Annotated in this window: 58 protein-coding genes and 1 tRNA gene (2 of these 59 only partly in view); 37 read left to right on the plus strand and 22 right to left on the minus strand. The window is 73.5% G+C overall.

The annotated features are described in order from the left end of the window. Nucleotides 1–171, plus strand: the 3' portion of a protein-coding gene (moaA, locus tag KMZ30_RS17155; protein WP_215511756.1) for a GTP 3',8-cyclase MoaA. Its footprint begins 831 nt before the window's first position; only the last 171 of its 1,002 coding nucleotides appear in the window; its start codon lies beyond the left edge, outside the window; it ends in the stop codon at nucleotides 169–171. A gap of 21 nt (nucleotides 172–192) precedes the next feature. Here the strand turns inward: moaA and KMZ30_RS17160 are convergent, their stop codons facing one another. Beyond that, nucleotides 193–543 carry a DUF3099 domain-containing protein gene (locus KMZ30_RS17160; protein ID WP_308279599.1) on the minus strand — a complete coding sequence of 117 codons (351 nt, stop codon included), beginning with the start codon at nucleotides 541–543 and terminating at the stop codon, nucleotides 193–195. A 61-nt stretch (nucleotides 544–604) separates the two neighbouring features. Here KMZ30_RS17160 and fabG point away from each other — a divergent pair, with 61 nt between their 5' ends. Both fabG and fabI read left to right on the plus strand, forming a co-directional pair. Beyond that, nucleotides 605–1,318, plus strand: a complete 714-nt coding sequence (fabG, locus tag KMZ30_RS17165) for a beta-ketoacyl-ACP reductase (protein ID WP_030528429.1) — start codon at nucleotides 605–607, stop codon at nucleotides 1,316–1,318. A 38-nt stretch (nucleotides 1,319–1,356) separates the two neighbouring features. After that, a complete protein-coding gene (gene fabI, locus KMZ30_RS17170; RefSeq protein ID WP_215511754.1) occupies nucleotides 1,357–2,115 on the plus strand; it encodes an enoyl-ACP reductase FabI in 759 nt (252 codons plus the stop codon). A 3-nt stretch (nucleotides 2,116–2,118) separates the two neighbouring features. Here the strand turns inward: fabI and serB are convergent, their stop codons facing one another. Together serB and KMZ30_RS17180 are read right to left on the minus strand one after the other, a co-directional pair. Next, nucleotides 2,119–3,342: a phosphoserine phosphatase SerB gene (gene serB, locus KMZ30_RS17175; RefSeq protein WP_308279598.1), complete on the minus strand. Its 1,224-nt coding sequence runs from the start codon at nucleotides 3,340–3,342 to the stop codon at nucleotides 2,119–2,121. Between the two features lie 9 nt (nucleotides 3,343–3,351). Then, the gene (locus KMZ30_RS17180; protein WP_215511753.1) at nucleotides 3,352–4,614 is read right to left on the minus strand and encodes a hypothetical protein; all 1,263 of its coding nucleotides are present in this window, start codon (nucleotides 4,612–4,614) and stop codon (nucleotides 3,352–3,354) included. 148 nt (nucleotides 4,615–4,762) lie between these two features. Here KMZ30_RS17180 and KMZ30_RS17185 point away from each other — a divergent pair, with 148 nt between their 5' ends. After that, nucleotides 4,763–5,302 carry an AAA family ATPase gene (locus KMZ30_RS17185; RefSeq protein ID WP_215511752.1) on the plus strand — a complete coding sequence of 180 codons (540 nt, stop codon included), beginning with the start codon at nucleotides 4,763–4,765 and terminating at the stop codon, nucleotides 5,300–5,302. Nucleotide 5,303: 1 nt separating this feature from the next. Here KMZ30_RS17185 and KMZ30_RS17190 read toward each other — a convergent pair whose 3' ends face one another. Continuing rightward, nucleotides 5,304–6,134: an LLM class F420-dependent oxidoreductase gene (locus KMZ30_RS17190; RefSeq protein WP_215511751.1), complete on the minus strand. Its 831-nt coding sequence runs from the start codon at nucleotides 6,132–6,134 to the stop codon at nucleotides 5,304–5,306. Next, the gene (gene glgC, locus KMZ30_RS17195) at nucleotides 6,131–7,402 is read right to left on the minus strand and encodes a glucose-1-phosphate adenylyltransferase (RefSeq protein ID WP_215511750.1); all 1,272 of its coding nucleotides are present in this window, start codon (nucleotides 7,400–7,402) and stop codon (nucleotides 6,131–6,133) included. The genes KMZ30_RS17190 and glgC overlap by 4 nt, the downstream gene beginning before the upstream one ends. 63 nt (nucleotides 7,403–7,465) lie before the next feature. On the opposite strand from glgC, the gene glgA reads away from it, so the two are divergent. From glgA to KMZ30_RS17220, 5 genes are all read left to right on the plus strand, one after another. Continuing rightward, nucleotides 7,466–8,659: a glycogen synthase gene (glgA, locus tag KMZ30_RS17200; RefSeq protein ID WP_215511749.1), complete on the plus strand. Its 1,194-nt coding sequence runs from the start codon at nucleotides 7,466–7,468 to the stop codon at nucleotides 8,657–8,659. Next, on the plus strand, nucleotides 8,656–9,141 hold the full coding sequence (locus KMZ30_RS17205; RefSeq protein ID WP_215511748.1) for an XdhC family protein: 486 nt from the start codon (nucleotides 8,656–8,658) through the stop codon (nucleotides 9,139–9,141). Before glgA ends, KMZ30_RS17205 begins: the two co-directional genes overlap by 4 nt. 49 nt (nucleotides 9,142–9,190) lie before the next feature. Next, a complete protein-coding gene (locus KMZ30_RS17210; protein ID WP_215511747.1) occupies nucleotides 9,191–9,973 on the plus strand; it encodes an ABC transporter ATP-binding protein in 783 nt (260 codons plus the stop codon). A gap of 66 nt (nucleotides 9,974–10,039) precedes the next feature. Further along, entirely contained in the window at nucleotides 10,040–10,513 is a 474-nt protein-coding gene (locus KMZ30_RS17215; protein ID WP_207021808.1) for an NfeD family protein, read from the plus strand. Nucleotides 10,514–10,552: 39 nt separating this feature from the next. Continuing rightward, entirely contained in the window at nucleotides 10,553–11,743 is a 1,191-nt protein-coding gene (locus KMZ30_RS17220; RefSeq protein WP_215511746.1) for an SPFH domain-containing protein, read from the plus strand. 42 nt (nucleotides 11,744–11,785) lie between these two features. Here KMZ30_RS17220 and KMZ30_RS17225 read toward each other — a convergent pair whose 3' ends face one another. Continuing rightward, nucleotides 11,786–12,082 carry an ArsR/SmtB family transcription factor gene (locus KMZ30_RS17225; protein ID WP_030528441.1) on the minus strand — a complete coding sequence of 99 codons (297 nt, stop codon included), beginning with the start codon at nucleotides 12,080–12,082 and terminating at the stop codon, nucleotides 11,786–11,788. Between the two features lie 111 nt (nucleotides 12,083–12,193). Between KMZ30_RS17225 and KMZ30_RS17230 the strand changes: the two genes are divergently transcribed. The 5 genes from KMZ30_RS17230 (at nucleotide 12,194) to KMZ30_RS17250 (ending at nucleotide 16,533) form a co-directional block, all read left to right on the plus strand. After that, complete coding sequence (locus KMZ30_RS17230) at nucleotides 12,194–13,456, plus strand: MFS transporter (protein ID WP_215511745.1); 1,263 nt, start codon at nucleotides 12,194–12,196, stop codon at nucleotides 13,454–13,456. Further along, nucleotides 13,372–14,148, plus strand: coding sequence for a sulfite exporter TauE/SafE family protein (locus KMZ30_RS17235; RefSeq protein ID WP_215511744.1), 777 nt, complete (start codon nucleotides 13,372–13,374; stop codon nucleotides 14,146–14,148). Before KMZ30_RS17230 ends, KMZ30_RS17235 begins: the two co-directional genes overlap by 85 nt. Continuing rightward, the gene (locus tag KMZ30_RS17240; protein ID WP_215511743.1) at nucleotides 14,145–14,864 is read left to right on the plus strand and encodes a sulfite exporter TauE/SafE family protein; all 720 of its coding nucleotides are present in this window, start codon (nucleotides 14,145–14,147) and stop codon (nucleotides 14,862–14,864) included. The genes KMZ30_RS17235 and KMZ30_RS17240 overlap by 4 nt, the downstream gene beginning before the upstream one ends. Nucleotides 14,865–14,874: 10 nt before the next feature. Beyond that, complete coding sequence (locus KMZ30_RS17245; RefSeq protein WP_215511742.1) at nucleotides 14,875–15,699, plus strand: TrmH family RNA methyltransferase; 825 nt, start codon at nucleotides 14,875–14,877, stop codon at nucleotides 15,697–15,699. Nucleotides 15,700–15,813: 114 nt separating this feature from the next. Next, complete coding sequence (locus tag KMZ30_RS17250) at nucleotides 15,814–16,533, plus strand: response regulator transcription factor (protein ID WP_215511741.1); 720 nt, start codon at nucleotides 15,814–15,816, stop codon at nucleotides 16,531–16,533. Between the two features lie 22 nt (nucleotides 16,534–16,555). On the opposite strand, the gene KMZ30_RS17255 is transcribed toward KMZ30_RS17250, so the two are convergent. Beyond that, nucleotides 16,556–16,906: an Hpt domain-containing protein gene (locus KMZ30_RS17255; protein ID WP_215511740.1), complete on the minus strand. Its 351-nt coding sequence runs from the start codon at nucleotides 16,904–16,906 to the stop codon at nucleotides 16,556–16,558. 139 nt (nucleotides 16,907–17,045) lie between these two features. Between KMZ30_RS17255 and KMZ30_RS17260 the strand changes: the two genes are divergently transcribed. Both KMZ30_RS17260 and KMZ30_RS17265 read left to right on the plus strand, forming a co-directional pair. Continuing rightward, entirely contained in the window at nucleotides 17,046–17,669 is a 624-nt protein-coding gene (locus KMZ30_RS17260) for a putative pterin-binding protein (RefSeq protein WP_215511739.1), read from the plus strand. Then, a complete protein-coding gene (locus KMZ30_RS17265; RefSeq protein ID WP_215511738.1) occupies nucleotides 17,666–19,930 on the plus strand; it encodes a PAS domain-containing hybrid sensor histidine kinase/response regulator in 2,265 nt (754 codons plus the stop codon). The genes KMZ30_RS17260 and KMZ30_RS17265 overlap by 4 nt, the downstream gene beginning before the upstream one ends. 12 nt (nucleotides 19,931–19,942) lie before the next feature. Here KMZ30_RS17265 and KMZ30_RS17270 read toward each other — a convergent pair whose 3' ends face one another. Together KMZ30_RS17270 and KMZ30_RS17275 are read right to left on the minus strand one after the other, a co-directional pair. After that, nucleotides 19,943–20,320, minus strand: coding sequence for a DUF3037 domain-containing protein (locus KMZ30_RS17270; RefSeq protein ID WP_215511737.1), 378 nt, complete (start codon nucleotides 20,318–20,320; stop codon nucleotides 19,943–19,945). After that, complete coding sequence (locus KMZ30_RS17275) at nucleotides 20,317–21,081, minus strand: HipA family kinase (RefSeq protein WP_215511736.1); 765 nt, start codon at nucleotides 21,079–21,081, stop codon at nucleotides 20,317–20,319. Before KMZ30_RS17275 ends, KMZ30_RS17270 begins: the two co-directional genes overlap by 4 nt. A 35-nt stretch (nucleotides 21,082–21,116) precedes the next feature. Between KMZ30_RS17275 and KMZ30_RS17280 the strand changes: the two genes are divergently transcribed. Next, a complete protein-coding gene (locus KMZ30_RS17280; RefSeq protein ID WP_215511735.1) occupies nucleotides 21,117–22,664 on the plus strand; it encodes a serine/threonine-protein kinase in 1,548 nt (515 codons plus the stop codon). 78 nt (nucleotides 22,665–22,742) lie between these two features. Here the strand turns inward: KMZ30_RS17280 and KMZ30_RS17285 are convergent. Continuing rightward, nucleotides 22,743–22,827 (minus strand) — tRNA-Leu (locus KMZ30_RS17285). A gap of 113 nt (nucleotides 22,828–22,940) precedes the next feature. Here KMZ30_RS17285 and KMZ30_RS17290 point away from each other — a divergent pair. Next, complete coding sequence (locus tag KMZ30_RS17290; RefSeq protein WP_215511734.1) at nucleotides 22,941–24,263, plus strand: M20/M25/M40 family metallo-hydrolase; 1,323 nt, start codon at nucleotides 22,941–22,943, stop codon at nucleotides 24,261–24,263. Between the two features lie 18 nt (nucleotides 24,264–24,281). On the opposite strand, the gene KMZ30_RS17295 is transcribed toward KMZ30_RS17290, so the two are convergent. Continuing rightward, a complete protein-coding gene (locus KMZ30_RS17295; protein WP_308279597.1) occupies nucleotides 24,282–24,479 on the minus strand; it encodes a DUF5703 family protein in 198 nt (65 codons plus the stop codon). 37 nt (nucleotides 24,480–24,516) lie between these two features. Between KMZ30_RS17295 and KMZ30_RS17300 the strand changes: the two genes are divergently transcribed. Continuing rightward, on the plus strand, nucleotides 24,517–24,837 hold the full coding sequence (locus KMZ30_RS17300) for a hypothetical protein (RefSeq protein ID WP_030529234.1): 321 nt from the start codon (nucleotides 24,517–24,519) through the stop codon (nucleotides 24,835–24,837). A 24-nt stretch (nucleotides 24,838–24,861) separates the two neighbouring features. Here KMZ30_RS17300 and KMZ30_RS17305 read toward each other — a convergent pair whose 3' ends face one another. Next, entirely contained in the window at nucleotides 24,862–25,806 is a 945-nt protein-coding gene (locus KMZ30_RS17305) for an aldo/keto reductase (RefSeq protein WP_215511732.1), read from the minus strand. Nucleotides 25,807–25,816: 10 nt separating this feature from the next. Continuing rightward, a complete protein-coding gene (locus KMZ30_RS17310) occupies nucleotides 25,817–26,566 on the minus strand; it encodes a class I SAM-dependent DNA methyltransferase (RefSeq protein WP_215511731.1) in 750 nt (249 codons plus the stop codon). Between the two features lie 94 nt (nucleotides 26,567–26,660). On the opposite strand from KMZ30_RS17310, the gene KMZ30_RS17315 reads away from it, so the two are divergent. Beyond that, nucleotides 26,661–27,671: a TIGR01777 family oxidoreductase gene (locus KMZ30_RS17315; protein WP_215511730.1), complete on the plus strand. Its 1,011-nt coding sequence runs from the start codon at nucleotides 26,661–26,663 to the stop codon at nucleotides 27,669–27,671. Here KMZ30_RS17315 and KMZ30_RS17320 read toward each other — a convergent pair. Next, nucleotides 27,641–29,107: an HNH endonuclease signature motif containing protein gene (locus tag KMZ30_RS17320; protein WP_215520079.1), complete on the minus strand. Its 1,467-nt coding sequence runs from the start codon at nucleotides 29,105–29,107 to the stop codon at nucleotides 27,641–27,643. The genes KMZ30_RS17315 and KMZ30_RS17320 overlap by 31 nt on opposite strands. Nucleotides 29,108–29,282: 175 nt before the next feature. On the opposite strand from KMZ30_RS17320, the gene KMZ30_RS17325 reads away from it, so the two are divergent. Together KMZ30_RS17325 and KMZ30_RS17330 are read left to right on the plus strand one after the other, a co-directional pair. Continuing rightward, nucleotides 29,283–30,329, plus strand: coding sequence for an LLM class F420-dependent oxidoreductase (locus KMZ30_RS17325; RefSeq protein ID WP_215511727.1), 1,047 nt, complete (start codon nucleotides 29,283–29,285; stop codon nucleotides 30,327–30,329). 46 nt (nucleotides 30,330–30,375) lie between these two features. Beyond that, the gene (locus tag KMZ30_RS17330) at nucleotides 30,376–31,239 is read left to right on the plus strand and encodes an undecaprenyl-diphosphate phosphatase (protein WP_215511726.1); all 864 of its coding nucleotides are present in this window, start codon (nucleotides 30,376–30,378) and stop codon (nucleotides 31,237–31,239) included. Nucleotides 31,240–31,927: 688 nt separating this feature from the next. Here the strand turns inward: KMZ30_RS17330 and corA are convergent. Further along, entirely contained in the window at nucleotides 31,928–32,905 is a 978-nt protein-coding gene (gene corA, locus KMZ30_RS17335) for a magnesium/cobalt transporter CorA (RefSeq protein ID WP_215511725.1), read from the minus strand. 61 nt (nucleotides 32,906–32,966) lie between these two features. Between corA and KMZ30_RS17340 the strand changes: the two genes are divergently transcribed. The 8 genes from KMZ30_RS17340 to mshC all read left to right on the plus strand — a co-directional run bounded on the left by KMZ30_RS17340 (nucleotide 32,967) and on the right by mshC (nucleotide 38,865). Then, nucleotides 32,967–33,659 carry an MSMEG_4193 family putative phosphomutase gene (locus KMZ30_RS17340; RefSeq protein ID WP_215511724.1) on the plus strand — a complete coding sequence of 231 codons (693 nt, stop codon included), beginning with the start codon at nucleotides 32,967–32,969 and terminating at the stop codon, nucleotides 33,657–33,659. A 113-nt stretch (nucleotides 33,660–33,772) separates the two neighbouring features. Then, nucleotides 33,773–34,462 (plus strand): energy-coupling factor ABC transporter permease, encoded by a 690-nt coding sequence (locus KMZ30_RS17345; RefSeq protein ID WP_207021787.1) that lies wholly within the window; start codon nucleotides 33,773–33,775, stop codon nucleotides 34,460–34,462. Continuing rightward, a complete protein-coding gene (locus tag KMZ30_RS17350) occupies nucleotides 34,459–34,791 on the plus strand; it encodes a PDGLE domain-containing protein (RefSeq protein ID WP_215511723.1) in 333 nt (110 codons plus the stop codon). Before KMZ30_RS17345 ends, KMZ30_RS17350 begins: the two co-directional genes overlap by 4 nt. Nucleotide 34,792: 1 nt before the next feature. Beyond that, nucleotides 34,793–35,557 carry a cobalt ECF transporter T component CbiQ gene (gene cbiQ / locus KMZ30_RS17355; RefSeq protein ID WP_215511722.1) on the plus strand — a complete coding sequence of 255 codons (765 nt, stop codon included), beginning with the start codon at nucleotides 34,793–34,795 and terminating at the stop codon, nucleotides 35,555–35,557. Further along, the gene (locus KMZ30_RS17360) at nucleotides 35,554–36,285 is read left to right on the plus strand and encodes an energy-coupling factor ABC transporter ATP-binding protein (protein ID WP_030529222.1); all 732 of its coding nucleotides are present in this window, start codon (nucleotides 35,554–35,556) and stop codon (nucleotides 36,283–36,285) included. The genes cbiQ and KMZ30_RS17360 overlap by 4 nt, the downstream gene beginning before the upstream one ends. 10 nt (nucleotides 36,286–36,295) lie before the next feature. After that, nucleotides 36,296–36,805 carry a DUF3090 family protein gene (locus KMZ30_RS17365; RefSeq protein ID WP_030529221.1) on the plus strand — a complete coding sequence of 170 codons (510 nt, stop codon included), beginning with the start codon at nucleotides 36,296–36,298 and terminating at the stop codon, nucleotides 36,803–36,805. Continuing rightward, entirely contained in the window at nucleotides 36,783–37,586 is an 804-nt protein-coding gene (locus KMZ30_RS17370) for an SCO1664 family protein (RefSeq protein WP_215511721.1), read from the plus strand. Before KMZ30_RS17365 ends, KMZ30_RS17370 begins: the two co-directional genes overlap by 23 nt. A gap of 22 nt (nucleotides 37,587–37,608) precedes the next feature. Continuing rightward, nucleotides 37,609–38,865, plus strand: a complete 1,257-nt coding sequence (gene mshC, locus KMZ30_RS17375) for a cysteine--1-D-myo-inosityl 2-amino-2-deoxy-alpha-D-glucopyranoside ligase (protein WP_215511720.1) — start codon at nucleotides 37,609–37,611, stop codon at nucleotides 38,863–38,865. 7 nt (nucleotides 38,866–38,872) lie between these two features. Here the strand turns inward: mshC and KMZ30_RS17380 are convergent, their stop codons facing one another. Beyond that, nucleotides 38,873–39,739 carry a PAC2 family protein gene (locus tag KMZ30_RS17380; RefSeq protein WP_215511719.1) on the minus strand — a complete coding sequence of 289 codons (867 nt, stop codon included), beginning with the start codon at nucleotides 39,737–39,739 and terminating at the stop codon, nucleotides 38,873–38,875. 59 nt (nucleotides 39,740–39,798) lie between these two features. On the opposite strand from KMZ30_RS17380, the gene KMZ30_RS17385 reads away from it, so the two are divergent. After that, nucleotides 39,799–40,464 carry an HAD family hydrolase gene (locus KMZ30_RS17385; RefSeq protein WP_215511718.1) on the plus strand — a complete coding sequence of 222 codons (666 nt, stop codon included), beginning with the start codon at nucleotides 39,799–39,801 and terminating at the stop codon, nucleotides 40,462–40,464. Here the strand turns inward: KMZ30_RS17385 and KMZ30_RS17390 are convergent. Together KMZ30_RS17390 and metH are read right to left on the minus strand one after the other, a co-directional pair. Then, the gene (locus KMZ30_RS17390; RefSeq protein WP_215511717.1) at nucleotides 40,447–41,292 is read right to left on the minus strand and encodes a RecB family exonuclease; all 846 of its coding nucleotides are present in this window, start codon (nucleotides 41,290–41,292) and stop codon (nucleotides 40,447–40,449) included. The two genes, KMZ30_RS17385 and KMZ30_RS17390, sit on opposite strands and share 18 nt — an antisense overlap. A gap of 62 nt (nucleotides 41,293–41,354) precedes the next feature. Next, complete coding sequence (metH, locus tag KMZ30_RS17395) at nucleotides 41,355–45,149, minus strand: methionine synthase (protein ID WP_215511716.1); 3,795 nt, start codon at nucleotides 45,147–45,149, stop codon at nucleotides 41,355–41,357. A gap of 77 nt (nucleotides 45,150–45,226) precedes the next feature. Here metH and KMZ30_RS17400 point away from each other — a divergent pair, with 77 nt between their 5' ends. From KMZ30_RS17400 to arc, 3 genes are read left to right on the plus strand one after another with little or no spacing between them, the layout of a single operon-like run. Further along, entirely contained in the window at nucleotides 45,227–46,324 is a 1,098-nt protein-coding gene (locus KMZ30_RS17400; protein WP_215511715.1) for a site-2 protease family protein, read from the plus strand. A 10-nt stretch (nucleotides 46,325–46,334) separates the two neighbouring features. Beyond that, entirely contained in the window at nucleotides 46,335–47,318 is a 984-nt protein-coding gene (locus tag KMZ30_RS17405) for a tRNA (adenine-N1)-methyltransferase (RefSeq protein WP_215511714.1), read from the plus strand. A gap of 22 nt (nucleotides 47,319–47,340) precedes the next feature. Beyond that, nucleotides 47,341–49,089 (plus strand): proteasome ATPase, encoded by a 1,749-nt coding sequence (gene arc / locus KMZ30_RS17410; protein ID WP_215511713.1) that lies wholly within the window; start codon nucleotides 47,341–47,343, stop codon nucleotides 49,087–49,089. A gap of 12 nt (nucleotides 49,090–49,101) precedes the next feature. On the opposite strand, the gene KMZ30_RS17415 is transcribed toward arc, so the two are convergent. From KMZ30_RS17415 to KMZ30_RS17430, 4 genes are all read right to left on the minus strand, one after another. Then, nucleotides 49,102–50,112 (minus strand): peptidoglycan-binding protein, encoded by a 1,011-nt coding sequence (locus KMZ30_RS17415; protein WP_215511712.1) that lies wholly within the window; start codon nucleotides 50,110–50,112, stop codon nucleotides 49,102–49,104. A gap of 94 nt (nucleotides 50,113–50,206) precedes the next feature. Then, complete coding sequence (locus KMZ30_RS17420) at nucleotides 50,207–50,557, minus strand: DUF3054 domain-containing protein (RefSeq protein WP_215511711.1); 351 nt, start codon at nucleotides 50,555–50,557, stop codon at nucleotides 50,207–50,209. Further along, complete coding sequence (locus KMZ30_RS17425; protein ID WP_215511710.1) at nucleotides 50,554–51,546, minus strand: ribose-phosphate diphosphokinase; 993 nt, start codon at nucleotides 51,544–51,546, stop codon at nucleotides 50,554–50,556. The genes KMZ30_RS17420 and KMZ30_RS17425 overlap by 4 nt, the downstream gene beginning before the upstream one ends. A 4-nt stretch (nucleotides 51,547–51,550) precedes the next feature. Further along, nucleotides 51,551–52,534 carry an alpha/beta hydrolase gene (locus KMZ30_RS17430; protein WP_215511709.1) on the minus strand — a complete coding sequence of 328 codons (984 nt, stop codon included), beginning with the start codon at nucleotides 52,532–52,534 and terminating at the stop codon, nucleotides 51,551–51,553. 20 nt (nucleotides 52,535–52,554) lie between these two features. On the opposite strand from KMZ30_RS17430, the gene dop reads away from it, so the two are divergent. The 3 genes from dop to prcB all read left to right on the plus strand — a co-directional run. Then, nucleotides 52,555–54,105 (plus strand): depupylase/deamidase Dop, encoded by a 1,551-nt coding sequence (gene dop / locus KMZ30_RS17435; protein WP_226901695.1) that lies wholly within the window; start codon nucleotides 52,555–52,557, stop codon nucleotides 54,103–54,105. A 63-nt stretch (nucleotides 54,106–54,168) separates the two neighbouring features. Next, entirely contained in the window at nucleotides 54,169–54,363 is a 195-nt protein-coding gene (locus tag KMZ30_RS17440) for a ubiquitin-like protein Pup (RefSeq protein WP_215520080.1), read from the plus strand. Further along, nucleotides 54,360–54,854, plus strand: the 5' portion of a protein-coding gene (gene prcB / locus KMZ30_RS17445; protein WP_215511708.1) for a proteasome subunit beta. 324 nt of this gene lie beyond the right edge of the window; the window shows 495 of its 819 coding nt (coding positions 1–495); it begins with the start codon at nucleotides 54,360–54,362; its stop codon lies beyond the right edge, outside the window. The genes KMZ30_RS17440 and prcB overlap by 4 nt, the downstream gene beginning before the upstream one ends.

The raw sequence follows: 54,854 nt of genomic DNA on the forward strand, positions 1-54,854 counted from the left end.
CTCTTCTCCCGCTCCGAGGTCGACCTGCGCGGCCCGATGCGGGAGGGCGCGTCGGACACCGAGCTGGCCGACCTCGTCATCGGCGAGATGTGGGCGAAGAAGCCCGGGCACGGCATCGACCGCCCGGACTTCGAGCAGCCCGACCGGCCGATGTCGGCGATCGGCGGCTGAACCGGGTCGACCGCGACGGCGTCAGCCGCGGGGCTCGTCCTCGTCGCGCACGGTGCTCGGCACGTGCGTGTACGCGTGGTCGGTCAGGCGCGGGGTCGGGTCGACGCTCGGCGTGACCGGGGTGCGCCGACCACGAACGCGCGGCGCCACGGAGTTGACGGCGACGACCGCGATGAAGGGCAGGAACACCGCCGCGGCGGCGAAGACCCAGCGGTACCAGTCGTCGATGACGATGGTGAGGACGAAGCACACCGTACGGATGGTCATCGTCACGAGGTACTGCTTCATCCGGTGCCGCTGGTCGGCCTCGCGGGAGTCCGCCGCCGTCGTCACCGACTGGGCGTCGGGGTGGCGGTGGCGGGTCGTGGGCACCCTTCCACCATACGTCCGCGGCTGTCCGGCTACCGCTCGGTAGTCCACTAGGTTCGACAGCATGAGCGACCCCCGCACCGTCCTGGTCACCGGCGGCAACCGCGGCATCGGGCTGGCCATCGCCCGGTCCTTCGCACAGGCCGGCGACCGCGTCGTCGTCACCCACCGCAGCGGGGAGCCGCCGGAGGGGCTCGAGGGCGTCATCTGCGACGTCACCGACAGCGCGTCCGTCGACGCGGCGTTCACCGAGGCCGAGGAGAAGCTGGGCGGGCCGGTCGAGGTGCTCGTGGCCAACGCCGGCATCACTAAGGACGGCCTGCTCATGCGGATGAGCGACGAGGACTTCGACAGCGTCCTCGAGACCAACCTCACCGGCGCCTTCCGCTGCGTGCGCCGCGCGAGCAAGGGCATGATCCGCCTGCGCCGCGGCCGCATCATCCTCATCTCGAGCGTCGTCGGCCTCTACGGCGGCCCCGGGCAGGCCAACTACGCCGCGAGCAAGGCCGGCCTCGTCGGTCTGGCCCGCTCGGTCACGCGCGAGCTCGGGGGCCGCGGCATCACGGCGAACGTCGTGGCGCCGGGCTTCATCGAGACCGACATGACGGCGGCGCTCCCCGAGGAGACCCAGAAGACCTACAAGGCGGCGATCCCGGCCGGCCGCTTCGCGACGACCGACGAGGTCGCCGGCGTCGTGCGCTTCCTCGCCTCGCCGGAGGCCGCCTACGTCTCCGGCGCCGTCGTCCCGGTCGACGGCGGCCTCGGCATGGGCCACTGACCGCGACCGTCCCCCGACCCACCACCGAAAGGCCAGCCATGCTGCTCGAGGGCAAGAAGCTCCTCATCACCGGGGTCCTCATGGACTCCTCGATCGCCTTCCACGTCGCGAAGATCGCCCAGGAGCAGGGGGCGGAGGTCGTCCTCACCTCCTTCGGCCGCACGACGAAGATCACGACGGCCATCGCCCGCCGGCTGCCGCAGACCCCGCCGGTCATCGAGCTCGACGTGACGAGCGAGGAGGACCTCGCGGCGCTGCCCGACCGGGTCCGCGAGCACGTGCCGCACCTCGACGGCGTCCTGCACTCGATCGGCTTCGCGCCCCAGGGCGCCTTCAGTTTCCTCGAGGCCTCGTGGGAGGACGTCTCGACGGCGGTGCACGTCTCGGCGTACTCGCTCGCCGCCCTCGCCAAGGCCTCGCTGCCGCTCATGCCCGACGGCGGCAGCGTCGTCGGACTCACCTTCGACGCCCGCTTCGCGTGGCCGGTCTACGACTGGATGGGCGTGGCCAAGGCCGCCTTCGAGTCGACCAACCGCTACCTCGCCCGCGACCTCGGCCCGAAGGGCGTGCGGTGCAACATCGTCGCCGCCGGACCTATCCGCACGACCGCGGCGAAGTCCATCCCCGGCTTCGAGCAGTTCGAGGAGGCGTGGGGCACCCGGGCGCCGCTCGGGTGGGACGTCAACGACGCGGTGCCCACGGCCCGCGCCTGCGTCTCGCTGCTGTCGGACTGGTTCCCGGCGACGACCGGCGAGATGATCCACGTCGACGGCGGCTACCACGCCATCGGCGCCTGAGGCTCAGGCCTCCGCGGTCTCCGCGTCCTCGATCTCCTCGCGGCTGACGCCGAGGAGGAACAGAACGGTGTCGAGGTAGGGCACGTTGACGGACGTGTCCGCCTGCTCGCGCACGACCGGCTTGGCGTTGAAGGCGACCCCGAGCCCCGCGACGCCGAGCATGTCGAGGTCGTTGGCGCCGTCGCCGATGGCCACCGTGCGCGTGAGCGGAAGCCCCTCGAGGGCGGCGAACTCGCGCAGGGCGGCCGCCTTGCCCGGCCGGTCCACGACCGCTCCGGTGACACGACCGGTCAGCCGGCCGTCGACGACCTCGAGCCGGTTGGCACGGACGTGGTCGACGCCGAGCTCGGCCCCGATCGGCTCGACGACCTCGGCGAACCCGCCCGAGACGAGCGCGACGGTGAAGCCGAGCGACTTGAGGGTCCGCACGAGGGTGCGGGCGCCCGGGGTCAGCCGCACGGCCGTCCGCACCTCGTCGAGGACGGACACCGGCAGGCCGGCCAGCGTCGCGACCCGCGCGTGCAGGCTCTCGGCGAAGTCGAGCTCGCCGCGCATCGCCCGCTCGGTGACCGCCGCGACCTCTTCGGCGGTGCCGGCGTGCTCGGCGATGAGCTCGATGACCTCGTCCTGGATGAGCGTGGAGTCGACGTCCATGACGACGAGCCGACCACCGCGGCGCGCGAGGCCGGCCGGGGCGACGGCGATGTCGCAGCCGGTGCTCGCCGAGACGAGCGCGAGGTCGCGGCGCAGCCGGTCCACGTCGGCGCCGGAGACGTCGAGCTCGACCGTCGTCACCGGCCAGCGCGACAGGCGCCGGATGCGGTCGATGTTCGCGCCGTGCGCGGCGACCGCGCGGGCGACGGCTGCGACGTGGCGCGTCTCGAGCGGGCGGGCCATCGCGACGACCGCGGCCCGGCCGGTGCGCCGGCGGGCGTTGTCGCCGCGCCCGGCCACGAGCTGGACGTGCATCCCCATCTCCTCGCCGGCCCGGGCGATGCGGTCGGTGAGGACGTTCTCGTCCGGCCCGGGCGCGAGGAGCACCGACAGGGCGAGGTGCCCGCGGACGACGACCTGCTCGAGGTCGAGGACGTCACCGCCGACGGTCGCGGCCGCCGCGAAGACGGCGCTCGTGACGCCCGGGCGGTCCGGCCCGCTCAACGACACGAGGAGCGTGCGCGCCTCGGGGTCGGGCTGCGGCGGCAGGGGCGGCGTCTCGGGGGAGGGCACACCGGCAGGCTAGCCGGGGATGGTCGGATGCTGGCCCCCGGACCGGTCACTGGAAGGACCTTCCAGCGTCATGGTGGTGAGCAGTTGGTGCAGCTCGGCCCACCGCGGGTCGTCGCCGTCGGTCGCCAGCCTGTGGTCGACGACGGCCGAGGCCTCGGCCAGCATCGTCGCCGCCAGCGCAGGATCCGGCTCCGCCGTGGCACCACGCAGCAGAGCGTCGACCAACCTCTCGGCATACTGACCCCCGAACGGACTCGCCACCTCGAGGAGCCGCAAATCGTCGAGGGTCAGTCGGGGATCCGGCGGCTCGAAAGCCGACGGAATCTCGGACTCGCACGCCAGCCACAACGCCCTGGCGAGGTCGCCGATCCAGTCGACTTCCTCGTCCGTTCCACGCCGGATCGTGTCCGCCAGCTCTCGAACGCGTCCGGCGGAGACGGCGGCCTCGACGACTGCGTCGCCGTCGATCGTCGCAAGACCCCCCAGGCGAGCGGCGGCCAGCCTCTTGTCGAGCTCGGCCGAGCGCTCTCCCAGCAGCCGATGTGCCTGGGCCCGCATCAGCAACCGTTGGGACTGTGAGCCCGTGGCCATCCAGTCGGCGGTCTCGTGCTCGCCTGCCCGTTCAAGCCATCCCGGCGACCAGGGCTGTGCGTCAGCATGGTCGATCTCGGTCAGGGCCTCGGCGGCGTGCCCCTCGTCCAGCAGCACCTCGGCGTACGCGAGGTGTGCCTCTGCCAGCTGCGCGCGGAACGCACCGTCGGGCACGTCGCTCGGAACGGTGTCGACCGCGAGCTGGACCATGGCTAGGTGCTGCCGCACGACGCCGCGCCGTCCGGGCGTGTCACGGGGAGGGACGTCGAAGCCCAGTGCCTCGAACATCACCCATGCGGCGGATGTCTGCCGCGTCGACCGGTAGCGAACCGCGGCCTCGGAGCACTCGCGGAGGGTCCACCACAGCACGACGGCGTGTGTCACGAGGTGGACGCCGACGACCCCGACCTCCCAGGCGTCCGCGTCGTCGACGAGTCCCGAAGCGCCGAGCACGAGATTGGCGACGAAGAGCGTGCAGGCGACGATCCGCACCCCGGACACCCCCAGCCTCGCGACCGGAGGATCGGGGTCTCGCTCGTCACGGGTCCAGTCCAGCGTCCGGGCGAGATCGCTCGGCAAGCGCGCCAGCACCGTCTCGGCGCGCGACCCGAAGGCGCCGGCGACGAACGCCGCCGCCGTGATGAGGACCCCCATGGGGATCGCGAGATCCGGTGCTCCCATCCCAGCCCCCCTCTTGGGCCACATGGTCTCGCAGCGGACGGGACGTGGCAAGGGCGTCGTGTGTTGGTCGACGGGCGAGGTCAGCCGCCGAGCGAGTCCCGCCCAGCGATGAGGTCGCGGACCGGACCGGACGGCTACCGTCGCCGTCGTGCGCATCGTCGTCTCCGGGACCCACGCGACCGGCAAATCCACCCTCGTCGCGGACCTCGCCGCCGCCCTGCCGGGGCACACCGTGCTCGGCGACCCGTGGGAGCTCGTCGACGAGCACTTACCGCCGTCGTCGGCGGAGTCGTTCGTCGCGCAGCTGCACGTGGCCGCCGACCGCCTGCTCGTGCTGGACCCGGGGGAGCGCGTCGTTGTCGAGCGGGGCCCGCTGGACCTGCTCGCCTACCTCGAGGCGCTGCGCAGGCTGGGCCGGGGCGGGGTCGACGAGGCGAGCACCGGGCTGCGGTCGCTCGCCCGGCGGGCGCACGCGCACGTAGACCTCCTCGTCGTCGTGCCGCTCGCCGGCGCGCACGGTCTCCACGTCCCGGACGAGGAGGACCCGGAGCTGCGCGAGGCGGCCGACACCGCGCTGCTCGACCTGCTCGACGACGACGAGCTCCTGCCCGCGAGCACGACCGTCCTCGAGGTCGGGGGTGACCCGCGCCGGCGTCTCGCGGACGTGCTGGCGCGCCTGCCCCACTGACTCAGCCGGTGAGGGAGTCCCGCCAGGCGATCAGGTCGCGGACCGGACCGAGGTCGTGGTCGGGGCCGTTCAGCCCCACGGTGAACAGGCGCGTGCCGACGTCGTGCAGGGCCTGCGCCCCGGCGGCGTAGTCGTCGACGTCCTCGGGCAGGCGTCCTGGCTTGGGCGAGACGCCGGCCGAGCGCTCGATCTCGGCGGGATCGCGCCCGACCTTGGCGCACCACTCGTCGAGGACGGAGTGCTTGTGCGCCACCGTCTCCGGGTCGCCGAAGCCGTGCCAGATGTCGGCGTGCTGGGCGACGATGCGCAGCGTCTTGCGCTCGCCCCCACCGCCGATGAGCACGGGGATCTTGCGCGTCGGCGCGGGGTTGAGCTTCGACCAGCGCTCCTCGATGAGCGGCAGGTCGCGCGCCAGCGCGTCGAGTCGGCCTCCCGCGGTGCCGAACTCGTACCCGTACTCGGCGTAGTCGCGCTCGAACCATCCCGACCCGATGCCGAGGATGAGCCGGCCCTCGGCGCCGTCGCGGGCGCTGACGTGGTCGACGGTGCGCGCCATGTCGGCGAGCAGCTGCGGGTTGCGGTAGCTGTTGCACGTGACGAGGGCGCCGATCTCGACCCGCTCGGTGGCCTCGGCCCACGCGCCGAGCATCGTCCAGCACTCGAAGTGCGCGCCGTCGGGCTCGCCGTAGAGCGGGAAGAAGTGGTCCCAGTTGAAGATCACGTCGACGCCCGCCTCCTCGAGCCGCGCGCAGGTGCGGCGGATCTCGGCGTAGGTCGCGTGCTGGGGCTGGAGCTGCGCGCCGATGCGGACCGGCCGGTCGGTGCCGCTCACGCGCCCTCCACCGGCCCGGCGCCGATCTCCTGGCCCTTGCCGACGACCGTGATGCCGGAGTCGGTGACGGTGAACCCGCGCGCGAGGTCGGCCTCGCGGTCGACGCCGATCGTCGTGCCCTCGGGCACCGTGACGTTCTTGTCGATGATCGCGCGGCGGATCGTGCAGTTGCGCCCGATCTGCACGCCGTCGAGCAGGACGCTGTCCTCGACCTCGGTGTAGCTGTGCACGTGGACGTCGGGGGAGACGACCGAGCCGATGACCCGTGCGCCGGAGATGACGACGCCGGGGGAGACGGCCGAGTTGAGCGCCTCCCCGAAGCGGCCGTGCGCGCCGTGGACGAACTTGGCCGGCGGGAACGGGCCGTACGTCGTGTAGATCGGCCAGTCGTAGTTGTAGAGGTTGAAGACCGGGTGGATGGAGACGAGGTCCATGTGCGCCTCGTAGTAGGAGTCCATCGTCCCGACGTCGCGCCAGTAGCCCATGTCGCGCTCGGTGCCGCCGGGCACGACGTTGTTCTTGAAGTCGTAGACCGACGCGGCGCCCTGCGCGACGAGGGCCGGGACGATGTCGCCGCCCATGTCGTGCTTGCTGCCCTCGGTCGTCGAGTCCTTGGTGACTGCGTCGATGAGCGCGTCGGCGGTGAAGACGTAGTTGCCCATGCTCGCGAGCACCTCGTCCGGCGAGTCCGGCAGGCCCTCGGGGTCCGTCGGCTTCTCGAGGAATGCGCGGATGCGGGTCGGGTCGTCGGGCTCGACGTCGATGACGCCGAACTGGTCGGCGTCGGCCTTGGGCTGGCGGATCGCGGCGACGGTGACGCCGGCGCCGCTCGCGACGTGCTGGTCGACCATCTGCGAGAAGTCCATCCGGTACACGTGGTCCGCGCCGACCACCACGACGATGTCGGGCTTCTCGTCGGTGATCGTGTTGAGGCTCTGGAAGATCGCGTCGGCGCTGCCGAGGTACCAGGACTTGCCGATGCGCTGCTGCGCCGGGATCGGGGCGACGTAGTTGCCGAGCATCGTGCTCATCCGCCACGTCTTCGTCACGTGCCGGTCGAGGCTGTGCGACTTGTACTGCGTCAGCACGACGACCTTGAGGTAGCCGGAGTTGACGACGTTCGACAGCGCGAAGTCGATGAGCCGGTAGATGCCCCCGAACGGCACGGCGGGCTTGGCGCGGTCGCGCGTCAGCGGCATCAGCCGCTTGCCCTCCCCACCCGCGAGGACGATGGCCAGGACCTTGGGACCTCCGCTGCGGTACGCCATGCGACCAACCTATGGGGTGATCGGCCTCGTCGGCAGCCCCCGTTCGCCACTACGGTGAAAACCGTGCGCATCGACATCCTGACCAAGGAGTACCCGCCGTCGATCTACGGGGGAGCGGGGGTGCACGTCGCCGAGCTGACCCGGGCCCTGCGGGAACGGGACGACACCGACGTGCGCGTCCACGCCTTCGGGGGCCCGAGGGACGAGGAGGGGACGACGAGCCACCCCGACCTGCCTGAGCTCGAGGGCACCAACGCCGCCCTCAGCACCCTCGGCGTGGACCTGACGATGGCCGCCGCCTGTGCCGGAGCCGATCTCGTCCACTCCCACACCTGGTACGCCAACTTCGCCGGGCACGTCGCCGGCCTCCTCGAGGGCGTGCCGCACGTGCTGTCGGCCCACAGCCTCGAGCCGATGCGGCCGTGGAAGGCCGAGCAGCTCGGCGGTGGCTACCGGCTCTCGTCGTGGGTCGAGCGCACCGCGTACGAGGGCGCGGCGGCCGTCATCGCGGTGAGCGCGGGGATGCGCGAGGACATCCTGCGCTCCTACCCGAGCGTCGACCCCGCCAAGGTCCTCGTCGTGCACAACGGGATCGACGCCGAGCTCTGGCGGCCGAACGACGCCCCGGACGTCGTGCGCCGGCACGGCATCGACCCCGACCGCCCGGCCGTCGTCTTCGTCGGCCGGATCACCCGCCAGAAGGGCCTGCCCTACCTGCTGCGCGCCGCCGCGCAGCTGCCGCCCGAGGTGCAGCTCGTGCTCCTCGCCGGCGCGCCGGACACCCCGGAGATCAAGACCGAGGTCGAGGGGCTCGTCGATGACCTGCGCGCCGAGCGCGACGGCGTCGTGTGGATCAGCGAGATGCTCCCGCGCGACGAGGTGACGGCGGTCCTCAGCGCCTCGTCGGTGTTCGTCTGCCCGTCGGTCTACGAGCCGCTCGGCATCGTCAACCTCGAGGCGATGGCCTGCGAGCTGCCCGTCGTCGCGACGGCGACCGGCGGCATCCCCGAGGTCGTCGTCGACGGCGAGACCGGCTGGCTCGTGCCGATCGAGCAGGTCCAGGACGGCACCGGCACGCCGGTCGACGAGGACCGTTTCGTCGCCGACCTCGCGGCCGCCCTCACCGACGCCGTCTCCGACCTCGACCGCGCGGCCCGTTTCGGCGCCGCCGGCCGGCGCCGGGCCGTCGAGTCGTTCTCGTGGGGCACGATCGCCGAGCGCACCCTCGAGGTCTACCGCGGGGTCGTGGGCTCGTGAGCGACACCCGGCACGACCCCGTCCTCGGCAGCGGCGCCACGCCGGTCAAGGGCGCGCTCGGGCACCTGGTCGCCGTCTTCGACAACCGGATCGCCCAGTCGGTGGTGGCGATCGCGACCGCCACCGGGTGGGAGGCCACGCTGCTCGACGCCGCCCCCGTCGGGGACGGCCTCGGCGCGCTCGGCACCGTCGACGCGCTCGTCGTGTGCAACCACGACGGCGACGGCGCGTACCCGCTCCTCGCCGACGCGCTGCGGGCCGGTGTGCCCTACGTCGCGATGATGGCCAGCCGCCACCGGTCGGCCGCCCTGCTCGAGCAGCTGCGCGGCGAGGGCCTCGACGACGAGCAGCTGGGTCGCCTGCACGTCCCCGCCGGCCTCTCGATCGGGGGCAGCTCGCCCGGCGAGATCGCCCTCTCGGTCGTCGCGGAGGTGGTGGCCGACGGCCACGGGCGGCCCGGCACCCCGATGCGGGCCTCCTGACCGCGCGGCGCGGCCGGCGCGGAGCACGCCGTCAACTAGGGTCGGTGGCATGAGCGACGTCCTGGCCCTCGCCGGTGTCGGCGTCGTGCGCGGCGACACCACCATCCTCGACGACCTGTCGTGGGAGGTGGAGGAGGGCCAGCGCTGGGTCGTCCTCGGCCCCAACGGCGCCGGCAAGACCACCCTCCTGCAGATCGCCGCCGGCCGGATGCACCCGACGACCGGGGTCGCGGGCGTCCTCGGGGAGGTCCTCGGCGCGGTCGACGTCTTCGAGCTACGGCCGCGCATCGGCCTGTCGAGCGCCTCGCTCGCGGAACGCATCCCGCCGCACGAGAAGGTCCGCGACGTCGTCGTCACCGCCTCCTACGGCGTCGTCGGCCGGTGGCGCGAGGCGTACGACGGGATGGACGAGGCCCGCGCCGCCGAGCTGCTCGACGCCCTCGGCGCGAGCCACCTCGCCGAGCGGCGCTACGGGACCCTGTCCGAGGGGGAGCGCAAGCGGGTGCAGATCGCCCGCGCCCTCATGACCGACCCCGAGCTCATGCTCCTCGACGAGCCCGCCGCCGGCCTCGACCTCGGCGGCCGCGAGGACCTCGTGCGCCGGCTCGGGGCGATCGCCGCCGACCTCGCCGCACCCGCCCTCGTCCTCGTGACCCACCACGTCGAGGAGATCCCGCCGCACTTCACCGACGTCCTGCTGCTGCGCGAGGGCCGCGTCGTCGCGCAGGGCCCGATCGAGATCACCCTGACCGCCGAGAACCTCCAGCGCACCTTCGGCATGCCGCTCGAGCTCGAGGTCCGCGGTGACCGCTACGCCGCCCGCGCCCGCTGAGGCGGCAGGGAACCGAGGGCGCCGACCGCGCGTCCGAGCCACGACACCGGAGGGAAGGGGAGGCCGATGGACTGGCTGACCGACAACGCCTGGCTCGGATGGCTGGGCGTCGCACTCGTGCTCGCGGCCATCGAGGCCGCCACCGTCGACTTCGTCTTCGTCATGTTCGCCGGCGGCGCGCTCGCCGGGGCGATCGCGGCGGCGCTCGGCGCACCGTTCTTCTTCCAGGTCGTCGTCGCGGTCGTCTTCGCGATGGTGCTCCTGCTCGTCGTGCGCCCGATGCTCAAGCGCAAGTTCACCGACGCGGTCACCGACCACCACATCGGTGCGGCCGGCCTCGTCGGGCGCGAGGCCTGGGTCCTCCAGGCCGTCACGGAGACCGACGGCCGCGTCAAGCTCGCGGGCGAGACGTGGTCGGCCCGGCTCGCCGAGGGCGGCGCGCCCGCCGGTCCCGGCGACCAGGTCCGGGTCATCGCCATCCACGGCGCGACCGCGATCGTCGTCCCGCTGCCCGCACCCCCGACCACCCCCACCACCTGACCCCGTGCCCCGACCGGGCACCGACGGAAAGGCACCACCATGGACGGAATCGGTCCACTCGTCGTCATCCTGCTGCTCGCGGTCTTCGCGATCATCGTGCTCGTCCGCACCGTGCGCGTCGTCCCGCAGCAGACCGCCCTCATCATCGAGCGCCTCGGTCGCTACTCGCGCACCCTCGAGGGCGGGTTGCACTTCCTCGTGCCGTTCGTCGACATCGTGCGCGCCAACATCGACCAGCGCGAGCAGGTCGTCTCGTTCCCGCCGCAGCCGGTCATCACGAGCGACAACCTCGTCGTCTCGATCGACACCGTCATCTACTACCAGGTGATCGACCCGAAGTCCGCGGTCTACGAGATCGCCAACTTCATCGCCGGCATCGAGCAGCTGACCGTCACGACGCTGCGCAACGTCATCGGCTCGCTCGACCTCGAGCAGACGCTGACCAGCCGTGACCAGATCAACGGCCAGCTGCGTGGCGTCCTCGACGAGGCGACCGGCAAGTGGGGCATCCGCGTCAACCGCGTCGAGCTCAAGGCCATCGACCCGCCCGCCTCCATCCAGGAGTCGATGGAGAAGCAGATGAAGGCCGAGCGCGACCGCCGCGCGGCCATCCTCAACGCCGAGGGCACCAAGGCCAGCCAGATCCTCACGGCCGAGGGCGAGAAGCAGAGCCAGATCCTCCGGGCCGAGGGCTCGGCGCAGGCCCGCATCCTCGAGGCCCAGGGCCAGGCCCGCGCCATCCAGCAGGTCTTCGACGCCATCCACCGCGGCAAGCCGACGCAGAAGCTCCTCGCCTACCAGTACCTCCAGGTGCTGCCGCAGATCGCCCGCGGTGACTCCAACAAGATGTGGATCATCCCGAGCGAGCTGACCGACGCGCTGCGCGGCATCGGCGGGGCGCTCGGCGCCACGAAGCCCTCGGGCGACGGCGGCGACGACGAGTGGGTCGACCCGGGCGAGATGCTCGGCAACGCCTTCGAGGAGACGACGCTCGAGGACCCGAAGTCCGCTCTCGAGCGGGCCCGCGGGCAGGCCGCGCAGTCGAGCAAGGAGGCCGAGGAGCACGCCCAGCCGGCGTCGCGGGTGCAGCCGCCGGTCCGTCCGGGGGCCGACGCCGTGCCGCCGCGCGAGGCGCCCGCGGCCCCGCCCGCCCCGGAGCCGACGGCCGCGCCGCCTGCTCCGCCGGTCGAGCCGCCGCCGGCCCCGCCGGCGCCCCCGGCCCAGCCCTGAGCGACGCGACCGAGCGCCCGGACCCCGTGGGGGGCCGGGCGCTCAGTCGTGGACGACGGCGTCGAGCAGGCCGGGGAAGCGTGCGTCGAGCTCGTCACGCCGCAGCGTGACGACCCGGTGCCGTCCGGCGGGCTCGTTGCGGACGACGCCGGCCTCCCGCAGCGTGCGCAGGTGGTGCGAGAACGTCGACTTCGGGACGCCGGGCTCGCTCTCGCGGCACTCCTCGACGGTCCGCGGGCCCTCCGTCGCGAGCTCGCGCACGAGCGCGAGGCGCGTCGGGTCGCTCAGCGCGAAGAGCACCACGGGGAGCTCGACGGCGGCGAGGTCCGGGTGGTCCATGACGCGGGGGGAGGAGGGCCGGGACAACGGTTCGACTTCCTTGGAATAGTGGCCGGTGGCACGGGGTTCAACGGGGCGAACGGTTCGATGATTCCAGAACGGAGCACGGCGATGTCCCTCCGCCTCACCCCGGCCCCGGCCTTCGTGGTCGTCGGCGCGACCGTGGCCACCTTCCTCGCGGCCTCGAGCGCGCCGAGCCCGCTGTACCCGGCCTACGAGGAGGCCTTCGGCTTCGGCCCGGCGACGCTCACCGTCGTCTTCGCCGTCTACGTCCTCGCCCTGCTCGCCGCGCTCCTGCTCGTCGGGCGGCTCTCGGACCACGTCGGCCGCCGGCCCGTCCTCGCCGCCGCCCTGCTCGTCGAGCTCGGGGCCCTCGCGCTGTTCCTCGGCGCGCAGGGGACAGCAGCGCTCGTCGCCGCCCGGGTCGTCCAGGGGCTCGCGACCGGCGCGGCCATGGGCGTGATGGGCGCCTTCCTCCTCGACCTGCAGCGCCACGGGACCCAGCGCGGCGCCGAAGTCAACGGGGTGGCGCCCCTCGTCGGGCTGGCGCTCGGCGGGGTCGTCGCCGGTGCGCTCGCCGACCTCGCACCCGCCCCGCTGCGCCTGGTCTACGCCGTGCTCGGCGCTCTCGTGCTCGTCCTGCTGCTCGCGGTGCCGTTCCTGCCCGAGACCGCGCCCCGGCGTCCCGGGGCGCTGCGCGCGATGCGCCCGGTCGTCGCCGTCCCCGCGGCGGCCCGCCGGACCTTCACCACGTCGGTGCCCGTCATGGCCGCGACGTGGTCGCTCGGCGGGCTGATGCTGTCGGTCAGCGGCAGCGTGCTCGCGACCCGCTTCGCGGTGCCGGGGCACCTCGTCGCGGGCCTCGTCCTCGGCGCGTTCACCGGGACCGGCGCGCTGGCCTCGTACGTCGGCCGGGAGCGACCGGCCGCCGACCTGCGCCGGTTCGGGCTCGTCGCCCTCGTCACCGGGCTCGTCGCCTTCGTCGCGTCCCTCGTCCTCACCCTCCTGCCGCTGCTCGTGGTCGCGGTCGTCGTCGCGGGGGCCGGGTTCGGCAGCGCCTTCCTCGGTGCGCTGCGTGCGGTCAGCGCGCTGGCGCAGCCGCAGGAGCGGGCCGGGCTGATGTCGGCCGTCTACGTCGTCAGCTACCTCGCGTTCTCGGTGCCCGCGCTCGTCGCCGGTGCACTCACCCTCGCGCTCGGGCTCGACACCACGACAGTCGGATACGCCGTGCTCGTCGGTGTCGTGGCCGCGGCGGCCCTCGCGGTGGAGCTCCGCACTAGGGTGGCCCGGTGTCCCTCGGAGAAGCCCTGCTCGTCGTCCTCGCGGGCATCGGCGCCGGCACCATCAACACCATCGTCGGCTCCGGCACGCTGATCACCTTCCCGACCCTGCTGCTGCTCGGGATCCCGCCGGTCACGGCGAACGTGTCGAACAACATCGGCCTCGTCCCCGGCAGCGTCACGGGCTCGATCGGGTACCGCCGCGAGCTGCGGGGGATGGGTCCGCAGCTGCGTCGCTACGCCCCCATGTCCTTCCTCGGCGGCACCCTCGGTGCGGTGCTGCTGCTCGTCCTCGACCCCGACCTCTTCCGCGCGATCGTGCCGGTGCTCATCGTGCTCGGCCTCGTCCTCGTCGTCGCCGGACCGCGCCTCAACGCGTGGACCGCACGCCGGCGCGAGACGGGGGGCGTGCAGGCCGCGAGCACGCACCGCCGGTTCATGCAGGGAGGGGTCTTCGGTGCCGGGGTGTACGGCGGCTACTTCGGTGCGGCGCAGGGCATCATCCTCGTCGGCATCCTCGGCGCCCTCTCGAGCGACCCGCTCCAGCGCATCAACGGCCTGAAGAACGTGCTCGCCTCGGTCGTCAACTTCGTCGCGGCGCTCGTCTTCGTCCTCGTCGCCCCGGACCAGATCGACTGGCTCGTGGTCCTCCTCATCGCGGTCGGCTCCACGATCGGCGGCGTCGTCGGCTCCACCGTCGGGCGCCGCCTGCCCGCGCCCGTACTGCGGGCGGTCATCGTCGTCGTCGGCGTCGTGGCCGTCGTCAAGCTCGTCGTCTTCCCGTGACGCCGCTCGTCCTCGTCGCGCTCGGGCTGTCGGTCCTCGCGGGCGCGCTCGTCCAGTCGGTCGTCGGCTTCGGGATGTCGGTCGTCGCCGCCCCGCTGGTCGTCCTGCTGGCCCCGGACCTCATGCCGGTGGCCCTTCTGCTGCCGAGCATCACCCTGCCCGTCCTCCAGCTCTCGCACGGCGTCCGCGACCTGGCCCGCGGGCCGCTCGCCCTCGCCCTCGTGGCCAGGGCCGTCCTGACACCCGTCGGGGTGCTCGTCGTCGCGTGGTTCTCGCCGCGGGCCATCGCGGCGCTCGTCGGCGCGCTCATCCTCGTCACCGTCGCCTTGTCGGTCCGCGCGGTCGACCTGCGCCCGACCCGCGCCAACACGCTCGTCGCCGGAGCGGTCTCGGGGGTCTCGGGCACCGCCGCCGCGATCGGGGGTCCCTTCCTCGCCCTGGTCCTCCAGCACGAGCGGCCCGAGCGCGTGCGCTCGACGCTCGCGGCCTTCTTCCTCGCCGGGTCGGGGATGGCGGTGGCGGGGCTGGCGCTCGGCGGCGAGGTCCACCGCGACCAGGTGCTCGCCGGGCTCGCACTCATCCCCTTCGCGCTGGTCGGCTACGCCCTCGCGGTGCCCGTCCGCCGGCGGGTGGACCCCGACCGGTTCCGGCGCCTCGTGCTCGCCTTCTGCGTCGTCGCCGGCCTCGTCGTCATCGCCCGCGCCGTCCTGGCCTAGCCTCGTCCGCGTGCCGACGACCGTCTCCGACCCCGCCGACCCCCGCCTCGCCGACTACGTCTCGCTGACCGACGTCGCCCTGAGACGCCGCCTGGAGCCCGAGGGCGGGCTGTACGTCGCGGAGTCCGAGAAGGTCATCCGCCGGGCCCTCGCCGCCGGGCACCGTCCGCGCTCCTACCTCATGGCCGAGCGCTGGCTCACCGACCTCGCGGACGTCGTCGCCGACGCCGAGGCCGACGGCGTGCCGGTGTTCGTCGGGGCCCACGACGTCATCGAGCGACTCACCGGCTTCCACCTGCACCGCGGCGCGCTCGCGGCGATGCACCGCCCGGCCCTGCCGTCGCTCGCCGAGGTCCTCGACGGCGCCCGGCGGGTCCTCGTGCTCGAGGACGTCGTCGACCACACCAACGTCGGCGCCGTCTTCCGGTCGGCTGCGGCGCTCGGCGTCGACGCCGTGCTCGTCACCCCGCGCTGCGCCGACCCGCTCTACCGCCGGGCCATCCGCGTGTCGATGGGCACCGTCTTCCAGGTGCCGTGGACCCGCGTCGACCCGTGGCCGGGCGGCATCGAGCAGCTGCACGAGCTCGGCTTCCACGTCGCCGCCCTCGCCCTGACCGAGGACTCCGTCGGGCTCGACGAGCTGGCCGCCGACCCGCCCGAGCGGCTCGCGCTCGTCCTCGGCACCGAGGGCGACGGGCTGGCCCGGCGCACCCTGGCCGGGGTCGACACCGTCGTGCGCATCCCGATGGCCGGGGGAGTGGACTCGCTCAACGTCGCCGCGGCCGGCGCCGTCGCCGCCTGGGCCCTGCGCGCCCCGGCTCCACCGGAGGGGTGAGCACGGCATCGGCCGTCTGGACCGAATCCGCGGCGGCGCGTCCGTCGTGCCGGACAGGCGACCCGGGCCGCGGCTAGCGTGGTCGGCACTGGGGAGAGAGAGCCGAGGAGACCCATGAGCCGACCCACCGCACTCGTCGTCGAGGACTCGCCGGAGTTCGCCCGCGTCGCGGCGTCGCTCCTGGAGTCCGAGGGCTTCCGGGTCGTGCAGGCCGACGACGGCGCCGCCGGCGTCGAGGCCGCACGCCGCCACGACCCCGAGGTCGTCCTCCTCGACATCTCGCTGCCCCAGATGGACGGCCTCGAGGTGTGCCGCCGCATTCGCGAGTTCTCCGACTGCTACGTCGTCATGGTGACCGGCCGCTCCGACGAGTTCGACCGCGTGCTGGGCCTGACGATCGGCGCGGACGACTACGTGACCAAGCCGTTCTCGCCGCGCGAGCTGTCCGCCCGCATCCGGGCGATGCGCCGGCGCCCCCGCGTCCACGTCGCCGAGACCGACCTGCGCCGCTTCGGCCCGCTCACCCTCGACCCCGAGGCCCGCGAGGTGCGCCTGCACGGTGAGATCGTCGACCTCACGCGCACCGAGTACGACATCCTCGAGGCCCTCAGCGGCGCGCCGCGCCGCACCTTCAGCCGCGACCAGCTGATGGCCGCCGTCTGGGGACCGAACTGGGTCGGGGACGACCACGTGATCTCCGTGCACCTCGGCAACCTGCGCCGCAAGCTCGGCGAGAGCGCCGGCGACGGCGGGCACATCCGCACGGTGCGGGGCTATGGCTACCGGTTCGAGCCGGCCGAGCCCACCGCGTCGACCGCTGCCGCCGTCGGCTGAGCCCCGCGGGACCGCAGCCGTGTCAGCGGGAGGCGAGCCAGCCGCGCACCGCCTGCTCCGCCTCGGCGGCGCGGGCGGTCATCGCGTCCACGAGCCCGGTGACGGAGGCCCCGTCGCGGGCCGTGTGCTCCATCTCGCGGCAGACGTCCGAGAGCTCGGTGAGCCCCAGCAGGGCGCTCGCCGACTTCAGCGTGTGCGCCACCCGCACGGTGTCCTCGCGCAGGCCCCCGCGGGCCGCCTCGAGCGCTGCGACGCGCGCCGGCAGCTCCTGGAGGTAGACCTGCGCGATGTCGGCCGCGACGCCCTCGTCGCCCATCTGCTCGACGAGGTCGCTCGGCCGGTAGCCGCCCGTCGCCGGCTGGGTGTCGTCCATGGTCGTCCTCCCGGGGTGTCGGCGGCCCATCCTAGGAACCACGCCTCGCGGACGCACGGTACGTCGTCCCGGACGGCCTTGAGGCGATCTTGAGATGACAGTCGCCGAGAATGGAAATTCGTCCGTCACCGTCGTCACCATGACCACCACGCCCTCGCGCGCGCTCGCCGCCGCCGCCGCCCTCGCGGCCCTCGCCGTCCTGCCGCTCTCCGGCTGCGCCTCGCCCGCCGCCGCGGGCGCCACGAAGGCCGCCACCTCCACGACCACCTCGGCCGCCCCCGAGCCCAAGGGCTACACCGTCGTGACCCAGCCCAGCCTGCGCCCGGGCGACCCGGTGCCCCGGCCCACCGAGAAGGTCGTCCTCACCATCACCGGCAAGACCGTGCAGGGTGGCGAGGTGCGCCTGGACCTGCCGACGATCGAGCGCCTCGGCCTCGTCGAGTACTCCGTGGACGACAAGCAGGCCGAGGGCCACCGCGTGACCTTCCGCGGCGTCCTCCTGCGCTCGCTGCTCGACTACGTCGGCGCCGAGGACAGCGCGACGCTGCACACCCTCGCGCTCAACGACTACGCCGTCGACGTCCCGGCCTCCGACGCCTTCGACTACCCGACGATGCTCGCGACCTCGGCCGACGGCCGGCGGATGACCGTCGAGCACTACGGCCCGACCCGCATCGTCTACCCGACCGACTCCTTCGACCTCGACCCCGTGACGTACGACCCGCGCTGGACGTGGCAGCTGAAGGAGATCGAGGTCCGGTGAGCCTCTCGGGGCTGTGGGAGTTCGCGGAGGGCCGGACCCGCATCCTCGTCGCCCTCGTCATCCCCGCCGTCCTCGCGGTCGGTGGGACCGTCGGGCTGAGCATCCTGACGATGAACGCGACGCGTGAGCTGAGCGCCAACGTCAGGCTGACCCAGGACCTCGTCGACGGGAACGTCCGGACGCTGAGCCAGGCGCAGCGCGAGCTGCTGCGGCTCGAGGACGCGGTCGTCGACGGCCCGGTCGACCCCGACGTCCTCGAGCTGCGCCGCTCGCTCGCCGCCCAGCGGATCCAGGAGGGGACCCTCGACTACCAGGGCCGCACCCTCGGTGACGCGCGCCTGCTGGCGCGCTCCCGCGAGCTCGCCCAGGTGTGGCGTGACGGTCCGGACCGGCAGGTGCAGGCGCTCGTCGCGAACCCGACCTCGATGAGCGGGGCCGACCGCGTCCGCCTGAGCAGCGAGATCCAGGAGCTGGAAGGGCAGTACAACACCCTCGTCTCCGAGGCCGAGAACGTCCGCAAGCAGAACGCCGCGGTCGCCAACAACGCGACCGCCGGGCTGGTCAGCGACACCCGGCTGCTCCTCGGCGGCCTCGTGCTCACGCTCGTCGCGCTCGCCGTGCTCGTCGCCGGCATGGTCTACGTCCTCTACGCCGCACGCCGGGCCCAGCTGGTGCAGACCGCCCGTCTGCGCGAGGCGCGCGCCCAGCTCCAGCGGACCTCGGTCGCCGTCCAGGCCACCGACAACCTCGTCGTCGTCACCGACCCCAAGGGCCACGTCGAGTGGGTCAACGACGCGTTCACGCGGCGCACCGGCTACACCCTGGAGGAGGTCGAGGGCCGCAGCCCCGGCCGCGTCCTCCAGGGGCGCGACACCGACCCCGAGACGGTGCGCCGGATGCGCGAGTCGATCCGTCGTCAGGAGCCCTTCACCGCCGAGGTCCTCAACTACGCCAAGGACGGGAGCAGGTACTGGGTGTCCCTCGACGTCTCGCCGATCCGCGACGGCGACGTCGTCACCGGCTTCGTCGGCGTCGAGACCGACATCACGAACCGTCGTCTCACCGAGGAGAACCTGCGCCGGGCCAAGGAGACGGCCGAGGAGTCCGCGGAGGCCAAGCAGCGCTTCCTCGCGAGCATGAGCCACGAGATCCGCACCCCGCTCAACGCGGTCATCGGCCTGACCGACCTCCTCCAGGACACCGCCCTCGACGAGCAGCAGCGCTCGTACGTCAGCACCGCCCACCAGAGCGGACGGCACCTGCTCGCGATCGTCAACGACATCCTCGACTTCAGCGCCCTCGAGAGCGGCGAGCTCGAGATGGAGTCCACCTCGACCGACGTGCGTGCGCTGGTCCAGGACGTCTGCACGATGTTCACGACGAAGGCCGAGCGCCGGGGGCTGTCGCTGTGGTGGTCGGTGGACCCCGACGTCCCCGAGCTCGTCTGCAGCGACCTCGTCCGCCTGCGCCAGGTGCTCATCAACCTCGTCGGCAACGGGCTGAAGTTCACCGAGCGCGGTGGCGTGCGGATCCGCGCGAGCTACCTCGCGGCCGCGCCCCTCCTGCGCCCCGACGCCGAGACCGCCCCCGGCACGCTCGTGCTCGAGGTGGTCGACACCGGGATGGGCATCCCCGCGGACCGGCTCTCGCGGATCTTCACCGCCTTCGCCCAGGGGGACGCGTCGACGACGCGCACCCACGGCGGCACCGGGCTGGGCCTCGCGATCTGCGCCCGCATCGCCCAGCGGCTCGGCGGCGAGATCCAGGTCGAGTCGACGGTCGGCGAGGGCTCGTCGTTCACGTTCTCGCTGCCCGTGCTCGGCTGCGCCAACGGCACCGCCGGGGCCACGGTGGGCGAGCTCGAGGACGAGGTGGTCGTCGTCGAGGACGAGACCCACGACCTGCGGCTGCTGCTCGCCGAGGACGACCCGGTCAACCAGATGGTCGCCATCCACATGCTGCGCCGGCTCGGCATCGAGGCCGACGTCGCCGGCGACGGCATCGAGGCGCTCCAGGCCCTCTCGGCGCACCGCTACGACGTCGTCCTCATGGACGTCAACATGCCCAACCTCGACGGCGTCCGCGCGACGGAGCAGCTGCGCGTCCGTCCGGGGCCGCAGCCGCGGATCATCGCCCTGACGGCCAACGCCGCCGAGGGCGACCGGGAGCGGATGCTCGCGGCGGGCATGGACGACTACCTGAGCAAGCCGTACACGCTGGCCGACCTCGAGAAGATCCTCGCGCCGGTCCGCGCGGGCTGACGCCCGGGGCGGTCAGCGCACGAGGCGGTCGAGCAGCCGCTCGACCTCGGCGGCCGGGTCCGCGGCGGACCCGCCGTGGACCGGGCCGGGCTGGAGGACGGTCGAGCGCGGCGCGCTGAGCCACCCGAAGCGCTTGCCCTGGGTCGTCAGCGTCGCGTCCACGCCGGCCGGGGGCCGCTCGCACATGCCGCCCACCGCGTCGAGCGCCCCGCGCAGGCCCTCGAGGTCGGCGTCGGGCGCGAAGGCCCGGATGCGGTCCTCGTCGAGGTGCCACGCGCAGCGCAGGACGCCCGCGGACTGGGAGTGCAGGACGACGCCGACGTTGAGGCACTCGCCCCGGTCGACGCGCGGCACGAAGCGCACGACGACGTACTGGTAGGCGTGACTCACGGCGCACCCTCCAGCCACGCGGCGGGCGCGGCCAGGCGCATCCCGAGGTGCTCGCGGTAGGCGGCGCGGACGGCGTCGAGGTCCGGGAGGCTCGCCGTGGTCTCGAGCCACTCGTCCGGCACCTCGTCGACGACCTCGCGCAGGACGTCGTCGGTGAGGAGCGGGGCGAGCCGCTCGTGCGCCGCACGCACGGACCCGGCGACGGGCGCCAGGACGTGGCCGCTCGCGTCGAACGGCTGGGCGACGAAGCGCCCGACGTCCGGCGGGCGGCTCGGCCAGGAGTGGTGGAACCACAGGGCCGCCCCGTGGTCGATCGCCCACGCCCGCCGGTGCCAGACGAGGAGGTTGGGGTTGGCCCACGTCCGGTCGACGTTGGCCGTGTAGGCGTCGAGCCAGAGGACGGCCGCGGCGTCCTCCGCGCTCGGCGGTCGCGAGCCGTCGTAGCCGAAGGCCCCCGGCAGGAAGTCGACGCCGAGGTTGCGGCCCGGGCTGGCGTTGAGCAGGTCCTGGACCTCCTCGTCGGCCTCGTAGCGGGCGATCGCGCTCGGCAGGTCGACGACGGCCAGGCGTGGGGTCGGGATGCCGACCCGGCGGGCGACTTCGCCGACGAGCACCTCGGCGACGAGGACCTTGCGGCCCTGCCCGGCGCCGGTGAACTTGACGACGTAGGTCCCGAGGTCGTCGGCCTCGACGAGACCGGGCAGCGAACCGCCCTCCCGCAGAGGGGCGACGTAGCGCACGGCGGTCACGGACTCGAGCACCCGACCACCCTACGGCAGCCGTTTAGGGTGGTCGGATGACCACGCAGGAGCGCAGGCTGGCCGGCCGCTACGTCCTCGACACGCCCATCGGGCGCGGCGGGATGGGCGAGGTGTGGCGCGCCACCGACACCGTCCTCGGGCGGCAGGTGGCGGTCAAGACGATCGACCTCACCCGCGTCCCCGACGAGTCCGGCGCGGTGCGGTTCGAGCGCGAGGCCCGCGTGACCGCCGGCCTCAACCATCCGAACGTCGTCACCGTGCACGACACCGGAGTCGAGGGCGACACCGCGTACCTCGTGATGGAGCTGTTGCCCGGGCCGAGCCTCGCCGAGCGGCTGCGGGAGGGCCCGTTCGCAGTCGACGACGTCGTCGACGTCGTCCGCCAGGTCGCGGGCGCCCTGCAGGCGGCGCACGCCCGCGGGCTGGTCCACCGCGACATCAAGCCGGCGAACGTCGTCACGGCGGACGACGGCCGCCTGCGGGTGCTCGACTTCGGCATCACCCAGCTCGGCGACGCGTCGACCCAGCAGGCGCTCACCGCCACGCACACCGTCATGGGGACGGCCGAGTACCTCTCGCCGGAGCAGGCGATGGGCGGGCGCGTCGACGGGCGGGCCGACCTCTACGCGCTCGGCTGCCTCGCGTTCGCGCTGCTGACCGGTGAGCCGCCCTTCTCGGGCCCCACGGCGGTGGCGACGATGATGATGCACACCCACGACCCGGTGCCCGACGTGCGCGACCTGCGCCCCGACACCCCGGCCTGGCTGGCCGGCCTCGTGTCGTCGCTGCTCGCCAAGGACCCCGCCGACCGCCCCGCCGACGCGGGCGCCGTCCTCGCCGCCGTCGACGCGCGTCGCGCTCCCGCCGGAGGTGCTGCGGCCGCCGGAGGCGCGGCAGCCGCGACGACCGTCCTGCCCGCCGGTGGGGCCGACCGCACCCAGCGGCTGTCGGGCACCCCGCCGCCCCCGCCCCCGCCGCCGACGACCGGGATGCCGACCGGTCTGCCGCCGCGCGAGCCGGAGCGACGACGCGGCTCGTCCACCCCGTGGGTTCTCGCGCTCCTCGCGCTGCTCGTCGTCGGCCTCGTGGGCTGGTACCTCGTCACCTCGCAGGACGACACCGGGGGCGCCGACGCCTCGCCGAGCACCTCGCCCACCGCGTCGGCCGAGCAGTCGACCCCGGAGCAGTCGACGCCCGACGAGACCACGCCCGAGCCGGACCCCACGACGGCCTCGCCCGAGCCCACCCCGAGCGAGACCGCCTCCGACACACCGACCGACACCGCACCCGACGGCGCGCCGGTCACGGACGCCTATGCGTCGCTCCAGGACGCGGTCGACCAGGCCGCCGCGGACGGCACGGTGGACGCCAAGGTGGTGCGTGACGTCCAGCGGCACGCGCAGGCTACGGAGCGGGCGCTGTCCGACGCCGACGCGCGCAAGGTCTCCGACGAGGCGCAGAAGCTCGCGGACTCGTACGCGAAGGCGGTGCAGGACGGCTCGGTGTCGGCCGACGCCGCCGGGACGCTCGACCCGCTCGTCCAGGCGGTGCTCGACGCGGCCGACGCCTACGCGGGCGGCTGACGCGGCGGGGCGTCTGACCCCGCCCACGACAAAGGCCCCGAACCTGTGGTTCGGGGCCTTCGTCGTCGTGCTCTGCTGTGTCCGAGGGGGGACTTGAACCCCCATGCCCTATACGGGCACTAGCACCTCAAGCTAGCGCGTCTGCCAATTCCGCCACCCGGACGAGTGGTGTTCTTCGGGCCCTGGGGAGGCCGTCCGACAGCGCGAAACATTACACGGTCACCGGCCCGGAACCGAAATCGCCCCTGCCGCGCCGAGGCTCCTAGGGTGGGGGACATGACCGACACGCTGCGCCCCGAGGACGAGGTCGTCCGGATCTGCCAGGAGCTGATCCGCATCGACACGAGCAACTACGGCGACGGGAGCGGTCCCGGTGAGGCCGAGGCGGCCGCCTACGTCGTCGAGCAGCTGCGCGAGGTCGGCCTCGACCCGCAGACCTACGAGTCCGAGCCGGGGCGGGTCACCGTGGCGGTCCGCATCCCCGGTGCCGACCGCGAGCGCGGCGCCCTGTGCGTCCACGGCCACCTCGACGTCGTGCCCGCGAACGCCGCGGACTGGTCCGTCGACCCGTTCGCGGGGGAGGAGCGCGACGGCTGCGTCTGGGGCCGCGGCGCCGTCGACATGAAGGACATGGACGCGATGATGCTGGCCTCGGTCCGCGACATCGCCCGCCGCGGCGTCGTGCCGCCGCGCGACCTCGTCGTCGTCTTCTTCGCCGACGAGGAGGCCGGTGGCGTCCAGGGCTCGCACTTCATGGTCGAGCAGCACCCCGAGGTCTTCGAGGGCGTCACGGAGGCGATCAGCGAGGTGGGCGGCTACAGCGTCACGGTCACCGACCGTGACGGCCAGGAGCGCCGCACGTACCTGCTGCAGACGGCCGAGAAGGGCATCGCCTGGCTGCGGCTCACCGCCACCGGGCGCGCCGGGCACGGGTCGGTGCCCAACGACGAGAACGCGATCGTGCGCCTGGCCGAGGCCATCGCCCGGATCGCGGCGCACAAGTGGCCGCGCGAGTACATCCCGTCGGTGCGCACGCTGCTCGACGGGCTCTCGGAGCTGACGGGCACCGGCTGGTCCGACGAGGACCTCGAGGACCTGCTGGAGCACCTCGGCGGCGCGCAGGGCTTCGTGCGGGGCACCCTGCAGGACACGAGCAACGTGACGATGCTCGACGCCGGGTACAAGCACAACGTCATCCCGCAGCACGCCTCGGCCAACGTCGACTGCCGCTTCCTGCCCGGGCACGAGGACCTGCTCATGGACACCCTGCGCGAGCTGGCCGGGGAGCACGTGCAGGTCGAGGTGCTCCACCGCGACATCGCCCTCGACGCGCCGTTCGACGCCCCGCTCGTCGAGCGGATGGTCGACGCGCTGCGCACCGAGGACCCGGACGCCGAGGTGCTGCCGTACTGCCTCTCCGGCGGCACGGACAACAAGGCGCTGTCGCTGCTCGGCATCACCGGCTACGGGTTCGCCCCGCTGCGGCTGCCGGCCGACCTCGACTTCGCCCCGATGTTCCACGGCATCGACGAGCGGGTGCCGACGGACTCGCTGCGCTTCGGCACCCGGGTCCTCGGCCGGCTGCTCGAGACCTGCTGAGCCGCGCCGGCGGCGTCGTCAGACGGCGATGTCGTAGGTGCGGCGAGCGCGGATGATCTTGCGGCGCAGCCAGGTGCGGGTCAGCCCACCCATGTAGGTGCGGGTGGTCGCCAGCTCCCAGTGCCCGTACTCGGCGTGCTCGGTCAGGGCACGGCGGATGTCGTTGCGCTTCACCTCGCGCCCGAAGCTCAGGACGAGGTACTCGTAGTCGGCCACCGACACATTCTGCGCCAGGACCGGTACGGTTCGGGACATGGCCTCGGACCCGCGCGCCGCGCTCGCCCACCTCGTGTCCGCTCTCGAGCGGCACCTGGAGGCCGCGAGCACCCGGCGCGGTGAGGACGACCCGACCGTCGTGGCCGCCTACGAGGACGTCGCCGACGCCTTCGAGGAGTACGACGGCGCCCTCTACGACGCCTACGGCGAGATGACGCCGCTCGACGTCTACGCCGGGGACGACGACGAGGACCTCGACGACCACGACGACGAGGACGGCGACCGCGCCCGGATCTACTCCGGTCTCGACGACGACGAGTTCGACGACGAGGACGACGACGACGAGAAGGACGACTGAGCCCTCGTCCGCACCGGCCGCGGGTCAGGCGTGCTCGGCCGAGACCTCGTCGAGCGCGTCGACGATCTGCTCCGGGAGGTCGAGGCCTTCGGAGGCCAGGAGCACGCTGAGCTGGCCCGGGGTGCGCGGACCGACGACGGGCGCGACGACGCCCGGTCGGTCGCGGACCCACGCGAGCGCGACGACGGCCGGCGCGACGCCGAGGCCGTCCGCCGCGGTGCGCACGGCGTCCACGACACCGCGGGTGTGGTCGCCGACGTGCCGTCCGGCGAACCGCGAGAACTCCTCCGAGGCCAGCCGCGAGTCGGCGCTGACCCCGGCGCGGTAGCGCCCGGTGAGGACGCCGCGGCCCAGCGGCGACCAGGGGAGGAGGCCGAACCCGAGCGAGGCCGACGCCGCGACGAGCTCGCGCTCGGGGCGTCGCTCGACGAGGGAGTACTCGACCGAGTCGACGGCCAGCGGGACGCCGGCGTCCTGGAGGAGCGACATCGTGCGGGCGGCCTGCCAGCCGACGTGGTTGGAGACGCCGACGTACCGGGCCCGTCCGCTCTGCCAGGCGTGCACGAGGGCGCCGACGGTCTCCTCGAGCGGCGTCTCGTCGTCCCAGGTGTGCGCGAGCCAGACGTCGACGTGGTCGGTGCCCAGGCGGCGCAGCGACAGCTCGAGCTGGTGGAGCATCGTGCGGCGGGAGCAGTCGACGACCCGCTGCCCCGTTGATCGGCTGATGCCGGACTTGGTCATGAGGACGACCTCGTCGCGGTCCGGGCCCCGGAGGAGCTCGCCGAGCAGCTCCTCGGCCGCCCCGCCCGCATAGCCGTGGGCGGTGTCGACGAGGGTGCCACCGGCGGACCGGAAGGCCGTGAGCAGGTCCTTGGCGTCCTCCGCCGACGTCCGGGTGCCCCACGCCATCGTCCCCAGGCCGAGCCGCGAGACGGTGAGTCCGGTGGCTCCGAGGCGACGCGTCTCCATGGCCGCGACCCTACCCGCGCGCGTCGACCGGCCTGCGCCACACCGAGACGTGGCTCTCGCTGTCCGCGGTGAAGGGTGCACCCCGCCAGTCGGCGCTGCGCCGCTCCGGCTCCATCCCGGCGAGGCGGGCCATGAGGTCGCACTCGGACGGCCAGACGTAGCGGAAGTGGTGGTCGCCGTACCGGAACGAGCCGTCGGGCTCGCGCGTGAAGTGGTGCGAGGTGGCCTCCTGGGTCGCCGGGTCGTAGGTGTCGAACCCCACGTGGCCGGGCGAGACGTCGAACGGTACCGCCGTCTGGCCCGGAGGCAGCCGGCGCAGGGCGGGCACCCCGATCTCCACGACGAAGCGTCCTCCGGGTCGCAGGTGCCGAGCGGCGTTACGGAACACCTCGACCTGCTCGTCCTGGGTGCGCAGGTTGCCGAGGGTGTTGAACACGAGCAGGACGAGCGAGAACGTGCCCGGTGTCCCGGCGCTCGCACCTGCCATGTCGCCGACCGTCACCGGGAGGTCGGGGCGCTTGCGGTGCAGGACGTCCACCATGGGCTCGGAGAGCTCGATGCCGTGCACCTCGAGACCCCGCTCGGCGAGAGGGATGGCCACCCGCCCGGTCCCCACGGCCAGCTCGAGGACCGGACCGTCCCCGGCGAGGGCGGCCAACGCGTCGACGGCGGGGTCGAGGACGTCGGGGGCGAACATCCCGGCCGAGGCCTCGTCGTAGCGCTCGGCCGTCGCGCGGTCCCACAGGTCGCTGCTCGTCATCGGGACCACGATGCCGTCGGCCGCCGCTGCCCGCCAGCGGGTTTCCGCTGCCGCTGCCGCGCCGGGGAGCGACGGCCGACCTATGCTCGGCCTCGTGAAGGTGGTCATCCCGGGGGGAACCGGTCAGGTCGGAGGCATCCTGCGCAGGGCGCTCGCGGCGTGCGGGCACGAGGTCGTCGTCCTCAGCCGCAGCCCGCAGCAGCTCGAGGGCGGGGTGCGGCACGTCGTCTGGGACGGGCGGACGGTGGGGGAGTGGGCGCGCGAGGTCGACGGTGCCGACGCGGTCGTCAACCTCGCGGGTCGCACGGTCAGCTGCCGATACACCGAGCGCAACCTGCGGCAGATGATGGACTCGCGCGTCGACTCGACCCGCGCCGTCGGCCGGGCCCTCGAGGCGGCCGCCGCGCCGCCGCGGGTCTGGCTGCAGATGAGCACCGCGACGATCTACGCCGACCGCCGCGACGGCGCGCACGACGAGGCGACGGGGGTCATCGGCGGTCACGAGCGGGGGGTCCCGGACTACTGGGAGTACAGCGTGCGCATCGCGCGGGCGTGGGAGGCGGCGCAGCAGGAGGCCGACCTGCCGCACACCCGCCGGGTGGCCCTGCGCGCCGCGATGGTCATGAGCCCGGACCGGGGCGGGGTCTTCGACGTCATGTCGTGGATGGCCCGCCTCGGGGTCGGTGGGCCGGTGGCCGGGGGAGGGCAGTACGTGTCGTGGATCCACGACGCCGACTTCGTCCGGGCGGTGCTCCTGCTCCTCGAGCGTGACGACCTGGACGGCCCCGTCAACCTCGCCGCCCCCGGCCCGGTGACCCAGCGCGCCCTGATGCGTGGCCTGCGCCGGGCGTGGGGCGGGCGCCCGGGCCTGCCGGCCACCGCGTGGATGGCCGAGCTCGGGGCGCTGGCCCTGCGGACCGACACCGAGCTGCTCCTCAAGAGCCGCCGGGTCGTGCCCGGCCGCCTGCTCGACGCCGGCTTCGAGTTCGAGCACCCGACGTGGGACGAGGCGGCGCGAGACCTGGCCGGCCGCCGCCGAGGGCGCGGCGCGACGGGGCCCGTGCGTGTGCTCGCTCAGAAGGGCGGGGCTGCGCCGGGGTCGTGACCGCCTCGGACGACCGTGCGCCGGTGCGGCGGCGGGTCGACCGAGGGCCATCCCGACACGTGGTGCACCTCGACCCGGCAGCCGTCGCGTGGTCGCCCGGCCAGGGCGGCGGACTCGAGCCGGTGCTCGAGCGCCGAGTGCGGTCCGTCGGGGACGGCGAGACGTGGTGCGGCCATGGAGGGCGGCACCGGATTCTCGTCCTCGGCCCGTCGCAGGACGAGCCCGGGCGGGTCGGGCGGTCGCGTGGTCCGGGTGAGGCCGGCCGGGTCGAGCCACGTGAGCTCGCCGTCGGCCGCGAGCCTCACCCGCCACCCCGGACGCTGCTTGACGCGGTGGTGTCGACGGCAGAGGCAGACGAGGTTGGCGGCGTCGGTGGGGCCGGCCGGCCAGGGACGGACGTGGTCGACGTCGCAGAACCGCGCCGAGACACGGCAGCCGGGGAAGCGGCAGCGCCGGTCCCGGTCCCGGACGAACGCGGCGAGGCGGGCGCCGGGGCGGTAGGCGGCCGTGGCCAGCCATCCGGCCTCGACGAGCACCGGGTCGGGGCCACCGGGGCCGACGACCTCGACGAGCGCGTCGGCCGGGAGGTCCGCGACGGCCGCGGAGTCCATGACGACCCGGACCTCGACCGAGGCGTGGGCGACGACGAGGTCGGTCAGCGCCTTGGCCCGGGCCCGGTCGATCGTGGCGCAGGTGCCGTCGGCCACGTAGCGCTGCGCGAGGTCGTCGACGGCGGCCCAGGCCGCGCACGCCTCCTCCGACGGGAAGGTGCCGAGCCAGGTGTCGACCCCGGGCTCGTCGGCCCAGCGCCGCAGCGAGGAGGCCGCACGCGCGCGCACCGCTCGCTGCCGGAGCAGGTCCGGGGAGAGGCGGGCGAGAAGGCGACGGACCCTGCGCCGGAGCCGGCTCGCGTCCTCCCGCTCGAACCACGGTGCGACGGCGTCGACGACCGTGCGGGCGACGTCGGCCGGTGCCTCCTCGAGCTCGCGCGCCACGACCGTGGCGCGGTGGGCGTCCAGCGCGCCGGAGGCCATCGCCGTGTGCAGCCCGCCCAGCCCCGTGCACCTTGGGCTGCCCTGGGGTCCGTCGGCGGCCCGGCGGACGGCGTCACGGACCCGCGACTCGGCGGCCTGCGGCGACAGGTGGAGGATGCCGCTGACCACGGCGGCTGCGTCGAGGGAGACGTGCCCGGGCGCCCGGTGCGTCTCGACGAGCTCGCCGTCGTCGAGCACCATCGGCTCGATGGCGGAGAGGCGCACGAGCACCTCGTCCTGGCGCGCGGTGGCGACGTCGACGAGTGAGCGCAGGGCGCCGAGCGCCTTCGCCCACTCCGCGCTCGACCCCGACGAGGCGGCGAGCGGACCGACCGAGGCGAGCGCCTCACGGGCGCTGCGCACGGCATCGAGCACGTCCTGCGGTGCGGCTGTGGTGGTCATCGGCTCCCCCTCCCCTCGTGCCCCCATCCTACCGGCGGGCACCGACAGCCATCACGGTCTCCACAGCCCGATCCGGCCTCACCGCAACCTCTTTCGCACCACAGGACCGATCGGACGCAGGGCGCCGGCACCGTCGGACCCTCCACGCCCGGGCGGGTGGGGCTAGCCTGCGGTCATGCGTCTGGGACTGGCCGGCGGGTACGCCGGGATGGGCATGGGTGAGGACCTCCTCGACCTCGTGCAGGAGGCCGACCGGCTCGGCTACGCGTCCGTGTGGGTGGCCGAGGCCTACGGGTCCGACAGTCCGACGGTCCTCGCGTGGCTCGCCGCGCAGACCGAGCGGATCGGGCTGGGCGCGGGTGTCATGCAGATCCCGGCCCGCACCCCCGCGATGACGGCGATGACCGCGGCGACCCTCGACACCCTCTCCGGGGGACGCTTCCTCCTCGGGCTCGGGGTGTCCGGGCCGCAGGTGAGCGAGGGCTGGCACGGGGTGCGCTTCGCCGACCCGCTCGGCCGCACCCGCGAGTACGTCTCCATCGTTCGGTCGGCGCTGCGCCGCGAGGCCGTCAGCCACGACGGCGAGCACTTCACGCTGCCGCTGCCCGACGGCGCCGGCAAGGCCCTGCGCCTGACGATCCACCCTCCGCGGCAGGACCTCCCCGTCTACCTCGCCGCCGTCGGCCCGCGGAACCTGCGCCTCGCCGGCGAGGTCGCCGACGGGTGGCTCGCCGTCTTCCTCTCGCCCGAGCACTCGGCCGACCAGTTCGCGTCCGTGCGCGAGGGGCGCGAGAAGGCCGGCCGGGGCACGCCCGAGGACCCGATGGCCGGCTTCGACACCGTCGCCTCGGTCCCCGTCGTCGTCACCGACGACCTCGAGGCCGCCCGCGCCGCCGTCGCCCCGTACACGGCCCTGTACATCGGGGGGATGGGCAGCCGGGAGCAGAACTTCTACAACCGGCTGGCCCGCCGGATGGGGTTCGACGAGGCCGCCGACACCATCCAGGACCTCTACCTCGCCGGCCGGCCCCGCGACGCCGCCGACGCCGTGCCGATGGAGCTCGCCGACGCGACGGCCCTCCTCGGCCCGCCCGAGCGGATCGCGGAGCGCGTCGGTCGGTACGCGGACGCGGGGGTCACGACCCTCTCGGTGGCGCCGTACGCGCGGACCACCGAGGAGCGGCTCGCCGTCCTGCGGTTGATGGCCGACGTCGTCCGCTGAGCGCGGCGTTTGGGCGATGACGGGGTGCGCCCCCTAGTCTCGTCGGGTGCCCGTCGAGCTCTCCTACTTCCAGGCCGTCGTCCTCGGCGTCGTCGAGGGACTCACCGAGTTCCTCCCGATCTCGTCGACCGGACACCTCACGATCGCCGAGCACCTGCTGGGGCTCCCCGTCGACGCCAACGCGGTGACGGCGTACACGGCCATCATCCAGATCGGTGCCATCGCCGCGACGTTCCTCTACTTCGCGCGCAAGATCGGCCGCCTGTTCATGGCGTGGGTGAACGGGCTGCGCGACACCGCAGCCCGCGAGGTGCGCGACTACCGGCTCGCGTGGGTGGTCATCGTCGGGTCCATCCCGGTCGGCCTCGTCGGCTTCGCCCTCAAGGACGTCATCTCCGGGCCCCTGCGCAGCCTCTGGGTCGTCGCCGTCGCCCTCGTGGTGTGGAGCGCGGTCATCTGGTGGGCCGAGTCGCGCCACGACGCGCTCGAGGCCGCGGGCACCCAGCGCGACGAGACGCAGCTGACGCTCAGGGACGGCCTCGTCATCGGCCTCGTCCAGTGCTTCAGCCTCATCCCCGGCGTCTCCCGTTCGGGCGCGACGATCTCCGCCGGGCTCGCCCGCGGTATCAACCGCGTGACGGCGACCGAGCTCTCGTTCTTCATGGCCATCCCGGCCCTCACCGCCGCCGGCCTCTTCGAGCTCGTCGACGCGTGGGACGACCTCAAGGTCCTCGGCGCCGGTCAGATGCTCGTCGGCATCGTCGTCGCGTTCGTCACCGCCTACGCCTCGATCGCGTGGCTGCTGCGGTTCGTGGCGAGCAACTCGCTGCGCCCCTTCGTCTGGTACCGCGTGGCCCTCGGTCTCGTGCTCGCCGGCGCCCTCGCGGCGGGCCTCATCACCGCGACCTGACCGGCCCCTCGCGCCCGCCCCACGACGACCGACTGTCGATGCGAGGGTTCGCGGCGACGTCCGAGCCATGGCAGGAGGGTGCGGGAGTCGACGGACCGCATCGCCACCCAGGTGGCGCGGACGTCGGCCCGTGAGGGGGATGCATCCGCGTCACCTGCCGATCCCAGCGTCGGCACCGGGTTGACGCGGTTCCTCGCGCGGTTCCAGAGAAGGGTCGGCCCTGGGCGCGGCGTGCACGCGCGGAAACTGAGCTGGGGCTGGTCGATCGAGATGTCGAGCTCACGCGAGTGGCCGTCTGCGTCGGTGATCGTCACCGGGCCGAAGTGATCATGACATCGGATGCTCCGCTGCCGCGGTAGAAGCTCAGGTCCGCAGGGGACAGGTGACTCGGTCGTCCTCGACCGTCGAGACAACACCGTCCCCGGAGCCTCCCACGCTGGAACCGGCGTACTCGGCATCGCTCCGGGGCGCGTGAAGGGCGTGCGTGCGCCAGGGCGATGTGCGGCAGATGAGGGCGGCTGAGCAACCGCGTCGTCACTGGGGTGACGCGGATGTTGGCGCGGGACGCGGATGTATCCGCGTCCTCCGTGAGCTTCCGCGTCGTCACCGTGACGGCGCGAAAGTTCACGCCGATCGCGATGTCCGTTGAAACGGCCGGGCGGGGCCTGCGACGGGCGCACGGTCGGGGTCAGAGCCAGCCGGCGCGCTTGAAGAGCCTGAAGAGCGTCGCGCACCCGAGCGCCATGACGCCGAGCACGACGAAGTAGCCGTAGTGCCAGCGCAGCTCGGGCATGTTGTCGAAGTTCATCCCGTAGATCCCCGCGATCATCGTCGGGAGCGCGGCGATGGCGACCCAGGCCGAGATGCGGCGCATGTCGTCGTTCTGCTGCACCGACACCTGGGCCAGGTGCGCCGAGAGGATGCCCGACAGCAGGTCGTCGTAGGACTCGACGTGGTCGAGCACCGACTGCAGGTGGTCCGAGACGTCGCGCAGCTGCAGCCGCAGCTCGCCCTCGGGCACAGGGCTGCGCGGCGAGTGGTGGAGCATCTTCAGGGGCTCGGCCAGGGGCAGGACCGCGCGCCGGAACTCCAGCACCTCGCGCTTGAGGCGGTAGATGACCGCCGTGTCGGTGCGGGCGTCGGAGAAGACGGCCGTCTCGATCTCGTCGAGGTCGGTCTGCACCTCGGCGTCGATCTCGACGTAGCCGTCGACGACCCGGTCGAGCACGCCGTGGAGGACGGCGAGGGGCCCGCCGCGCAGCAGTTCGGGGTCGGCCTCGAGGTGGGCCCGGATGCCGGTCAGCGGGGTCAGCTCGCCCCGGCGGACGGTGACGACGAAGTGGTCGCCGACGAAGACCATCACCTCGCCGGTCTCGATGTCGGAGGTGCGGTCGATGTACCGCAGCGGCTTGAGGACGACGAAGACGGTGCCGTCGTAGAGCTCGACCTTGGCGCGCTGGCGCCCCTTGACCGCGTCCTCGACGGCGAGCGGGTGCAGCTGGAGCTCGACGTTGACGTCGTCGAACTCCTCCTGCGTCGGGTCCTTGAGACCGATCCAGAGGAACGAGGTGGGGTCGCCCGAGGCACGCAGGCCCTCGAGCTCGTCGGACAGGTCACCGCAGGTGCGGCGGTGCCCGTCCTCGTAGATGGCGCGGTCGACGATCACGGTGGCCATTGTGGGTGACGCGCGGGCCGAGCACGGGGTGCGACGCCTACAGTTCACTCTCGTGGCGATCGTCCTCCTCCTGCGGCACGGGCACTCGACGGCGAACGCCGAGGGGGTGCTCGCCGGCTGGACCGAGGGCGTGGGCCTCACGGACACCGGTCGCGGGCAGGCCGCCCGGGTCGCCGAGCGGCTCGCGCCGCTCACCGTCGTGCGGGCCGTCAGCAGCCCGCTCCAGCGGTGTCGCGAGACCGCCGCCGTCGCCGTGCCGGAGCTCGAGGTCGGCACGGACGAGCGTCTCGGCGAGTGCCACTACGGCTCCTGGACGGGGCGGAAGCTCGCGGACGCCGCGAAGGACCCGCTGTGGCGCACCATCCAGGACGACCCCGCCGCGGCGACGTTCCCGCCGTCGGAGGAGCACGCGGGGGAGTCGCTCGGGCAGATGGCCGAGCGCGTCGTCGGCGCCGTCCGCGCCCTCGACGCCGAGGTCGAGGCCGCGCACGGGAAGGCCGCCGTGTGGCTGGCCGTCAGCCACGGCGACCCCATCAAGGCGGTCCTCGCCGAGGCCGTCGGTGCGGGCATCGGCGGACTGCAGCGGGTGCGGGTCGACCCCGGCTCGGTGAGCGCCGTCCACGTGACCTCGACCCGGATGGTCCTGCTCGCGAGCAACACCCACGGCGGCGACCTCGCGGGGCTCGTCGCGATGCCGACCCAGCACGCCGCCGGCGACTCGACGGTGGGCGGGGGAGCGGGCTGACCGGTCGGAGGGGTTCGCGGCCCCGGTGTTGATCGGCCGTCACTCCTGCGAATAGTGTGCAGGAGTTGTTGCACACTGTTCGCAACAAGAGCCGTCGACAGCCGGAGGTCACCATGCACGTCCCCGACGGGTTCCTCGACGCACCGACCTCCGTCGCCACCGGCGTCGTGGCCGCGGGCGTCGTCGGGGCCTCCCTCGTGCGCGCCTCGCGGCGCGAGCTCGACGAGCGCACCGCGCCCCTGGCCGGCCTCGTCGCCGTCTTCGTCTTCGCCGCCCAGATGGTCAACTTCCCGGTCGGCGCCGGCACCTCGGGCCACCTGCTCGGGGCGGCGCTCGCCGCGGTGCTCGTCGGGCCGGCCACCGCGACGCTCTGCCTCGCCGTCGTCCTCGCCGTGCAGGCGTTCCTCTTCGCCGACGGCGGCGTCACGGCGCTCGGCACGAACGTCGTCCTCATGGGGGTCGTCGGTGTCTGGGTCGGCTACGCGGTCGCCCGCGGCGTGCTGGCCCTTCTGCCGAAGCGCCTCGCGAGCATCCCCGTCGCGGCCTCCGCCGGGGCGTTCGTCAGCGTGCCCGTCGCGGCGCTCACCTTCACCGGCCTCTACGCCGTCGGGGGAGCGGCCCCCATCCCGCTCGGCACGCTCGCCGCGACGATGGTGGGCTGGCACGTGCTCATCGGCCTCGGTGAGGCCGCCATCACCTTCCTCGCGGTCACGAGCATCGTCGCCGCCCGTCCCGACCTCGTCCACGTCGCGCGCGGTCGGATGCCCGCGCTCGAGCTGCGCACCCCGGAGCCCGTCGCATGAGCACCGCCACCGACACCCCGCGCGTCAGCACCCGTCGTCTCGTCGTCGTCGGGCTCGCCGTCTGCCTCGTCATCGCCGGCGTCGTCTCGTTCTACGCCTCCAGCCACCCCGACGGCCTCGAGCACGTCGCGGCCACCCTCGGCTTCGAGGGAGTCGCCCGCGACTCGGCCGCGGCCGGCTCGCCCCTGGCCGACTACGGGGTCAAGGGCGTCGGCGACGCCCGGCTCTCCGGCGGCCTCGCCGGCGTCATCGGTGCGGTCGTCACCGGCCTGGTGATGTTCGGCCTCGTGCTGCTCGTGCGTCGCCGCGGCACCCGGACCCACGACTGACGTGGGGTCCGGCCCCGGCCGGCACCTGCACGTCGAGGGCCGCTCGGTCCTCCACCGGCTGCCCGCCCACGTCAAGCTCGTCGGCCTCGTGGCGTTCGTGCTCGCCGTCGTCGCCGTGCCCTCCGAGGAGCACCTGGCCCTCGGCGCGCTCCTCGCCCTCGCCGTCGCGCTCCTGCTCACCGCGCGGGTCCCGGCCCGCCACGTGCTGCCCCGCCTCGCCGTCGAGACCCCCTTCGCGGTGTTCGCGGTCGTCCTGCCGTTCGTCGCGGTCGGCCCGCAGGTCGCCCTCGGCCCGGTCACGGTGTCGCAGACCGGTCTCACCGCCGCCGTGGCGCTGCTCCTCAAGGGGACGACCGGCGTTCTCGCCGCCGTCACCTTCGCCGTCACCACCCCGCCCCGGGACCTCGTGCGGGCGCTGCAGCACCTGCGGGTGCCCGACCCGCTCGTGCTCATCGCCTCGTTCATGGTCCGCTACCTCGACGTCGTCGCCGACCAGCTGCACCGGATGAAGGTCGCCCGCCTCTCGAGGGGGTTCTCGGCCCGCTCGGTGCGCTCGTGGCCGGCGCTGGCCGCCGGCACGGGCGCGCTGTTCATCCGCAGCTACGAACGCGGCGAGCGCGTGCACCTCGCGATGGTCAGCCGGGGCTGGAGCGGGTCGATGCCCGTCACCGCGCCCCTGACCGCCTCCGGCCGCGACTGGGCCGTCGGCCTCGCGCCGGCCGCGGTGGCCCTCGTCGTCGCCGTCTCGACGAGGATGGCCGGATGACCACCCCCGTCCTCGACCTCCGGGCCGTCGCGTACGCCTACCCGGGCGGCCACCAGGCGCTCTTCGGCGTCGACCTCCACGTCCACCCGGGGGAGCGGGTCGCGCTGCTCGGCCCCAACGGCGCCGGCAAGACGACCCTCGTCCTGCACCTCAACGGCGTCCTGCTGCCGGGCCACGGCTCGGTGACGGTCTCGGGCCTGCCGGTCGTCGAGGAGAACCTTCTCGAGGTGCGCCGGCGCGTGGGCATCGTCTTCCAGGACCCCGACGACCAGCTCTTCATGCCGACGGTCCGCGACGACGTCGCCTTCGGACCGGCCAACCTCGGCCTGCGTGGCGCCGAGCTCGAGGGCCGGGTCACCGAGGCGCTCGAGGCGGTCGGGGTCGGTGACCTCGCCGACCGCGCCCCGCACCACCTGAGCTTCGGCCAGCGCCGACGCGTCGCCATCGCCACCGTCCTCGCGATGCGCCCCGAGATCCTCGTCCTCGACGAGCCGTCGTCGAACCTCGACCCCGCGTCGCGGCGCGAGCTCGCCGAGATCCTCCACGGCCTCGACGTGACCATCCTCATGGTCACCCACGACCTGCCCTACGCGGTCGAGCTCTGCCCCCGGTCGGTGGTCCTCTCGGAGGGCACGATCGTCGCGGACGGGCCGACCCTCGACCTGCTCCGGGACGAGGACCTCATGGCCCGCCACCGCCTGGAGCTGCCGGCGGGGTTCTCGATCTAGGGTGGGTGCCATGCCTGCCACCGTGTTCGACCCGCCGGAGCGCTTCGTCGCCGGCACCGTGGGCCCCCCGGGCGGCCGCACCTTCTTCCTCCAGGCCCGGGGCGGGGGTCGCACCGTCTCGGTCTCGCTCGAGAAGGTGCAGGTCAACGCACTCGCCGACCGGGTCAACGACCTGCTCGACGCGCACGCCGAGGGCGCGGCCACCGAGCCGCTGGGCGAGGGCGACACCGACCCGCTCGACGCCCCCATCGAGGACGAGTTCCGGGTCGACACCCTCGCCCTCGCGTGGGACCCCGAGCGTCGCGTCCTCGTCATCGAGTGCCACGACCAGGACCCGGAGGAGACCGACGAGGACGGGCTCGAGACCCTGCGCGTCGTCCTCGACCCGGTCGCGGCGCGGGCCTTCGCCCGGCGCTGCGGCAAGGTCCTCTCCGCCGGTCGCCCCGCGTGCCCCTTCTGCGGCCAGCCCCTCGACCCCACCGGCCACATCTGCCCTCGTGCCAACGGGTACCGGCGCTGACCTCGAGGAGCTGCTGACCCACGGCGAGCTGACGCCGGTGGGCCGCATCCAGGGCTCCTCGAACGGCGCGCTCCTCTGCTTCGTCGGCGACCCGGCCGACGAGGTGCTCGCCATCCACAAGCCGGAGATCACCGAGCGCCGGCTCTGGGACTACCCGGACGGCACGCTCGTGGCCCGCGAGCGGGCGGCGTGGCTGGTCAGCGAGGCCGGCGGCTTCGACGTCGTCCCCCCGACCGTCCTGCGCGACGGGCCCCGGGGGCACGGGTCCGTGCAGCTCTGGGTCGGGTCCGTCGGGGAGGACGACACCTCGCCGCTCGTCGACGTCGTCGCACCGGGGGAGGTGCCCGACGGCTGGCTCGTCGTCCTCGAGGGCGAGTCGCCGCTCGGGGAGCCCGTCGTCGTCGCGCACTGTGGCGAGCCCGCCCTGCGCACCGTGGCCGTCCTCGACGCCGCGCTCAACAACTCCGACCGCAAGGGCAGCCACGTCCTGCGCGACGGCGCCGCCGTGCGGGGCTGCGACCACGGGGTCAGCCTCGGCGTCGAGCCCAAGCTGCGGACGGTCCTCTGGGGCTGGGCCGGCGAGCCGCTGCCGGACGCCGACCTGGCCCGCCTGGAGCGCCTGGCCACGGCGCTGGGCGCCGACCTGCCCGACGCGCTGGAGCCGCTGCTGACCCCCGCGGAGGTCGACGCGCTCACCCACCGGGTCGCGATGCTGCTGCGCCGGCGGCGCCACCCTCTCCCCGCACCGGGCTGGCCCGCCATCCCGTGGCCGGCGCTCTGACCGCGCCCCGTACGCTTGCCCGGTGAAGTCGTGGCCCACCCCGTTCGTCCCTGAGGTCCCCGGAGTCGGAGAGCCGCTCCGGCTCCACGACACCAGCCGAGGCGCCGTCGTCCCCGTCGCGGCCGGCGAGGTCGCCCGCATCTACGTCTGCGGCATCACGCCGTACGACGCGACCCACCTCGGGCACGCAGCCACGTACGTGACGTTCGACCTCGTCCAGCGCGCGCTGCGCGACGCCGGGCACCGGGTCGAGTACGTGCAGAACGTCACCGACGTCGACGACCCGCTCCTGGAGCGGGCCGCGCGTGACGGCCGCGACTGGCGCGAGCTCGCGACCTCCGAGATCGACCTGTTCCGCGAGGACATGACCGCCCTGTCGGTCATCCCGCCGGACGCCTACCGCGGTGTCGTCGAGTCGATGGACGAGATCCGGCTCGCGGTACGGCAGTTGCTGGACTCCGGTGCGGCGTACCGGGTCCCGCTGCCCGAGGGCGAGGGTGACGGCCACGACGTCTACCTCGACCTCGCCCGGACGCCGGACTTCGGAGACGTCTCGCGGTGGACGCGGGAGCAGATGCTCGACGTCTTCGCCGAGCGCGGCGGCGACCCCGACCGCGAGGGCAAGCGCGACGCCCTCGACCCGCTCCTGTGGCGCGGCGCCCGCGCCGGCGAGCCGTCGTGGGACGACGAGGTCCTCGGCAGCGGCCGTCCCGGCTGGCACATCGAGTGCACGGCCATCTCGCTCGAGCACCTCGGCCACCCCATCGACATCCAGGGGGGCGGCAGCGACCTCGTCTTCCCGCACCACGAGATGAGCGCCGTCCAGGCCGACGCGCTGACCGGCGACGACGTCTTCGCGCGCCTCTACGTCCACCAGGGCATGGTCGGCTACCAGGGCGAGAAGATGAGCAAGTCCAAGGGCAACCTCGTCCTCGTCTCGAAGCTCCGCGCCGACGGCGTCGACCCGATGGCCATCCGCCTCGTCCTGCTGGCCCAGCACTACCGGACCGACTGGGAGTACACCGACTCCCTTCTCGCGCAGGCCCAGACCCGCCTCGACCGGTGGCGCAGCGCCCTCTCGACGAACGGCGGCGCCGACCCGACGGCGACCATCGCGGCGTTGCGCGCCGCCGTTGCCGACGACCTCTCCACGCCGCGGGCGCTCGAGGCCGTCGACGCGTGGTGCGACGAGACCCTGGCCGGTGCCTCCGGCGAGGACCCAGCCGCGCCCGGGCTGCTGGCCCGGACGCTCGACGCCGTGCTCGGCGTCCGGCTCTGACCGACCCTCAGACGGGTCCGGAGGTGCCGGACTCGTCCGTGCCGCGGCGGCGCAGGTAGCGCTCGAACTCCTTGGCGATGGCGTCGCCGCTCGCCTCGGGGAGCTCAGCGGTGTCCTGCGCCTCCTCGAGGCTCTCGACGTACTCGGCGACCTCGCTGTCGGACTCGGCGAGCTCGTTGATGCCGCGCTCCCACGCGCGGGCGTCGTCCTCGAGCTCGTCGTGCTCGATCGGGGCGTCGAAGAGCTCCTCGAGTCGTCCGACGAGCGCGAGCGTCGCCTTGGGGCTGGGGGAGTGGCCGGCGTAGTGCGGCACGGCGGCCCAGCACGACACCGACGGGATGCCGACCTGGGTCGCGGCGTCCGAGACGACGCCGACGATGCCCGTCGGGCCCTCGTAGCCGCTCACCTCGAGGCCGTGCCGGTGCCGGGTGTCCTCGTTGTCGGAGGTCGCCGTGACCGGGATCGGACGGGTGTGGGCGACGTCCGCCATGAGGGCGCCGAGCGTGACGACCATCGAGACGTCGGCGGCCTCGGCCAGCTCCATCAGCTCCACGGCGAACGCCCGCCAGCGGAACGACGGCTCGACACCCTGCACGATGATGACGTCGCGACCGAGCGAGGTGTCGCGCGCCACGAGGATGCGGGTGGTGCGCCAGCTGATGCGGCGCTTGCCGCCCTCGACGACGACCCGCGGCCGGTTGACCTGGAAGTCGTAGTAGTCCTCGGGGTCGAGGGCCGCGACGACCTCGGCGCCCCAGACGTCCGCGAGGTGCTCCAGCACGGAGCTGGCGGCCTCCCCGGCGTCGTTCCAGCCCTCGAACGCGGCGATCATCACGGGGTCGTGCAGATCGCCGATGTCCTCGAGCTCGATCACGGGGGGTCCTCCTCAGGCGGGTCAGGACTCCACCCTACGGCTCGATAGGCTCCTCGTTCATGAGCCTCCCCGCAGCGGTCCTCTGGGACATGGACGGCACCCTCGTCGACACCGAGCCGTACTGGATCGCCGCCGAGCACGCGATCGTCGAGGAGCACGGCGGGACGTGGAACGACGAGTTCGCCCACCAGCTCGTCGGCAACGACCTCATGGTCTCCGCCGAGTTCATCCGGGCCAACTCGCCGATCGACTGGGAGCCCGAGCGGATCGTCGACGAGCTGCTCGTCCGGGTCGTCGCGCAGGTCCGCGAGCACGTGCCGTGGCGGCCGGGGGCGCGCGAGCTGCTCGCCGCCCTGGGGGACGCCGGCGTGCCGAGCGCGCTGGTGACGATGTCGTGGCGGGTGCTCGCCGACGCGGTCGTCGAGGCCCTGCCGGACGGTGCGTTCGCGGCGGTCGTCACGGGCGACGAGGTCTCGCACGGCAAGCCGCACCCGGAGCCGTACGAGGCGGCGGCGCGGATGCTCGGCGTCGACCCGGCCCGCTGCGTGGCCATCGAGGACAGCCCGACGGGCGTCCGCTCGGCCGTGGCGGCCGGGGTGCCGACCCTGGCGGTCCCGCACGTCGTGCCCGTGCCCGAGACGGCCGGCGCGGTGCAGGTGAGCGGCCTCGACGGGATGACGCCGCAGGGGCTCGCCGAGGCCGTCGCGTCACTCGTCGTCGGGTGACGCCTCGCCCGAGCGGGCCGGGTCGAGCGCGATGAGCCCCGCGCCCTCGGGCAGCGGCGGCGGGGTGCCGCCGAACTCGGGGCAGTACTCGCGGAAGTCGCACCAGTCGCACAGCCGCGAGGTGCGCGGGCGCCAGTCGCCGGTCTGCGCGGCGCGCACGACGGCGTCCCAGATCGCGCGGACGTTGCGCTCGATGGCGCGCAGGTCGCGCTCGTCCGGGACGTAGCGGACGACCTCGCCGTTGCCGAGGTAGACCAGCTGGAGCATCTTCGGGATCTCCCCGTGGATGCGCCACAGGACGAGGGCGTAGAACTTCATCTGGAAGAGGGCCTTGGCCTCGAAGAGCTCGCCGGGGGAGCGGCCGGTCTTGTAGTCGACGACCCGCATCGCACCGTCGGGGGCGACGTCGAGCCGGTCGACGTAGCCGCGCAGCGTCAGGCCCTCGATCTCGGTCTCGACGTACAGCTCGCGGGCGGCCGGCTCGAGCCGGGTCGGGTCCTCGAGGTCGAACCACTGCTCGACGAGGGTGCGCGCGCCGGCGAACCAGGCGTCCTCGGTCAGCTGCTCGTCGTCCTCGATCATCGCGGCGAGCTCGGGGCGCTCCTCGACGAGGGCGCGCCAGCGGGGCTCGAGCAGGGCGGTGGCGGCCGCGGGGGTGCGCTCGTCGGCCGGCAGCTCGAAGAGGTGCTCGAGCACGGCGTGGACGAGGGTGCCCCGCGCGGCGGCGGGGGAGGGCGGGCCCTGCAGCTTGTCGATCGTGCGGAAGCGGAACAGCAGCGGGCACTGCTTGAAGTCCGCGGCGCGGCTCGGCGAGAGGGCGGGGGTCATGGGGCCCACGGTAGGCGCCGGCCCCGACACCGCCGAGCCGCCACCCCGGCGGCGGTCGTGGCTCAGTCCTCCGGGGTGTAGCCGAGGTTCGGGCCGAGCCAGCGCTCGGCGGTGCGCAGGTCCCAGCCCTTGCGGGCCGCGTAGTCCTCGACCTGGTCGCGCCCGAGCCGGCCGACGACGAAGTACTGGCTCTCGGGGTGGGCGAAGTACCAGCCCGACACCGACGCGCCCGGCCACATCGCCATCGACTCGGTGAGCCGCACCCCGGTGCGCTCCTCGCCGCCGAGGAGCGCCATGAGGGTCGTCTTCTCGGTGTGGTCGGGGCACGCGGGGTAGCCCGGCGCGGGCCGGATGCCGCGGTACCTCTCCGCGATGAGCGAGGCGTTGTCGAGGCGTTCGTCGGCCGCGTACCCCCAGAGGTCCGTGCGGACCCGCTGGTGCAGCCGCTCCGCGAAGGCCTCGGCGAGCCGGTCGGCCAGGGCCTCGAGCATGATCGCCGAGTAGTCGTCGAGGTCGTCCTTGAACGCCTGGAGCCGGTCCTCGAGGCCGATGCCGGCCGTCACCGAGAACGCGCCGACGTGGTCGCGCAGGCCCGTCGCCTTCGGCGCGACGAAGTCGGAGAGGCACTTGTTGGCGACGCCCTCGCGGTGGCGCCCCTGCTGGCGCAGCCCGTGGAGGGTCGTCAGCACGCTCGTGCGCTCCTCGTCGGCGTACAGCTCGAGGTCGTCGCCGACGGAGCTCGCCGGGAAGATGCCGACGACGCCGCGCGGGTGCAGCCAGCGCTCCCGTTCGATGCGGTCGAGCATCCGCTGCGCGTCGTCGAAGAGCTTGCGCGCGACCTCGGACGTCGTCGGGTTGTTGAGGACGTCGGGGTAGCGGCCGCGCACCTCCCAGGCGAGGAAGAACGGGGTCCAGTCGATGTACTCGCGCAGGTCCGCGACGGGGTAGTCCTCCCAGACGCGGGTGAACTGGTGCGCGGCGCGCCGCCAGCGGCTGTCCTTCGGCGCCGACCAGCGGTCGCCCTCCTGCTGCGCGAGCAGGTGCGGGCGCATCGGGCGGTACGAGGACCAGTCCAGCGCAGGGGCGTTGGCGCGGGCGGTGGCGAGGTCGGTGAGCGGTCGCTCGCCGGACTTCGCGGCGTGACGGCGACGCAGCTCGGCGTACTCCTGGGCCACACCGTCGACGAGCGGACCGCGCTGGGCGTCCGAGAGCAGCTGGCTGACGACGGGCACCGACCGGCTCGCGTCCTTGACCCAGACGACCGGGCCGGAGTAGCGCTCGTCGACCTTGACGGCCGTGTGCGCCTTCGAGGTCGTCGCCCCACCGAGCAGCAGCGGCAGGTCGAGTCCCTGGCGCTCCATCTCGGTGGCCACCTGGACCATCTCGTCGAGGCTGGGCGTGATGAGCCCGGACAGGCCGATGACGTCGGCCTTCTCCTCGCGCGCGGTGTCGATGATCTTCTGCAGCGGGACCATGACGCCGAGGTCGACGACGTCGTAGTTGTTGCACTGGAGGACGACGCCGACGATGTTCTTGCCGATGTCGTGCACGTCGCCCTTGACCGTCGCCATGACGACCTTGCCCTTGCTCTTCTGCCGGGCGGCCTCGTCCTTCTCGGCCTCGATGTACGGCACGAGGTGCGCGACGGCCTTCTTCATGACGCGGGCGGACTTGACGACCTGGGGGAGGAACATCTTGCCGTCGCCGAAGAGGTCGCCGACGACGTTCATCCCGTCCATGAGCGGGCCCTCGATGACCTCGAGCGGGCGGCCGCCGGCCTCGGCGATCTCGACTCGCAGCGCCTCGGTGTCGTCGACGACGTGGTCGTCGATGCCCTTGACGAGCGCGTGGGTGATCCGCTCGCGCAACGGCAGCTCGCGCCACTCCTCGGCGGCGGCCTCGGCGGCCTGCCCGTCGGAGCGGAACTCCTCGGCGAGCTCGAGCAGCCGCTCGGTCGCCTCCTGCGGGTCCTCGCGCCGGTTGAGCACGACGTCCTCGATGGCGTCGCGCAGGCGCGGGTCGAGCGTGTCGTAGGGCACGAGGGCGCCCGCGTTGACGATGCCCATGTCCATCCCCGCGTGGATCGCGTGGTAGAGGAACACGGCGTGGATCGCCTCGCGGACGGCGTTGTTGCCGCGGAAGCTGAACGAGACGTTCGAGACACCGCCGGAGACCAGCGCGTGGGGCAGGTTCTCGGAGATCCAGCGGGTGGCCTCGATGAAGTCGGTGCCGTACGCGGCGTGCTCCTCGATGCCGGTGGCGACCGCGAAGACGTTGGGGTCGAAGATGATGTCCTCGGCCGGGAAGCCGACCTCCTCGGTGAGCAGCCGGTAGGCGCGCCCGCAGATCTCCTTCCGGCGCTCGAGGCTGTCGGCCTGGCCCTCCTCGTCGAAGGCCATGACGACGACGGCCGCGCCGTGCTTGCGCGCGAACCGGGCGTGGGCGAGGAAGGGCTCGACGCCCTCCTTCATCGAGATCGAGTTGATGATCGCCTTGCCCTGCGTGACCTTGAGGCCCGCCTCGATGACGTCCCACTTGCTCGAGTCGACCATGACCGGGACCCGGCAGATGTCCGGCTCGGAGGCGATGAGCTTGAGGAAGCGGTCCATCGCCGCGACGCCGTCGATCATCCCCTCGTCCATGTTGACGTCGATGACCTGCGCGCCGGACTCGACCTGCTGGCGGGCCACCGAGAGCGCGGTGGGGTAGTCCTCCTCGCGGATCAGCCGGCGGAAGCGGGCCGACCCGGTGATGTTCGTGCGCTCGCCGACGTTGACGAACAGGCTGTCGTCGGCGACGACGAGGGGCTCCAGACCCGAGAGCCGCAGCGCCGGTGCGACCGCGGCGGGCTCGCGGGGCGTGCCGTCCGCAGCGGCCGCGGCGATGGCGGCGATGTGCCCGGGCGTCGTGCCGCAGCAGCCGCCGACGATGTTGACGAGGCCGGCGGACGCGAACTCGCCGACGACCTCGGCCATGGCCTCGGGCCCCTCGTCGTACTCGCCGAAGGCGTTGGGCAGGCCGGCGTTCGGGTGCGCGGAGACGAAGCAGTCGGCGATCCGCGACAGCTCGGCGACGTAGGGGCGCAGGTCGCTCGCGCCGAGCGCGCAGTTGAGGCCGATGGCGAGCGGGCGGGCGTGGCGCACCGAGTACCAGAAGGCCTCCGTGACCTGGCCCGAGAGGGTGCGGCCGGAGGCGTCGGTGATCGTCCCGGAGATCATCACGGGCCAGCGGCGGTCGTGCTCTTCGAAGAGCGTCTCGAGGGCGAAGATCGCCGCCTTGGCGTTGAGCGTGTCGAAAATCGTCTCGACGAGCAGCACGTCGGCCCCGCCGTCGACGAGACCGCGGGCCTGCTCGAGGTAGGCCTCCGCGAGCTCGTCGAAGCTCGTGTTGCGGGCCCCGGGGTCGTTGACGTCGGGCGAGATGGAGGCGGTGCGGTTGGTCGGCCCGAGCGTGCCGAGGACCCAACGCGGACGGCCGCTGCGCTCCTCGACGGCGTCGCACGCGGCCCGGGCGAGGGACGCGGCCGCGACGTTCATCTCGTACGCCAGCTCGGACATCCCGTAGTCGGCGAGCGAGATGCGCTGCGCGTTGAAGGTGTTGGTCTCGACGAGGTCGGCGCCGGCGTCGAGGTAGGCCTCGTGGATCTCGCGGATGACGTCCGGCTGCGTGAGCGACAGCAGGTCGTTGTTGCCCCGCAGGTCACTCGGGTGGTCGGCGAACCGGGCTCCGCGGTAATCGGACTCGGACAGCTGCCGGGCCTGGATCATCGTGCCCATCGCGCCGTCGAGGACGAGGACCCGCTCACGGAGTGCACTGGTCAGGACGTCGGTGGCATCGGGTCGGTGCTGGGCGCTCACGGGGCTGCTCGGGGTCCTCTCGGGACGTCGTCGGGGAGGGGATCAGTATGCCGTCCGGCTCGCGTAGGGTCGGCGGCATGTCCACCTCGCCGCCGGCGCCGGCGGGTTCCGTGCGGCTGGGCCGGGTCGCGACCGTCCCCGTCTACCTCGACCGCACCTGGCTCATCCTCGCCGTCCTCGTGGCCTTCCAGGGCTACCGGGCCGGCTCGGTCAACGGCCCGACGTACGGCGTCGCCTACGCCGCCTGGCTCGTCCTGTCGATCCTCGTCGCCGTCCTCGGGCACGAGGTCGGGCACGCCCTCTCGGCGCGGCGCCTCGGCTTCCACGTGCACCAGGTGGTCGCCACGGTCTGGGGCGGGCACACCTCGTACGACGCGACCGGGGCCACGCCGGGGCGCACCGCCGTCGTCGCCCTCGCCGGGCCCTTCGTCAACGCCGTCCTCGCCGCGGTCGGCCTGGGCATCGGGTGGTCGCAGGACGGCGACGTCGGCCAGTTCGCGTGGTCCTTCGGCCTCCTCAACGCCCTCCTCGCCGTGTTCAACCTCCTGCCCGGCCTGCCGCTCGACGGTGGCGCCGCCCTCCAGTCGCTCGTCTGGGCGGTGACCGGCCGCCGCGACCTCGGGCTGCTCGTCGCCGGGTGGGTGGGACGCCTTGTCGCCGCCGGCATCGTCGTCTGGTTCCTCGTCCTGCCCCTGCTGCGCGGCGGCACGCCCGAGCTCTTCGACCTGCTCATCGGCCTCGTCATGGCGTGGGTGCTGTGGAGCGGCGCGACGGCCGGGCTGCACCGCGCGAAGGTCGAGCGTCTCTTCGACACCGTCCGGGTGGGGGACGCCGCGTCCGCCGTCACCGTCCTGCCGCCCGAGACCCCGCTGGCCGTCGCGCGCGAGCACCCGGCGTACGTCCTCGTCGCCGACGAGGCCGGCCGCCCGACCCTCCTCCTGCGGCGCGTGCCCCTCGACGCGACCCCGACGACGCCGGTCGGTGCCCTCGTCGAGCGCCTGCCCGACGGCAACCTCCTCGAGGCCGAGCCGGGCGACGAGCTCGGCCGCCCGCTGCGGGCGATGGCCGAGTCGGGGGTCGAGGTCGTCGTCCTCACCCGGGGCGGGACCCCGTGGGGCCTGCTCGTGCCCGCCGGCATCGACGCCGCTGCCGGACGCACCCGACGCCGCACCTAGACTCCCCGCCATGAGTGCCACCGGAGCCGAGCACCGACGCGGCCCCTTCGCCGAGGGCGACCGCGTCCAGCTGACCGACCCCCGGGGCCGGCTGCACACGATCACCCTCGCGCCCGGGAAGCAGTTCCACACCCACCGCGGCCACCTGAGCCACGACGACCTCATCGGGGCGCCCGACGGCTCGACGGTGACCAACACCGCCGGCGTCCAGTACCTCGCGCTGCGGCCGCTGCTCGCCGACTGGGTCATGTCGATGCCCCGCGGCGCCGCCGTGGTCTACCCCAAGGACGCCGGCCAGATCGTCATGATGGCCGACGTCTTCCCCGGCGCGACGGTCGTCGAGGCCGGCGTCGGCTCCGGCGCGCTCTCGATGTCGCTGCTGCGCGCGGTGGGGGAGCACGGGCGGCTGCTGTCCTTCGAGCGGCGCGAGGACTTCGCGGACATCGCCCGGGGCAACGCCCGCGAGTTCTTCGGCGGCGACCACCCCGCGTGGACGGTGACCGTCGGCGACCTCGTCGAGTCGCTGCCCGACGCCGTCGAGCCCGGCACGGTCGACCGCGTCGTCCTCGACATGCTCGCGCCCTGGGAGTGCCTCGACGCCGTCTCCGAGGCGCTGGCGCCCGGCGGCGTCCTCATCTGCTACGTCGCCACCGCGACCCAGCTCTCCAAGGTCGCCGAGGCGATGCGCGACCACGGCACGTACACCGAGCCCCAGGCGTGGGAGTCCCTCGTGCGCGGCTGGCACCTCGAGGGCCTCGCCGTCCGTCCCCAGCACCGGATGCACGGGCACACCGGCTTCCTCGTGACGACCCGCCGGCTCGCGCCGGGAACCACCCCGCCGCTGCGCAAGCGCCGCCCCGGGAAGGGCTACGTCACGAGCGAGGACGCGACCGAGGCCGACTGGACCCCCGAGAACGTCGGCGAGCGGGTCCCCTCGGACAAGAAGGTTCGCAAGGTGCGGCGTTCGGTGGCCGGAACCTCCGACTCACCCTGATCCGGGAGAGTTAGGCTCGGGTATGAGCACCGACGAGCCCCGTGGACCCGAGGACACGACCGAGCGCCTGGAGGCCGAGCGCGCGTCCCTCGAGGCCGAGCTCGCGGCGATGCGCCGCTCGGGCGAGGCCAGCCCGGCCCAGCTGCGCTCGCTCGAGCGCGACCTGGCCAAGGTCCGCTCGCAGGCCGCCACCCTCTCGGCGCAGAACGAGCGGCTCGTGCGCACCCTCCGGGACGCGCGTGAGCAGATCGTCACGCTGAAGTCGGAGGTCGACCGGCTCGCGCAGCCGCCGGCCGCGTACGGCACCGTCCTCGAGCTCTTCGACGACGGCACCGCCGACATCCTCACGAGCGGCCGCAAGATGCACGTCGCGGTCAGCCCGTCGATCGACGCCGAGGACCTGCGGCCCGGTCGCGAGGTGATGCTCAACGAGGCGATGAACGTCGTCGCGGCGCACGGCTTCGAGACCGTCGGCGAGGTCGTCCTGTGCAAGGAGGTGCTCGAGGACGGGCGCGTCCTGGTCGTGGCGCAGGCCGACGAGGAGCGGGTCTGCCGGATGGCGGCCTCCCTCGACGACGTCACGGTCCGGGCCGGTGACGCGCTCCTGCTCGAGTCGCGCTCCGGGTTCGTCTACGAGCGCATCCCCAAGGCCGAGGTCGCCGACCTCGTCCTCGAGGAGGTCCCGGACATCGGCTACCGCGACATCGGCGGGCTCGGCCGGCAGATCGAGGCGATCCGCGACGCCGTGGAGCTGCCCTACCTGCACGCCGACCTCTACACCGAGCACCAGCTCAAGCCGCCGAAGGGCGTCCTGCTCTACGGCCCGCCCGGCTGCGGCAAGACGATGATCGCCAAGGCGGTCGCGGCGAGCCTGGCCCGCAAGGTCGCCGAGAAGGAGGGGCGAGAGCCGGGTAAGTCCTTCTTCCTCAACATCAAGGGCCCCGAGCTGCTCAACAAGTACGTCGGCGAGACCGAGCGGCACATCCGCCTCATCTTCCAGCGGGCGCGCGAGAAGTCCAACGAGGGCTTCCCGGTCGTCGTGTTCTTCGACGAGATGGAGTCGCTCTTCCGCACCCGCGGCTCGGGCGTCTCCTCCGACGTCGAGACGACGATCGTCCCGCAGCTGCTCGCCGAGATCGACGGTGTCGAGGGCCTCGAGCACGTCATCGTCATCGGCGCCTCGAACCGCGAGGACATGATCGACCCCGCGATCCTGCGCCCCGGCCGCCTCGACGTGAAGATCAAGATCGAGCGCCCGGACGCCGAGGCAGCGCGTGACATCTTTGCGAAGTACCTCACCGTCGGGCTGCCGCTGCACGCCGACGACGTCGCCCAGAACGGCGGGTCCGACGAGCTGACGGTGCAGGCGATGATCGACGCGGTCGTCCTGCGCATGTACTCCGAGGAGGAGGAGAACCGCTTCCTCGAGGTGACGTACGCCGGCGGCGACAAGGAGGTCCTCTACTTCAAGGACTTCAACTCCGGCGCGATGATCCAGAACATCGTCGACCGCGCGAAGAAGATGGCCATCAAGGACCTCCTCGACACCGGCCAGCGCGGCCTGCGCGTCGACCACCTGCTCCAGTCGTGCACCGACGAGTTCCGCGAGAACGAGGACCTGCCGAACACGACGAACCCGGACGACTGGGCGCGCATCTCGGGCAAGAAGGGCGAGCGGATCGTCTACATCCGCACGCTCATCAAGACCAAGGAGGGCACCGAGCCCGGCAAGTCCATCAGCACCGTCGCCAACACCGGCCAGTACCTCTGACCGGGAGGCCGGTCAGGCCTCCAGCGCCTGCCAGGTGTCGGAGCCGACGACGCCGTCGACGACGAGGCTGCGCGAGGACTGGAAGGACCGCACGGCCGAGTCCGTGCCCGAGCCGAACACCCCGTCGACCGACGCCGCGAAGCCCTTGGCGGACAGGCACGTCTGCACCGCACGCACGGCGTCCCCGGACGAGCCGGACTGCACCGTGACGACGAGCGCCGTCCACGTGTTGGTCCCGACGATGCCGTCGGCGGTCAGGCCGCGCGAGGACTGGAAGGCGCGGACGGCCGAGTCGGTCCCGGAGCCGAAGACGCCGTCGACCGACAGCGACTGCCCGCGCGCCCGCAGCAGGTACTGCGCGGTCGTGACGCGGAACCCGCTGCTGCCGCTGCGCACCGTCGTCCAGCTGATCGGCTCGGGGTCCGGGGTGCCGCCCCCGCCGCCGAGGGACGCCGCGAGCGACGAGAGGCGCGAGTCGCCCGGCGGCACGTTGATCTCGAAGTGCATCTCGTCCTTGCGGCCCGAGTAGTCGCCGCCCCACCGGACGACGCCGTTGCACCGGGTGAGGATCGTGCGGATCGCCGAGACCTGCGCCGAGGTGAACGTGCCGGACGCGCCGAGGGGATGGTCCGGGGCGTTGACGTCGATCGCCGTGCCGCTGGAGTGGTTGGACAGGGTCGTGCTGCCGGAGATCTCGCGGTAGCTGTGCCCCCAGCACCCGGGGGAGTAGAGGGCCTCGACGGTCGAGTTCACCTGCTGCGCGACGTAGCGCAGCACGGTGTACACGTCACCGGTCCGGACACCCGCCGGGAAGGTCGCGGCCCCGACGGCGAGGGAGGTCAGCGGCACCTGGCTCGAGGTGCCGGCGGGCCAGCCGTTCTGCGACGTCGCCGCGAACGCGCCCTCGGCGGTGGCGGCCACGGTGCCGCCCGCGACGAGCAGCCCGCCGGCTCCACGCAGGAGGGCCCGCCGGCCGAGCGGACGGGGTCGGGCGGGGACGGTGACGTCGTGCTGGTCGCACATCGGGGGCTCCTCGTGGGGGTGCGTGGGGGTGGGCACGGACCCGCCCGACGCTACGAAGGGCTGCCGAGGGCGGCCACCGGGACTCAGGTCCTGCTCAGGAGGGCAGCAGCCGGGCGACGAGGCGCCACCCGACGAGGAACACACTGAGCACGGTCGTCGCCACGACGACGAAAGAGACCGCGACCCCCTGCGCGGCCACGGCCCGCAGCGCCATCCCGACCGCAACGGTCGCGACGACGACCACCGCGCCGAACGCGACGCTGCGCGGGCCGGAGTCCAGGACGATGCTCGCGAGCAGCCAGCCGGCCGCCGTGCCGACGAGGAACGGCAGCGCCGTGCGCGCGATGCCGGCGAGGTCGAGCCCCTCGGCGTGCGAGCGCCGGCCGACGGCGGCGAAGACGACGACGAGCACGACGTCGAGCAGCGCCGGGACGAGCCGGCTCATCCGCGCACCTTGTCGAAGAGCGAGCGCTGGCGCGGCGGGGCGTGCATCGGGTCGACGCCGTCGAAGAGGCTCGAGACCGACTCGCCCTCGTGGATGCGCTTGATGGCCTCCGCGAACAAGCCGGCGACCGACCGGACGCGCAGCTCCGGCCAGTCCTTCGGCGCGGGCACGGTGTCGGTCGTCACGACCTCGCGGATCATCGGGTGGGTCGAGAGTCGCTCGACCGCCCGGCCGGCGAACAGCCCGTGGGTGCACGCGACCGAGGCCTCCGTGACCCCGCGCTCGGCGAGGCGGTCCATCAGCTCGACGATGCTGCCGCCGGTCGCGATCTCGTCGTCGAGGACGATGGCGCGCTTGCCGACGACGTCGCCGACGATCGAGTCGATGACGACGCGGTCGTCGCCGAGACGCTTCTTGGACCCCGCCGCGACCGGCAGCCCGAGGAGCCGGGCGAACTGGGTCGCGTCCTTGGCGTTGCCGAGGTCGGGGGAGACGACGACGGTGTCGTCGAGGTCCTGGTCGACGAAGTGGTTGGCCAGCTCGCCGAGCGCGGTCAGGTGGTCGACCGGGACCGAGAAGAAGCCGTGGACCTGCGGGGCGTGGAGGTTCATCGTGATGACCCGGTCGACGCCCGCGGTCGCGATGAGGTCGGCGACGAGCCGGCCGCCGAGCGAGATGCGCGAGGCGTCCTTCTTGTCCGAGCGGGCGTACGCGAAGTGCGGGATGACCGCGGTGACCATCGCGGCCGAGGCGCCGCGCGCGGCGTCGACCATGAGGAGGAGCTCCATGAGGGAGTCCTGCGTCGGCGGCACGAGCGGCTGGACGATGTAGACGTCGCGCTGGCGGCAGTTGGCGAGCAGCTGCGCCTGCAGGCAGTCGTTGCTGAACCGCGCCGTCACCGACTCCGAGAGCGGCACCCCGAGCCCGTCGCAGATGCGGTGCGCGAGGTCGCGGTGCGCCGAACCGGAGAAGACGACGATCTCGCGCATGGCGTCAGGCTATCGGCCGCGAGAGCGCACGGGACAGCTCGGTGACGAGCTCGGCGCGCTGCATCCGCCCGACCCGCGTCGCCCCGGGGAACGACGCGAAGCCGTGCGGCACTCCGAGGTAGTTGGTGAGGCGCACCGGCACCCCGGCCTCCTCGAGCGCCGCGGCGTAGCGCGAGCCGTCGTCGCGGATGGGGTCGCGGTCGGCGGTCTGCACGAGCGCGGGCGGCAGGCCGGCGAGGTCGCCCCAGAGCGGCGAGACGAGGGGGTCCTTCGCCTCGGCCCCGGGCGCCAGGTAGTGGTCGCGGAAGGCGTCGACGGCGCCGCGGTCGAGGACCGGTGCGTTGGCGTTGGTGACGAGCGAGGGGGAGGCCATCGTCAGGTCCGTCGCGGGGTAGATCAGCGCCTGGTGGCGCAGGTTCGCCATCCCGTGGTCGCGCAGCACCTGCGCGACGACCGCCGCGAGGTTGCCGCCGGCCGAGTCGCCGGCGACGGCCATCCGGGAGGTGTCGGCGCGCAGCACGTCACCGTTGGCCGCGACCCACGTCGTCGCGTCGACGCAGTCGAGGGCCGCCCGCGGCGCCCGGTGCTCCGGGGCCATCCGGTAGTCGACCGAGACGACGACGGCCCCGACCTCCGCCGCGACGAGCGTGCAGAGGGAGTCGTAGTCGACGACGTTGCCCCAGACCCAGCCGCCGCCGTGGAACCACATGACGACCGGGACGTCGTCGCGCGCGTCGGGCAGCGCACGGGGGCGGTAGATGCGCAGCGGGATCTCGTGCTCGTCGCGCGCGGGGGCCGTCCCGTAGGTGATGCCGACCGCCGGGTCGACCGCGCCCAGGATGCGGTCGGCGAGGGCGCCGCGCGGGCGGGGCGTGGCCCGCGCCTTCTGGATGGCGGCGAGGTCGGCGGTCGCGATCTGCGACCGGCCGAGGTCGGCCACCAGCGAGACGAGCGTGGTCAGCGGGGGCAACCCGCGGTAGTCGTGCACGCGCTCAGTATGGTCGGGACATGACCGTGCGCCGGGTGATGGGGATCGAGACCGAGTACGGGATCGTCGTCCCGGGGGACCCGCAGGCCAACCCGATGGTCGCCTCGGGCGACGTCGTCACGGCGTACGCGACCTCGCGCGGGATCCGACCGGCCCGGGCCAGCTGGGACTACGCCGACGAGGCGCCCCTGCGCGACGCCCGTGGCTTCGACATGGGGCGGGGCACGGCGCACCCGAGTCAGCTGACCGACGTCGAGGACCCGACCCTCGCCAACGTCGTCCTCACCAACGGGGCCCGGCTCTACGTCGACCACGCCCACCCGGAGTACAGCTCGCCCGAGGTGACGACCCCACGGGCCGCGGTCGCGTGGGACCGGGCCGGCGAGCTCGTGATGCGCGAGGCGGTCGAGCGCCTGGCCACCGTCCCGCCCGGGGTCAACCTGTACAAGAACAACACCGACGGCAAGGGCGCCTCGTACGGCACCCACGAGAACTACCTCATGTCGCGCGCCACGCCGTTCGCGTCGGTCGTCACCCACCTCACGCCGTTCTTCGTCGCCCGCCAGGTGATGTGCGGCAGCGGCCGGGTCGGCATCGGCATCGACTCGCGCACCCCGGGCTACCAGATCGCCCAGCGCAGCGACTTCTTCGAGGTCGAGGTGGGACTCGAGACCACGCTCAAGCGGCCGATCATCAACACCCGCGACGAGCCGCACGCCGTCGCCGACCGCTACCGCCGCCTCCACGTCATCATCGGCGACGCCAACCACGCCGACGTCGCGAACCTCCTGAAGATGGGGACGACCTCCCTCGTCCTCGCGATGATCGAGGCCGACGCGCTCGTGCCCGACCTCGGCGTGCGCCGCCCGGTCGCGACCCTCCACGAGATCTCGCACGACCCCACGCTGCGCCAGCGGCTCGAGCTGCTCGACGGCCGGAGGATGACCGCGCTCGAGCTGCTGTGGGAGTACCACGACCGCGCCGCCGCCTTCGTGGAGGAGCGCTCCGCGGGCGAGCCGGACGCCGACACCGCCGAGGTCATGCACTGGTGGGGCACGGTCCTCGACAAGCTGGGCCGCGACCCGATGGAGGCGCGCCGCGAGGTCGACTGGGTCGCCAAGCTCGCCGTGCTCGAGGGCTACCGGGAGCGCGACGGCATCGGCTGGGGCGACCCGCGCCTCAAGGCCGTCGACCTCCAGTGGTCCGACGTGCGGGCCGAGCGCGGCCTCGCGCACCGGCTCGTCGCCGGCGGGCGGCTCGAGGTCCTCGTCGACGAGGCCGAGGTCGTCCGCGCCGTCACCGAGCCCCCGGCCGACACGCGCGCGTGGTTCCGCGGCACCTGCCTGCGGCGTTTCCCGGAGTCGGTCGTCGCGGCGTCCTGGGACTCCGTGATCTTCGACGTCGCCGGCCAGCGGATGCTCCAGCGCGTGCCGATGCTCGAGCCGCTGCGGGGCACCGAGGCCGGCGTCGGCGACATCGTCCGCAACGCCCCGGACGCCGCCTCGCTCCTGCGCGCGCTCGCCACCGCCGACGAGCGGGGTGACCGAGGCGCGGACGCCGACGCGCCCTGACGTCGGCGAACCCGGGTCTGCGACTAGGCTCGGGGACACGACCACGACCCGAGGAGGGTGACCATGCCCGGTCAGGAGCAGATCAAGCCGCAGCGTCGCGACGACGGGCCCGACGACGTCGACACCCCGGGGCCCGCAGCCGCCGCCCCCGCCGCCCAGGTGAGCGAGATCGACGACATCCTCGACGAGATCGACGGCGTCCTCGAGTCCAACGCGGAGGAGTTCGTCCGCGGCTTCGTCCAGAAGGGCGGCCAGTGAGCGCCGGAGCCGACTCCGGGCGCCTGCCCTCCGCGTACCTCGTCCCGGGGTCCTCCAGCTTCACCGACTTCCTCTCCGCCCACGCCCCGGCCCTCCTGCCCTCGCGCCGGCCGCTGCCCCCGGGGGCGGCCCTCGAGGCGCCGCACGGGACGACCATCGTGTCGGTCACCTACGCCGGCGGCGTCGTCATGGCCGGTGACCGCCGGGCGACGATGGGCAACGTCATCGCCAACCGGGACATGGAGAAGGTCTTCGCCACCGACGAGTTCAGCCTCGTCGGCATCGCGGGGACCGCGGGCCTGGCCATCGAGCTCGTCCGCCTCTTCCAGGTCGAGCTCGAGCACTACGAGAAGATCGAGGGCACGCTGATGTCCCTCGAGGGCAAGGCGAACCGGCTCGCCTCGATGATCCGCGGCAACCTCGGGATGGCGATGCAGGGCCTCGCGGTCGTGCCGATGTTCGCCGGGTACGACCTCGAGGAGGGGCGCGGC

Source organism: Phycicoccus mangrovi, from assembly GCF_018729305.1.
Lineage (GTDB): Bacteria > Actinomycetota > Actinomycetes > Actinomycetales > Dermatophilaceae > Phycicoccus > Phycicoccus jejuensis.

Bases quoted from the DNA above. Each gene is read 5' to 3' on its own strand.
- arc (WP_215511713.1), top strand. From the start codon at position 47,341: ATGAGCACCGACGAGCCCCGTGGACCCGAGGACACGACCGAGCGCCTG.
- KMZ30_RS17280 (WP_215511735.1), top strand. From the start codon at position 21,117: ATGACCACGCAGGAGCGCAGGCTGGCCGGCCGCTACGTCCTCGACACG.
- KMZ30_RS17290 (WP_215511734.1), top strand. From the start codon at position 22,941: ATGACCGACACGCTGCGCCCCGAGGACGAGGTCGTCCGGATCTGCCAG.
- KMZ30_RS17305 (WP_215511732.1), bottom strand. From the start codon at position 25,806: ATGGAGACGCGTCGCCTCGGAGCCACCGGACTCACCGTCTCGCGGCTC.
- KMZ30_RS17325 (WP_215511727.1), top strand. From the start codon at position 29,283: ATGCGTCTGGGACTGGCCGGCGGGTACGCCGGGATGGGCATGGGTGAG.
- KMZ30_RS17390 (WP_215511717.1), bottom strand. From the start codon at position 41,292: ATGACCCCCGCCCTCTCGCCGAGCCGCGCCGCGGACTTCAAGCAGTGC.
- KMZ30_RS17400 (WP_215511715.1), top strand. From the start codon at position 45,227: ATGTCCACCTCGCCGCCGGCGCCGGCGGGTTCCGTGCGGCTGGGCCGG.
- KMZ30_RS17360 (WP_030529222.1), top strand. From the start codon at position 35,554: ATGACCACCCCCGTCCTCGACCTCCGGGCCGTCGCGTACGCCTACCCG.
- KMZ30_RS17405 (WP_215511714.1), top strand. From the start codon at position 46,335: ATGAGTGCCACCGGAGCCGAGCACCGACGCGGCCCCTTCGCCGAGGGC.
- KMZ30_RS17350 (WP_215511723.1), top strand. From the start codon at position 34,459: ATGAGCACCGCCACCGACACCCCGCGCGTCAGCACCCGTCGTCTCGTC.
- KMZ30_RS17300 (WP_030529234.1), top strand. From the start codon at position 24,517: ATGGCCTCGGACCCGCGCGCCGCGCTCGCCCACCTCGTGTCCGCTCTC.
- KMZ30_RS17250 (WP_215511741.1), top strand. From the start codon at position 15,814: ATGAGCCGACCCACCGCACTCGTCGTCGAGGACTCGCCGGAGTTCGCC.
- KMZ30_RS17425 (WP_215511710.1), bottom strand. From the start codon at position 51,546: ATGCGCGAGATCGTCGTCTTCTCCGGTTCGGCGCACCGCGACCTCGCG.
- fabI (WP_215511754.1), top strand. From the start codon at position 1,357: ATGCTGCTCGAGGGCAAGAAGCTCCTCATCACCGGGGTCCTCATGGAC.
- KMZ30_RS17320 (WP_215520079.1), bottom strand. From the start codon at position 29,107: ATGACCACCACAGCCGCACCGCAGGACGTGCTCGATGCCGTGCGCAGC.
- KMZ30_RS17230 (WP_215511745.1), top strand. From the start codon at position 12,194: ATGTCCCTCCGCCTCACCCCGGCCCCGGCCTTCGTGGTCGTCGGCGCG.
- KMZ30_RS17260 (WP_215511739.1), top strand. From the start codon at position 17,046: ATGACCACCACGCCCTCGCGCGCGCTCGCCGCCGCCGCCGCCCTCGCG.
- dop (WP_226901695.1), top strand. From the start codon at position 52,555: ATGACCGTGCGCCGGGTGATGGGGATCGAGACCGAGTACGGGATCGTC.
- KMZ30_RS17420 (WP_215511711.1), bottom strand. From the start codon at position 50,557: ATGAGCCGGCTCGTCCCGGCGCTGCTCGACGTCGTGCTCGTCGTCGTC.
- fabG (WP_030528429.1), top strand. From the start codon at position 605: ATGAGCGACCCCCGCACCGTCCTGGTCACCGGCGGCAACCGCGGCATC.
- KMZ30_RS17415 (WP_215511712.1), bottom strand. From the start codon at position 50,112: ATGTGCGACCAGCACGACGTCACCGTCCCCGCCCGACCCCGTCCGCTC.
- KMZ30_RS17310 (WP_215511731.1), bottom strand. From the start codon at position 26,566: ATGACGAGCAGCGACCTGTGGGACCGCGCGACGGCCGAGCGCTACGAC.
- glgC (WP_215511750.1), bottom strand. From the start codon at position 7,402: ATGGCGTACCGCAGCGGAGGTCCCAAGGTCCTGGCCATCGTCCTCGCG.
- KMZ30_RS17345 (WP_207021787.1), top strand. From the start codon at position 33,773: ATGCACGTCCCCGACGGGTTCCTCGACGCACCGACCTCCGTCGCCACC.
- KMZ30_RS17210 (WP_215511747.1), top strand. From the start codon at position 9,191: ATGAGCGACGTCCTGGCCCTCGCCGGTGTCGGCGTCGTGCGCGGCGAC.
- KMZ30_RS17255 (WP_215511740.1), bottom strand. From the start codon at position 16,906: ATGGACGACACCCAGCCGGCGACGGGCGGCTACCGGCCGAGCGACCTC.
- KMZ30_RS17440 (WP_215520080.1), top strand. From the start codon at position 54,169: ATGCCCGGTCAGGAGCAGATCAAGCCGCAGCGTCGCGACGACGGGCCC.
- KMZ30_RS17220 (WP_215511746.1), top strand. From the start codon at position 10,553: ATGGACGGAATCGGTCCACTCGTCGTCATCCTGCTGCTCGCGGTCTTC.
- KMZ30_RS17180 (WP_215511753.1), bottom strand. From the start codon at position 4,614: ATGGGAGCACCGGATCTCGCGATCCCCATGGGGGTCCTCATCACGGCG.
- KMZ30_RS17225 (WP_030528441.1), bottom strand. From the start codon at position 12,082: ATGGACCACCCGGACCTCGCCGCCGTCGAGCTCCCCGTGGTGCTCTTC.
- KMZ30_RS17215 (WP_207021808.1), top strand. From the start codon at position 10,040: ATGGACTGGCTGACCGACAACGCCTGGCTCGGATGGCTGGGCGTCGCA.
- KMZ30_RS17385 (WP_215511718.1), top strand. From the start codon at position 39,799: ATGAGCCTCCCCGCAGCGGTCCTCTGGGACATGGACGGCACCCTCGTC.
- KMZ30_RS17365 (WP_030529221.1), top strand. From the start codon at position 36,296: ATGCCTGCCACCGTGTTCGACCCGCCGGAGCGCTTCGTCGCCGGCACC.